The 57,671-nt window shown below is 58.7% G+C and carries 52 protein-coding genes (1 of these 52 running past the window's edge); 24 read left to right on the top strand and 28 right to left on the bottom strand.

Translation table 11 applies throughout. From position 1 onward, the window contains the following. Together ACR0B5_RS20640 and ACR0B5_RS20645 are read left to right on the top strand one after the other, a co-directional pair. A partial coding sequence (locus ACR0B5_RS20640) for a serine hydroxymethyltransferase (RefSeq protein ID WP_480543043.1) occupies positions 1–748 on the top strand: 748 nt, incomplete at its 5' end. A gap of 18 nt (positions 749–766) precedes the next feature. After that, positions 767–1,744, top strand: coding sequence for an HpcH/HpaI aldolase/citrate lyase family protein (locus ACR0B5_RS20645; RefSeq protein ID WP_480543045.1), 978 nt, complete (start codon positions 767–769; stop codon positions 1,742–1,744). An 11-nt stretch (positions 1,745–1,755) separates the two neighbouring features. Here the strand turns inward: ACR0B5_RS20645 and ACR0B5_RS20650 are convergent, their stop codons facing one another. Beyond that, positions 1,756–2,739, bottom strand: coding sequence for a GlxA family transcriptional regulator (locus tag ACR0B5_RS20650; protein WP_480543047.1), 984 nt, complete (start codon positions 2,737–2,739; stop codon positions 1,756–1,758). 111 nt (positions 2,740–2,850) lie between these two features. Between ACR0B5_RS20650 and bcoG the strand changes: the two genes are divergently transcribed. The 4 genes from bcoG (at position 2,851) to ACR0B5_RS20670 (ending at position 7,329) form a co-directional block, all read left to right on the top strand. After that, entirely contained in the window at positions 2,851–3,768 is a 918-nt protein-coding gene (gene bcoG, locus ACR0B5_RS20655) for a 3-dehydrocarnitine:acetyl-CoA trimethylamine transferase BcoG (RefSeq protein ID WP_170679700.1), read from the top strand. Beyond that, a complete protein-coding gene (locus ACR0B5_RS20660; protein WP_480543049.1) occupies positions 3,765–4,529 on the top strand; it encodes an SDR family oxidoreductase in 765 nt (254 codons plus the stop codon). The genes bcoG and ACR0B5_RS20660 overlap by 4 nt, the downstream gene beginning before the upstream one ends. Further along, entirely contained in the window at positions 4,526–5,950 is a 1,425-nt protein-coding gene (locus ACR0B5_RS20665) for a carnitine 3-dehydrogenase (protein ID WP_480543051.1), read from the top strand. Before ACR0B5_RS20660 ends, ACR0B5_RS20665 begins: the two co-directional genes overlap by 4 nt. A 152-nt stretch (positions 5,951–6,102) precedes the next feature. Then, entirely contained in the window at positions 6,103–7,329 is a 1,227-nt protein-coding gene (locus tag ACR0B5_RS20670) for a peptidoglycan-binding domain-containing protein (RefSeq protein WP_480543053.1), read from the top strand. 223 nt (positions 7,330–7,552) lie between these two features. Here ACR0B5_RS20670 and ACR0B5_RS20675 read toward each other — a convergent pair whose 3' ends face one another. From ACR0B5_RS20675 to ACR0B5_RS20690, 4 genes are all read right to left on the bottom strand, one after another. Continuing rightward, complete coding sequence (locus ACR0B5_RS20675; protein ID WP_480543055.1) at positions 7,553–8,152, bottom strand: rhomboid family intramembrane serine protease; 600 nt, start codon at positions 8,150–8,152, stop codon at positions 7,553–7,555. Between the two features lie 80 nt (positions 8,153–8,232). Continuing rightward, a complete protein-coding gene (locus ACR0B5_RS20680) occupies positions 8,233–9,858 on the bottom strand; it encodes an FAD-binding oxidoreductase (protein WP_480543057.1) in 1,626 nt (541 codons plus the stop codon). 21 nt (positions 9,859–9,879) lie between these two features. After that, the gene (locus tag ACR0B5_RS20685; RefSeq protein ID WP_480543059.1) at positions 9,880–10,356 is read right to left on the bottom strand and encodes a nuclear transport factor 2 family protein; all 477 of its coding nucleotides are present in this window, start codon (positions 10,354–10,356) and stop codon (positions 9,880–9,882) included. Between the two features lie 34 nt (positions 10,357–10,390). After that, positions 10,391–11,011 (bottom strand): glutathione S-transferase family protein, encoded by a 621-nt coding sequence (locus tag ACR0B5_RS20690; protein WP_480543061.1) that lies wholly within the window; start codon positions 11,009–11,011, stop codon positions 10,391–10,393. Between the two features lie 114 nt (positions 11,012–11,125). On the opposite strand from ACR0B5_RS20690, the gene ACR0B5_RS20695 reads away from it, so the two are divergent. Continuing rightward, the gene (locus tag ACR0B5_RS20695) at positions 11,126–12,025 is read left to right on the top strand and encodes a LysR family transcriptional regulator (RefSeq protein ID WP_480543063.1); all 900 of its coding nucleotides are present in this window, start codon (positions 11,126–11,128) and stop codon (positions 12,023–12,025) included. 128 nt (positions 12,026–12,153) lie between these two features. After that, a complete protein-coding gene (locus tag ACR0B5_RS20700; protein WP_480543065.1) occupies positions 12,154–15,474 on the top strand; it encodes an adenylate/guanylate cyclase domain-containing protein in 3,321 nt (1,106 codons plus the stop codon). Here ACR0B5_RS20700 and ACR0B5_RS20705 read toward each other — a convergent pair. Continuing rightward, entirely contained in the window at positions 15,471–17,906 is a 2,436-nt protein-coding gene (locus tag ACR0B5_RS20705; protein ID WP_480543067.1) for a GcvT family protein, read from the bottom strand. The genes ACR0B5_RS20700 and ACR0B5_RS20705 overlap by 4 nt on opposite strands. Positions 17,907–18,100: 194 nt before the next feature. Here ACR0B5_RS20705 and ACR0B5_RS20710 point away from each other — a divergent pair, with 194 nt between their 5' ends. Beyond that, complete coding sequence (locus tag ACR0B5_RS20710; protein ID WP_480543069.1) at positions 18,101–19,621, top strand: trimethylamine methyltransferase family protein; 1,521 nt, start codon at positions 18,101–18,103, stop codon at positions 19,619–19,621. Here ACR0B5_RS20710 and ACR0B5_RS20715 read toward each other — a convergent pair whose 3' ends face one another. Continuing rightward, the gene (locus tag ACR0B5_RS20715) at positions 19,622–20,596 is read right to left on the bottom strand and encodes a LysR family transcriptional regulator (protein ID WP_480543071.1); all 975 of its coding nucleotides are present in this window, start codon (positions 20,594–20,596) and stop codon (positions 19,622–19,624) included. 123 nt (positions 20,597–20,719) lie between these two features. Here ACR0B5_RS20715 and ACR0B5_RS20720 point away from each other — a divergent pair, with 123 nt between their 5' ends. From ACR0B5_RS20720 to ACR0B5_RS20740, 5 genes are read left to right on the top strand one after another with little or no spacing between them, the layout of a single operon-like run. Beyond that, on the top strand, positions 20,720–20,893 hold the full coding sequence (locus ACR0B5_RS20720; RefSeq protein ID WP_480543073.1) for a hypothetical protein: 174 nt from the start codon (positions 20,720–20,722) through the stop codon (positions 20,891–20,893). Positions 20,894–20,937: 44 nt separating this feature from the next. Beyond that, complete coding sequence (locus tag ACR0B5_RS20725) at positions 20,938–21,552, top strand: CDP-alcohol phosphatidyltransferase family protein (RefSeq protein WP_480543075.1); 615 nt, start codon at positions 20,938–20,940, stop codon at positions 21,550–21,552. 15 nt (positions 21,553–21,567) lie between these two features. Beyond that, positions 21,568–22,764 (top strand): ABC transporter substrate-binding protein, encoded by a 1,197-nt coding sequence (locus ACR0B5_RS20730; protein WP_480543077.1) that lies wholly within the window; start codon positions 21,568–21,570, stop codon positions 22,762–22,764. Further along, a complete protein-coding gene (locus ACR0B5_RS20735; RefSeq protein WP_480543079.1) occupies positions 22,754–24,466 on the top strand; it encodes an ABC transporter permease in 1,713 nt (570 codons plus the stop codon). Before ACR0B5_RS20730 ends, ACR0B5_RS20735 begins: the two co-directional genes overlap by 11 nt. Continuing rightward, positions 24,462–25,112 (top strand): ATP-binding cassette domain-containing protein, encoded by a 651-nt coding sequence (locus tag ACR0B5_RS20740; RefSeq protein ID WP_480543163.1) that lies wholly within the window; start codon positions 24,462–24,464, stop codon positions 25,110–25,112. The genes ACR0B5_RS20735 and ACR0B5_RS20740 overlap by 5 nt, the downstream gene beginning before the upstream one ends. Before the next feature lie 10 nt (positions 25,113–25,122). On the opposite strand, the gene ACR0B5_RS20745 is transcribed toward ACR0B5_RS20740, so the two are convergent. The 4 genes from ACR0B5_RS20745 to ACR0B5_RS20760 form a co-directional block, all read right to left on the bottom strand. Then, positions 25,123–26,520 carry a Dyp-type peroxidase gene (locus ACR0B5_RS20745; protein ID WP_480543081.1) on the bottom strand — a complete coding sequence of 466 codons (1,398 nt, stop codon included), beginning with the start codon at positions 26,518–26,520 and terminating at the stop codon, positions 25,123–25,125. Next, positions 26,517–27,233 carry a hypothetical protein gene (locus ACR0B5_RS20750; RefSeq protein ID WP_170376913.1) on the bottom strand — a complete coding sequence of 239 codons (717 nt, stop codon included), beginning with the start codon at positions 27,231–27,233 and terminating at the stop codon, positions 26,517–26,519. The genes ACR0B5_RS20745 and ACR0B5_RS20750 overlap by 4 nt, the downstream gene beginning before the upstream one ends. 4 nt (positions 27,234–27,237) lie before the next feature. Then, positions 27,238–28,251 carry a catalase gene (locus ACR0B5_RS20755; RefSeq protein ID WP_480543083.1) on the bottom strand — a complete coding sequence of 338 codons (1,014 nt, stop codon included), beginning with the start codon at positions 28,249–28,251 and terminating at the stop codon, positions 27,238–27,240. Positions 28,252–28,384: 133 nt separating this feature from the next. Then, positions 28,385–29,434 carry a patatin-like phospholipase family protein gene (locus ACR0B5_RS20760; RefSeq protein WP_480543085.1) on the bottom strand — a complete coding sequence of 350 codons (1,050 nt, stop codon included), beginning with the start codon at positions 29,432–29,434 and terminating at the stop codon, positions 28,385–28,387. Positions 29,435–29,655: 221 nt separating this feature from the next. Here ACR0B5_RS20760 and ACR0B5_RS20765 point away from each other — a divergent pair, with 221 nt between their 5' ends. Beyond that, complete coding sequence (locus tag ACR0B5_RS20765; protein WP_480543087.1) at positions 29,656–30,579, top strand: SMP-30/gluconolactonase/LRE family protein; 924 nt, start codon at positions 29,656–29,658, stop codon at positions 30,577–30,579. A 142-nt stretch (positions 30,580–30,721) separates the two neighbouring features. Here the strand turns inward: ACR0B5_RS20765 and ACR0B5_RS20770 are convergent, their stop codons facing one another. From ACR0B5_RS20770 to ACR0B5_RS20795, 6 genes are all read right to left on the bottom strand, one after another. Beyond that, entirely contained in the window at positions 30,722–31,483 is a 762-nt protein-coding gene (locus ACR0B5_RS20770) for a 4'-phosphopantetheinyl transferase family protein (protein ID WP_480543089.1), read from the bottom strand. A gap of 196 nt (positions 31,484–31,679) precedes the next feature. Continuing rightward, complete coding sequence (locus tag ACR0B5_RS20775) at positions 31,680–32,699, bottom strand: endonuclease/exonuclease/phosphatase family protein (RefSeq protein WP_480543091.1); 1,020 nt, start codon at positions 32,697–32,699, stop codon at positions 31,680–31,682. After that, complete coding sequence (locus tag ACR0B5_RS20780; protein ID WP_170640328.1) at positions 32,696–33,742, bottom strand: sn-glycerol-3-phosphate ABC transporter ATP-binding protein UgpC; 1,047 nt, start codon at positions 33,740–33,742, stop codon at positions 32,696–32,698. The genes ACR0B5_RS20775 and ACR0B5_RS20780 overlap by 4 nt, the downstream gene beginning before the upstream one ends. Before the next feature lie 11 nt (positions 33,743–33,753). After that, positions 33,754–34,647, bottom strand: coding sequence for an ABC transporter permease subunit (locus tag ACR0B5_RS20785; protein WP_170640327.1), 894 nt, complete (start codon positions 34,645–34,647; stop codon positions 33,754–33,756). Positions 34,648–34,658: 11 nt separating this feature from the next. Then, positions 34,659–35,540, bottom strand: coding sequence for an ABC transporter permease subunit (locus tag ACR0B5_RS20790; protein WP_425085211.1), 882 nt, complete (start codon positions 35,538–35,540; stop codon positions 34,659–34,661). A 72-nt stretch (positions 35,541–35,612) separates the two neighbouring features. Continuing rightward, positions 35,613–36,917, bottom strand: a complete 1,305-nt coding sequence (locus ACR0B5_RS20795; protein ID WP_170376927.1) for an extracellular solute-binding protein — start codon at positions 36,915–36,917, stop codon at positions 35,613–35,615. A 231-nt stretch (positions 36,918–37,148) separates the two neighbouring features. On the opposite strand from ACR0B5_RS20795, the gene ACR0B5_RS20800 reads away from it, so the two are divergent. After that, positions 37,149–38,162 (top strand): LacI family DNA-binding transcriptional regulator, encoded by a 1,014-nt coding sequence (locus tag ACR0B5_RS20800; RefSeq protein ID WP_480543094.1) that lies wholly within the window; start codon positions 37,149–37,151, stop codon positions 38,160–38,162. A gap of 171 nt (positions 38,163–38,333) precedes the next feature. Here ACR0B5_RS20800 and ACR0B5_RS20805 read toward each other — a convergent pair whose 3' ends face one another. Continuing rightward, positions 38,334–38,729, bottom strand: coding sequence for an RrF2 family transcriptional regulator (locus tag ACR0B5_RS20805; RefSeq protein ID WP_170376931.1), 396 nt, complete (start codon positions 38,727–38,729; stop codon positions 38,334–38,336). A 104-nt stretch (positions 38,730–38,833) separates the two neighbouring features. Here ACR0B5_RS20805 and ACR0B5_RS20810 point away from each other — a divergent pair, with 104 nt between their 5' ends. The 4 genes from ACR0B5_RS20810 (at position 38,834) to ACR0B5_RS20825 (ending at position 41,954) form a co-directional block, all read left to right on the top strand. After that, positions 38,834–40,045 (top strand): GTP-binding protein, encoded by a 1,212-nt coding sequence (locus ACR0B5_RS20810; protein ID WP_480543096.1) that lies wholly within the window; start codon positions 38,834–38,836, stop codon positions 40,043–40,045. Further along, positions 40,042–40,677, top strand: coding sequence for a DUF1826 domain-containing protein (locus ACR0B5_RS20815; protein ID WP_480543098.1), 636 nt, complete (start codon positions 40,042–40,044; stop codon positions 40,675–40,677). Before ACR0B5_RS20810 ends, ACR0B5_RS20815 begins: the two co-directional genes overlap by 4 nt. Continuing rightward, positions 40,674–40,934, top strand: coding sequence for a DUF6525 family protein (locus ACR0B5_RS20820; RefSeq protein WP_419739338.1), 261 nt, complete (start codon positions 40,674–40,676; stop codon positions 40,932–40,934). Before ACR0B5_RS20815 ends, ACR0B5_RS20820 begins: the two co-directional genes overlap by 4 nt. A 93-nt stretch (positions 40,935–41,027) precedes the next feature. After that, positions 41,028–41,954: a hypothetical protein gene (locus tag ACR0B5_RS20825; RefSeq protein WP_480543100.1), complete on the top strand. Its 927-nt coding sequence runs from the start codon at positions 41,028–41,030 to the stop codon at positions 41,952–41,954. Positions 41,955–41,962: 8 nt separating this feature from the next. Here ACR0B5_RS20825 and ACR0B5_RS20830 read toward each other — a convergent pair whose 3' ends face one another. Both ACR0B5_RS20830 and ACR0B5_RS20835 read right to left on the bottom strand, forming a co-directional pair. Continuing rightward, positions 41,963–42,925 (bottom strand): fatty acid desaturase, encoded by a 963-nt coding sequence (locus tag ACR0B5_RS20830; RefSeq protein WP_480543102.1) that lies wholly within the window; start codon positions 42,923–42,925, stop codon positions 41,963–41,965. A 145-nt stretch (positions 42,926–43,070) separates the two neighbouring features. Then, positions 43,071–43,925: a class I SAM-dependent methyltransferase gene (locus ACR0B5_RS20835; protein WP_480543104.1), complete on the bottom strand. Its 855-nt coding sequence runs from the start codon at positions 43,923–43,925 to the stop codon at positions 43,071–43,073. Positions 43,926–44,010: 85 nt separating this feature from the next. Between ACR0B5_RS20835 and ACR0B5_RS20840 the strand changes: the two genes are divergently transcribed. Beyond that, positions 44,011–44,733 (top strand): DUF5765 domain-containing protein, encoded by a 723-nt coding sequence (locus tag ACR0B5_RS20840; protein ID WP_480543106.1) that lies wholly within the window; start codon positions 44,011–44,013, stop codon positions 44,731–44,733. A 135-nt stretch (positions 44,734–44,868) separates the two neighbouring features. On the opposite strand, the gene ACR0B5_RS20845 is transcribed toward ACR0B5_RS20840, so the two are convergent. Next, entirely contained in the window at positions 44,869–45,495 is a 627-nt protein-coding gene (locus ACR0B5_RS20845; protein WP_480543108.1) for an adenylate/guanylate cyclase domain-containing protein, read from the bottom strand. A gap of 322 nt (positions 45,496–45,817) precedes the next feature. Between ACR0B5_RS20845 and ACR0B5_RS20850 the strand changes: the two genes are divergently transcribed. Beyond that, positions 45,818–46,525, top strand: a complete 708-nt coding sequence (locus tag ACR0B5_RS20850) for a response regulator transcription factor (RefSeq protein ID WP_480543110.1) — start codon at positions 45,818–45,820, stop codon at positions 46,523–46,525. Beyond that, positions 46,522–48,663 (top strand): ATP-binding protein, encoded by a 2,142-nt coding sequence (locus ACR0B5_RS20855; RefSeq protein WP_480543112.1) that lies wholly within the window; start codon positions 46,522–46,524, stop codon positions 48,661–48,663. Before ACR0B5_RS20850 ends, ACR0B5_RS20855 begins: the two co-directional genes overlap by 4 nt. A gap of 9 nt (positions 48,664–48,672) precedes the next feature. Here the strand turns inward: ACR0B5_RS20855 and ACR0B5_RS20860 are convergent, their stop codons facing one another. The 7 genes from ACR0B5_RS20860 to ACR0B5_RS20890 form a co-directional block, all read right to left on the bottom strand. After that, entirely contained in the window at positions 48,673–50,679 is a 2,007-nt protein-coding gene (locus ACR0B5_RS20860; RefSeq protein WP_480543114.1) for an adenylate/guanylate cyclase domain-containing protein, read from the bottom strand. Positions 50,680–50,881: 202 nt separating this feature from the next. Further along, the gene (locus ACR0B5_RS20865) at positions 50,882–52,147 is read right to left on the bottom strand and encodes an ABC transporter permease (RefSeq protein WP_170376954.1); all 1,266 of its coding nucleotides are present in this window, start codon (positions 52,145–52,147) and stop codon (positions 50,882–50,884) included. After that, positions 52,144–52,950 carry a taurine ABC transporter ATP-binding protein gene (locus tag ACR0B5_RS20870; RefSeq protein ID WP_170376956.1) on the bottom strand — a complete coding sequence of 269 codons (807 nt, stop codon included), beginning with the start codon at positions 52,948–52,950 and terminating at the stop codon, positions 52,144–52,146. Before ACR0B5_RS20870 ends, ACR0B5_RS20865 begins: the two co-directional genes overlap by 4 nt. Positions 52,951–53,019: 69 nt before the next feature. Continuing rightward, complete coding sequence (locus ACR0B5_RS20875) at positions 53,020–54,015, bottom strand: taurine ABC transporter substrate-binding protein (protein WP_170641131.1); 996 nt, start codon at positions 54,013–54,015, stop codon at positions 53,020–53,022. Positions 54,016–54,049: 34 nt separating this feature from the next. After that, positions 54,050–54,229: a hypothetical protein gene (locus ACR0B5_RS20880; protein WP_480543117.1), complete on the bottom strand. Its 180-nt coding sequence runs from the start codon at positions 54,227–54,229 to the stop codon at positions 54,050–54,052. Between the two features lie 116 nt (positions 54,230–54,345). Continuing rightward, a complete protein-coding gene (locus ACR0B5_RS20885; protein WP_170376962.1) occupies positions 54,346–54,726 on the bottom strand; it encodes a carboxymuconolactone decarboxylase family protein in 381 nt (126 codons plus the stop codon). Positions 54,727–54,894: 168 nt separating this feature from the next. Next, complete coding sequence (locus ACR0B5_RS20890) at positions 54,895–55,992, bottom strand: aromatic ring-hydroxylating oxygenase subunit alpha (protein ID WP_480543119.1); 1,098 nt, start codon at positions 55,990–55,992, stop codon at positions 54,895–54,897. A 134-nt stretch (positions 55,993–56,126) separates the two neighbouring features. Between ACR0B5_RS20890 and ACR0B5_RS20895 the strand changes: the two genes are divergently transcribed. Next, positions 56,127–57,671, top strand: the 5' portion of a protein-coding gene (locus ACR0B5_RS20895) for an FAD-dependent oxidoreductase (protein WP_480543121.1). It continues 933 nt past the right edge of the window; the window shows 1,545 of its 2,478 coding nt (coding positions 1–1,545); it begins with the start codon at positions 56,127–56,129; its stop codon lies off the right edge, out of view.

Genomic DNA, 57,671 nt, shown 5'->3' on the forward strand with positions numbered 1-57,671 from the left:
GGCCATCCCGCGTCAGATCGACTTTGCCCGCATGCGCGAGATCGCCGACATGGTCGGGGCCTACTTGCACGTGGACATGGCGCATTTCGCCGGTCTGGTGGCCGCAGGCGAGCATCCCTCGCCTTTCCCGCACGCGCATGTGGCGACCACGACAACCCACAAGACCCTGCGTGGACCGCGTGGGGGTATGATCCTGACCAATGATGAAGATATCGCTAAGAAAGTGAATTCGGCGATCTTCCCCGGCATTCAGGGTGGCCCGCTGATGCATGTCATCGCAGGCAAGGCGGTTGCCTTCGGCGAGGCTCTGCGCCCCGAGTTCAAGACCTATATCAGCCAAGTCATCACCAACGCGCAGGCGCTGTCGGATCAGCTGATCAAGGGCGGTCTGGACACGGTGACCCACGGCACCGACACCCATGTGGTGCTGGTCGACCTGCGCCCCAAAGGCGTGAAGGGCAACGCGACCGAGAAGGCTTTGGGCCGCGCGCATATCACCTGCAACAAGAACGGCGTGCCGTTTGATCCTGAGAAGCCGACCATCACTTCGGGCATCCGTCTGGGCTCGCCCGCTGGCACCACGCGCGGCTTCGGCGAGGTCGAGTTCCGCCAGATCGCGGATTGGATCATTGAAGTGGTCGACGGTCTCGCCGCCAATGGCGAAGACGGCAATGCCGAGGTCGAGGCCAAGGTCAAAGCAGAAGTCGCCGACCTCTGCGCCCGTTTCCCTATCTATCCGAACCTGTAAAACCAAGGATTCTTAACCATGAGCTTTAACCCAATCGAACAGGCTCCGGCCCGTCTGAACCGCAGCGAACTCGCTGTTCCGGGCAGCCAGCCCGGCATGTTTGAAAAAGCGGCCAAGTCGGATGTGGATGTGATCTTCCTGGATCTGGAAGACGCCGTCGCGCCCGACGAAAAGGAACAGGCCAGAACGAACATCATCGAGGCCATGAATGACATCGACTGGGGCAACAAGACCATGTCGGTTCGGATCAACGGGCTGGATACTCATTACATGTATCGTGACGTGGTGGATGTGGTCGAACAGGCCGGTCAGCGTCTGGATCTGATCATGATCCCCAAGGTCGGCACTGCCGCCGATGTCTATGCCGTCGACATGCTGGTCACCCAGATCGAGGACGCCAAGGGCTTCAGAAAGCGGATCGGGTTCGAGCATATCATCGAAACGGCGCTCGGCATGCAGAATGTCAGCGAGATTGCTGCCGCGTCGAAACGCAACGAAAGTCTGCATTTCGGGGTTGCCGACTATGCGGCCTCGACCCGTGCGCGGACAACCATCATTGGCGGTGTGAACCCGGATTACTCGGTGCTGACCGATGCCGATCCTGAGGGCGGCCGCATGACCCATTGGGGTGATATGTGGCACTACGCGCTTGCGCGTATGGTGGTCGCGGCACGTGCAAACGGCCTGCGCCCGATCGACGGCCCGTTCGGCGACTTTCAAGATCCCGCTGGCTATCGCGCGGCAGCAAAGCGCGCGGCGGTTCTGGGTTGTGAAGGCAAGTGGGCCATTCACCCCAGCCAGATCGCGCTGGCCAACGAGGTCATGTCGCCTTCGGAGGCCGAGGTGGACAAGGCCAAGCGGATCCTTGTCGCGATGGCCGATGCCGAAGCGGCAGGCAAAGGCGCTGTCTCGCTGGACGGTCGCCTGATTGACTATGCCTCGATCCGGCAGGCGGAGGTGCTGGTTGAAAAGGCAGGTCAGATCGCTGCCGCGTGACCTGCCAAACGTTAGACTGTGCGGGCTGTCCCATCGGACGGCCCGTTTCGGTTTTGCGGGCGAAAGGCGCTGATCGGACGGCCGAATTCACGGATGAACGACCGCCCCAAGGCCGACGCACAAGAAAACCCGCATCTTAGGGCAATCTGTTCGACACTCAGGCGTGTTTCCTGCGCCAGATAGCGCGCATGTTGCAGACGATAGAGCTTGTAGTATTTGCCAGTCGTCATCCCTAGCTCATCTGCAAATGCGCGGCTGAGGCTGCGCTCGGAGAGCGAGACGCGTTCGGCAAGTTCAAAGGTTGTCAGCGGAGTCTCGACGTTTTCGGCAATGACATTCAGCGCGTCCAGCAGTTTCGGCGACCCACGGTCCTGCAATTGTTGAGAATCGCGCTTCAGCTCGGATTGGCGGGCAGGGTCGTAGATGAACATGTTCGATGCATCAAATGCGGCGGCGGGGCCGAACAGGTTCTGGATCAGGTCAAGGGTCAGTTCCAGCGCCGTACTGGCCCCTCCGCAGGTCAGAAACGGTCCGGAATGAACAAACCGGGCGCTGGACACATTCACTTTTGGAAAGCTTTCGCGAAAGGCATCAAATTCCTGCCAGTGGATCGTGGCCTGGTGCCCGTCCAGAACTCCGGCTTCGGCTAAAATCCAAGCCGCTGTATCCAACGCCAACACGCGACGGGCGGTCCGAACAGCCAGTCGGATCGCTGCAAGCAATTCCTTGGTAATCTGCTGCCGGACGCGGTATCCGGCCACGATAACCAGCGTTCCGGTCGATTTCGCCGGGCTGAAGGCGCGATTGGGAGAGACCTTTATCGCGCTCGAGCTTTCCACGGGTTCACCGTTAAGGCTGGTGATCTCCCAACCCGGACTGGCGTAGAGCGCGCGCAACTTGACGTCCCGCAACGGCTCCAGCGCGCTGGCCAGAACCATGTTGGAAAACCCGTCCAGTAGCAGGAACTCGAAATGCTCATGAGGGGATGACGACAAAAGTATTCCTCCTGACGATAAATGTATCGTTTGTTCCGGAGTTTTGAAAGTAGCGTTGCCGCATTCAGTCGCCTTCCAAGGCGCGATTCCTGCTGATCGAAGGACAAAGATATGCCCCTTGCCATGAACCGCGAAGTTTTCATCACCTGTGCCATCACTGGATCGGGTGGGACGCAGGACAAGTCTCCGCATGTGCCGCGCTCGCCCGAGCAGATTGCCAATTCGGCGATTGATGCGGCCAAGGCGGGGGCTGCCGTTGTGCATTGCCACGTACGCGACCCCGAAACCGGCGTGCCCTCGCGCGATCTGGGCCTGTACCGCGAGGTGACAGACCGCATTCGCGATGCTGAGGTCGATGTGGTGCTGAACCTGACGGCCGGTATGGGCGGTGATATTGTGTTCGGCCCGACCGAGAGCCCGTTTCCGGTCAATGAAGCGGCCACTGACATGATCGGGGCGACAGAGCGGATGGCGCATATCGCCGAATGCCTGCCCGAGATCTGCACGCTCGACTGTGGCACAATGAACTTCGCCGAGGCAGACTATGTAATGACCAACACCCCCGGCATGTTGCGGGCGATGGGTCAGATGATGACCGATCTTGGCGTGAAACCAGAGATCGAAGCCTTCGACACCGGCCACCTATGGTTCGCCAAGCAATTGGTGAAAGAGGGTATTCTGGAGCCCAACGCTCTGGTCCAACTGTGTATGGGTGTCCCGTGGGGTGCCCCCAACGACATCAACACCTTCATGGCGATGGTCAATGCGGTGCCGTCTGATTGGACATGGTCGGCCTTCTCGCTGGGTCGCGATCAGATGCCCTACGTTGCGCAATCGGTTCTGGCGGGCGGCAATGTCCGCGTCGGGCTTGAGGACAACCTGTTTCTGGAAAAAGGCGTTCTAGCCACCAATGCACAACTGGTCGAACGTGCCGTGACGGTGATCGAGAACATGGGCGCCAAGATCATCGGCCCGGACGCCGTGCGCGAGAAACTGGGCTTGACCAAGCGTGCTCCCGTCGCGAAATGAACAGGCGCGTTCTTGTAACCGCAGGCGCGGCTGGCATCGGCCGCGTCATTGCGGAGCAATTCATTCAAGACGGATCACGGGTCGCGGTCTGCGATGCAGACCCTGCCGCGGTTCAGAGCTTTGCCGAAGCGCATCCCGGCAGTATCGCCGTGGTGGCCGATGTCACCTCGGAGTCCGCCATGGACGCCTTCCTGAGTTCCGTTGAGGCGGAATGGGGCGGCATTGATGTGGTCTGCGCCAATGCCGGTACCGGCGGCCCCGCCGGGCCGATCGAAGACCTTGCCTATGACGCGTGGCAGCAATGCCTCGCCACCAACGTGCACGGCGCCTATCTGACCTGCCGCTGGGCGGCGCGGGTCATGAAGGCGCAAAAAAGTGGCCTGATCGTCATGACCTCGTCCACTGCTGGGATCATGGGCTATCCGATGCGGTCGCCCTATGCGGCGGCTAAATGGGCCCTGATCGGCTTGACCAAAACCCTCGCGATGGAGCTTGGCCCCTTTGGCATCCGCGTCAACGCGATCTGCCCCGGAGCTGTTGAAGGCGACCGGATGGAGCGCGTTTTGGCGAACGAAGCCGCCGCCCATGGTCAGAGTATTGAGACCATGCGCGCCGCTTATGTGACAGGCGTGTCCATGAAAACATGGGTCACGGCGCAGGACGTGGCGAACAGCATACATTTCCTTGCCTCGGAGGCGGGGACCAAAATCTCGGGACAGGTTCTGTCCATTGATGGCCATACGGAGACACTTGCGCCATGACACAAAAAGCAACCATTATCGGCGGCGGCGTGATCGGCGGGGGCTGGGTTGCCCGGTTCCTGCTGAACGGCTGGAACGTATCGGTCTTTGACCCGGACCCGGAAGCCGAGCGCAAAATCGGCGAGGTGCTGGCCAATGCCCGCCGTGCCTTGCCCGCCCTCTATGACAAGGCGCTGCCGGCCGAGGGCACTCTGACTATTCATGACGATATGGGCGAGGCCTTGGCTGGTGCCGCGTGGGTTCAGGAAAGCGTGCCCGAGCGTTTGGACCTCAAGCATAAGATCCACGCGCAGATCGACGAACTGTCGCCTGCCGATGCGGTGATCGGGTCTTCGACCTCGGGGTTCAAACCTTCAGAACTGAACGAACACGGCGGTCGCGTCGTCGTCGCGCACCCGTTCAACCCCGTTTACCTGCTGCCTCTGGTCGAACTGGTGGGGGTTGCCGACACATGCGCCAAGGCGTCGGATATCCTGCGGTCCATCGGGATGTATCCGCTGACCGTCCGCAAAGAGATCGATGCGCATATCGCCGACCGTTTCCTCGAGGCTGTCTGGCGTGAGGCGCTTTGGCTGGTCAAGGATGGTGTCGCCACCACCGAAGAGATCGACGAAGCGATCCGTATGGGGTTTGGTATCCGCTGGGCGCAGATGGGTCTGTTCGAAACCTACCGCGTCGCGGGTGGCGAGGCGGGGATGAAACACTTCATGGCGCAATTCGGACCGGCCCTGCAATGGCCCTGGACCAAACTCATGGATGTGCCGGAATTTACCGATGAACTGGTCGACCTGATCGCGGGTCAGTCGGACGCGCAATCCGGCCATTTGTCGATCCGCGAACTTGAGCGTCTGCGCGATGACAACCTGATCGGAATGATGCGCGCCTTAAAGAAGACCGGCAGCGGGGCGGGCGGCGTTCTGAATGCGCACGAAGCGATGTTGCCTGACCCCGAAGGTGATGATCTGCCGATCACGGTGGATCGTGTCATCCCGCAAAGCTGGACAGACTATAACGGCCACATGAATGAAGCCCACTATATCGAGGTCTCGGCCCAGGCGACGGACAATTTTATGCTGATGATCGACGCGAATGCAGACTATATCGCGGCGGGCAACAGCTATTTCACGGTTGAGAACTTCGTGCAGTACCATGCGGAATTGCATGCAGGGGATCGGCTGACCGTCACCACGCAGGTTCTGCGCGGTGAAGGCAAGAAAATGCATCTGTTCCACCGTCTGCACGGACCGGATGGAGAGGTCGCGGCCACTGTTGAAACCCTGCTGCTGCATATGGATCTGAACGCGCGCAAGACCTCTCTGCCGACCGAGGGTGTGGCCGCGAAACTGACCGCTTTTGCCGAAGATCACGCCAAGCTGCCAGCCCCTCAGGGGGCGGGCCGCCATGTGGGGCAACGGGGCTGATACCAACGCGTGCCGCCTCTGGGTTCATGAATCCAGGGGCGGCATCTACTGGCGGGTCGATCTGCAAAGATCCTGATCCGCCTTTTTTCCGCATGCGCGGCGGCGTTGTGCTATAATTTCCTCCAATTGTTGTTGTGTTTTGGAGGTAAATTATGATTTTTCGTTTAGTGGCAGCACTTTGTTTGACCTTCGCTTTGTCGACCGCGAATCCCCAGATTGCCAGGGCAGACGCGGGTGACTTTATCGGCGGCGCGGTCGTCGGAGGCGTAGTTGGCTACGCGATCGGCAAAGATCAGCAAAAGAAGAAAGCGCAGCGCTCGACCACCCGGACATATCGGTCGGGCATCCCATCTACCTCGCAAGGGGCGCAGACGCAAACGGCGCTCAACTATTTTGGCTACAATGCAGGGCGGGTTGATGGTCAGGTGGGTGCCGGCACGCGAGCTGCAATCCAACGGTATCAGGCGTCCATGGGATACCCGGTCAACGGGTATGATTTCCAACCCTATCAGCGCGATTTCCTGATGCAGGCCTATTACTGGGGTACAAGTGGCGGGCAGGCCAGCACTCAGCTCTCCGGTCAGCCTTTGTTGATGGCCTATCGTCGGCAAGTCCAAACGGGCACGGCTGTGGCCGCTGCTCCGCAACCCGCGCCGCAACCTGTAGCGCCTGTGACTGCGACGGCGGCACCTGCTGAACCGGCGCCCGAGCCTGAAGTGACCGAAACGGCCACTGCAGCCCTGCCGAGCCTGTTTGCAGGCGGTACCGGTGGCCCGTCGCTGGCCAACCGTTGTAGCGCGGTGATGCTGCAAACCTCGACCAATGGCGGCTATACCACGCTGGCGAACATGTCGGACCCCGATTTCGCCCTCAGCGAGCAGTTCTGTCTTGCGCGGAGCTACGCCATGGCACGGGGTGAAGATTTGATGCAGGACATTCAAGGCCTGACACCGGATCAAGTAGCGGCGCAATGCGAGTCCTATGGTGAGATGCTAGCGCCACAGGTTGTATCGCTGTCGTTGACGTCGAAAGCCGATGCCGAAACGCAGATGCGCAAGCTGGCTCTGGATTCTGGCCTCAGCCCTGAAGACCTTGCCGCGACCAGCAAGGTCTGTCTGGCGATGGGCTACCGTCAGGATAATATGGACAGCGCCGTAGGCTCGGCCTTGATGCTGGTTGCCATGGGTGAACCAGCATATGGAGAGCTGATTGGCCACCACCTGCGCGAAGGTTTCGGCGTGCAAGAGCGTCGCGATCTGGCGATGCAATGGTATGATGCGAGCCTGTCCGCGCTGGATGCCGGATCTCAGGCCGTGTTCCTGCCATCACAATCGGATCGCCCGGAATTGCTACGTGCGGCGATGACAAAAACACAGTAGGTCTGGCTGACCTATTCCGCGGGCGCATGGATCGCCCGCGGTTTTTTCCAGCGCTTCGATAGCAGGAACTATGATCGGGTGCCGCGCAGACCGGTGCTCTGCGTGACCTGTTCGAAGACTTAGATATCGTAGGGGCTAGTGACAAACCCTTTGGTGCGGACAATTCCTATCGTCAAGGGGGTGTCAGCGATCCGCAATCGGCCCCTTGCCTCACTGTGCTTGTTTAAGGTTGGTCCACGTTCAAAATCCGCGGGGCGTGCACATGGGTTCGGACGAGCAAGGCCGCAGCGACGCCTGCGATTGCGCCGAACAGATGCGCCTCCCACGAGATGCCGGGCTGGCCGGGCAGAACGCCCCAAAGGATTGATCCGTAAAGCACCCCAACCACCATGGCCACGGCAAGGGTCACGGGCGACCGATCAACCAATCCGCGCGCGACCAGAAAGCCGAACCACCCGAACGCCAGACCCGATGCGCCGATATGGATGGCTGTGTTTCCGAACAGCCAGACCAGCGCTCCGCCCAAAGCGATGATCACGGCGTTCACGACCAACAGCGCCCGTGTTGCCGTTGCCGCCAGCAAAGCCCCCATCAGGATCAGCGGAGGCGTGTTTGAAATGAGATGCGGAAAGCTGGCATGCAGAAGTGGCATGCCCACGATCCCGTCCAACCCGGTGATCTGCCTTGGGATCAGCCCGAATGCGAGATTCAGGCGGTACCCAACTGCCCAGTTGAGAACCTGAATCGCCCAAAGTGCCGCAATGAACAGCGCCAGAACCTTGAACCGCGAAAAAACAACGTGTTTACCGCTTTTATCAATCATCTTAGATAGATAATCCCGGCAGGGAGAACGATCAATATGCCTTGCAGGATGGTCGGTTCAGAGTGTGGGCGTTGGCGCGCTCAGGTGGCAAAGACCTCGAAATGGATCTGGTTTTCCTCGACCCCTAGCGCTTCAAGACCGGATTTCAGGTCTGTCATGAAATCCAACGGACCACAGAGCAGATACTGAGCGTTGGGACCGGCATTCAATGCGATCAACTCCTGCGCCGTGATCCGGCCTTTGATGTCGAAATCCTGCCCCGCCACGTCCTGGGCGTCAGGCGCGCTGTAGTAGATCCGTTGCTGTGCGGACGGGCTGGTGGCGATCAGGTGGTCAGTTTCGCCACGCAGCGCGTGAAACCGTCCGTTGCGCGCGGCGTGTATGAACCAGACCGGACGGTCAGGGTGCTGTATCACAGTCTGATGCAGCATTGCGATCATCGGGGTCACGCCAACGCCGGCGCTGACAAGGATAAGGGGGGTGTCTCCTGACGGGATCACGAAATCTCCGGTCGGCGGTTTGGCCTCGATCACGTCGCCTAGTTGCACCATGTCGTGCAGAAAGCGGGACGCTTTGCCATCAGGCTCGCGTTTCACTGTTATCCTGTGGTGGTCCTCGGCCGGGTTGCCGGACAGGGTGTATGTCCTCCGCAGTTTGGTGTCATGCGTCGGAACGCTGAGCACAATCGGCAGGTGCTGCCCCGCCTCAAACGTGGCAAGTGGACCTCCATTTGCGGGTCGCAGTTGAAATGAGGTGATCCCCTCAGCCTCGGCAATCTTATCCGTAACCACCAGCTGTCTCGATGGGGTCGGCTCAGCCGACCATCGCAACGACAGCGCGTTTGGTCGGTCAATCACGGCGTCGACCTGTACGTCGATTATGCGCAGAATATTGGGGTCACGCGCCTCGGCCGGAGCCCAGTCGATCTCGGCTCGCCCGGACAGATGCAGCAGCCCACCGGTCGCGAAGTCGACGAATAGCAGCCCGATGCGGGGGTTCTCCAAGAGGTTGCCGATCGTGTTGAAGAAGTTGTTGCCGGAATAGTCAGGGATACGCAGGCGGTTTGGGCCGACCACGCGGACAAAGCCGGGTGTCCCTCCGCGATGAGAGGCATCAAACCCGTTCGACGCCGCCTGTTGCGGACCATGTCGACCGGACCCGATGAACAAGGTATCCGAGGCGCTTATACGTGCGATCTGTTCGGGGTCGAGGTGGTCAGATACCACCGCCTCTGCCGGTTTATTGCTGGCCACCCGCCGCCAGTCGCGTTCATTGATATACTGAGGGCAGTTGCCGAAGCTCTGGCGGATATCGATTGCAAAACCAGTGTCGGTTGGACGGGTCCGACCGCTGAACCGATTGCGTCGCCGCGTCGCCAGCTCGATGCCGACAACGCCGATATCAGCCCCTTTTCGCAGGCTTTCTGCCATCGGATCACGCGGGTCAATCAGGGTATCAACTATCAGCGTTTTTGGATCAGGCGAATGAACGAACCCGTCCTCGCCTTCAATGATTGTCGCCCATATGCGGCCTTCTGCATCGCTGGACGCAGCCACCAGAAACGGCTGCGCTTTATAGAAGGCACGATGCTGGTCGGGTAAGTGGTCGCGAATGTACGGAGCGGCCCTGCGGGCTATATCGCCCGCACCCGCCCGCACCTGCGCCGCCAGTTCGCCCGCGTGAAACGGAGTATCCGTGCCAGACATCGTCTTACCTCCTCGCTGTGTTTAAAGGCCCAGATCGCTCAGCCCCGGATGGTCGTCCGGACGACGGCCCAGAGGCCAGTGGAACTTGCGCTCATCCTCTGTGATCGGCAGTTCGTTGATGCTGGCAAAGCGGTTGGCCATGTAGCCATTCTCGTCGAATTCCCAGTTCTCGTTGCCGTAGGCCCGGAACCAGTGCCCGCTGTCGTCACGGTATTCATAGGCGTATCGCACCGCGATGCGGTTGCCGTCATGGGCCCAGAGTTCCTTGATCAGGCGATAGTCCAGTTCCTTGTTCCATTTGCGGGTCAGAAACGCCTCGATCTCGGCGCGGCCAACGGGGAATTCGGCCCGGTTGCGCCATTTGCTGTCTGGCGTGTAGGCCAGCGCGACCTTGGCCGGGTTGCGGCCATTCCAGCCGTCTTCGGCCAGACGGACCTTTTCAATCGCGGTTTCGCGGGTGAAGGGCGGCAGAGGGGGACGGGGGGCTTCTTGTGTCATTGCAAGTCTCCGATGCGGTGTCTGGCGCGGACGTTCAGGCGACGAGGCCCACGGTCGTGGCAGGCATCGGCTCGAACCCGTCCAGCGCCTCGAACCGGGCGATCCATGCCCGCACATTCGGATAAGGGTCGAGCGAGACATTCCCCTCAGGCGCGTGGGCGGTGTAGGAGTAGGCGGCGACATCTGCGATGGTCGGTCGGTCGCCAACCAGCCAGTCGCGGCCTTCCAAACCCTGTTCAAGCTTTTGCATTGCCTTGGCTGCGGTCGCGGCCGCGAAATCGACGTCCAGAGGTGCACCAAACACCGTGATCAACCGCGCTGCGGCGGATCCGAATGCGATCTCACCTGCGGCGAGGGTCAGCCAGCGCTGCACCGCCGCTTCGCCTACCGGGTCGGTTGGCATCCAGTCGGGGGCGTATTGGCGGGCGAGGTATACGAGGATCGCGTTGGAATCGGAAACCACAACATCGCCATCCTCAAGCACCGGGACTTGCCCGTTGGGATTCATCTCCAGAAACTCCGGCGTTTTATGCGCGCCTGCGGCCAGATCGACGAAAACGGCCTCATGGGCGATACCGGCCAGCTTGGCAAAGACCAGGGCGCGGTGCGCGTGGCCGGATTTCGGGAAGTGGTGGATACGTACTGCGTTCGACATGTGTCAGCTCCTGTCATGCGTTGAATTGCTTCTGCGGCTATAGATACAGCTTGCCATAATGGGCGATAAAGCGCAGTTTTGGGGGATCATTAAGCCCTAGGAGGGCGCAATAACATGGACAAGATCGACCGAATGCGCGCCTTTGCGCTGGTGGCGCAGAATGCCTCGTTCACTTTGGCAGCCCAGCGGCTGGGGCGGTCGTCGCGTCTGGTCAGCAAATACGTGGCCGATCTGGAGGAGGCGCTGGGCGTTCAGCTTCTGAACCGAACCACCCGCAGCGTATCCCTGACGGATGCGGGGGCGACCTACCTGGCGATGTGCGAACCGCTTCTGGACGGGTTTGACGAAATGGAGGAGGCGGTGCGCAATGCGCAGACCTCCTTGCGCGGAGTGATACGGATTTCCGCGCCGACAGGGTTCGGCTCACTCCGGCTGGCCCCGTCGCTGGCGGCTTTTGTCGAACAGCACGCTGAGGTCGAGATTGACCTCAACCTTTCAGACCGCCGGGTGTCGATCATCGAAGAAGGTCTGGATTTGGCAATCCGGATCGGGCCGACACGAGACAGTTCCCTCAAGATGCGCCGGTTGGGGCCGATGCCGCTGATTGTGTGTGCGTCTCCGGCCTATCTCGAACGTGCAGGTGTGCCCGCGCATCCAAGCGCCCTGGCCACGCATGATTGCATTCTGGACGGCAACATGAGCGACCCTGCGGTCTGGCGGTTTGATGTCGATGGCAACGAGGTGGCAGTTCACGTCAATGGTCGCCTACAGGCCAATGCGCCCGCAGCTTCTGCAAGGTTGGCTGCGGCAGGAGTGGCCGTTGCCAGATGCCCGGCCTACACGGTGGCGGATGCCCTTAGGTCCGGGGAATTGGTCGAGCTGTTCGCCGAATACCGTGTCACACCTTACGTCGTGGCGGCACTTTTCCCGCAAAACCGCAGGCTGACCACGCGGGTCCGCGCGTTGATCGACCATCTGGCAAGCGACGACCTGATCTGCAACGCCGGAGCGTAATGCCTAAAACCTATGACGCTTAGACCCTTGACCAATCCTTGGCCCCTTGTTTTCGTAGGGTTGAGCGCCGGGCGACCCTCACGGAATTCAGTTTTTGAGAGGACGCCCGCAGCCTTGGAAGGGATGGTATGGCCGAAATCGAACGTTGGCTGAGCAAGCACGGACTGGCCAAATACGCCAGCGCCTTCGCCGACAATGAGATTGAACTGGGTGACCTGACAGAGCTGACCGACGAAGACCTCGTGACCATTGGCCTGCCTCTGGGACCTCGGCGGCGGTTCATGAAGGCGGTGCGCGCAACTACTGACGGCAACGCCCGGCCGCAAAACACGGCACTGGGCGCGTCGATTGTAGCCGAACGCCGTCAGCTGACGGTTATGTTCATTGATCTGGTCGGCTCGACCGAGATTTCGCAGCGGGTCGATCCCGAGGATCTGGCCGAGGTTCTACGGCTGTTCAAAGAGACCTGCGCGGCGTCCGTCGCGGATTTCGACGGTCAGATTGCAAGCTATTACGGCGACGGGATAATGGTGTTCTTCGGGTTTCCGCTGGCCCATGAAGAAGACCCCGAGCGTGCCATCCGCGCCGGGTTGCGTATCATCCGTGAAGTGCCTGAGATCCGCACTCACGCAAAACTCCAGGTGCGGATCGGGATCGCCACCGGTCTGGTCGTGGTTGGCGATTTGCGCGGTGAGAAGATGTTCGAAGACGGCACCGCGATGGGTGAGACACCCAATCTGGCCGCCCGTCTTCAGGCGATGGCGGAACCCGGCACCATGATCGTGTCGCCTCGGACCCATCAGTTGGCCGGTGGGGCCTTCGACTATGTGCTGCAAGGGTCTTTTAAACTGAAGGGGTTCACGAAAGAAGTTGAGGCTTGGCAAGTGACCGGCGCGCGCGATACGGACAGCCGTTTCAGACGTGTTGAGGGTGCAGCACTGGGCCCTCTGATCGGTCGCGCGACAGAATATGAGACGCTCAGCGACAAGTGGAAGCTGGCCAGTGAGGGCGAAGGTCAAATCGTGCTGGTGTCCGGAGAGCCGGGGATCGGGAAATCGCGCCTGATCGAGGAGTTGCGGCAGAAAGCCCCCCAAGGCGCGCATGAGCAAGTTCGGCTGCAGTGTTCGCCGTACCATTTTGCCAGCTCGTTTTATCCGATCATCCGGCGGCTTCACCATGTTGCCGATCTGAGGTCTGAAGACTCGGATGAGGCAAAGCTGGAGAAGATTTCGTCGGTTTTAAAAGATCCCTCAGATCAGGTTTTGCGATTGGCTGCGTCCCTATTGTCGATCCCGTTTGAGGATCGTCTGGGGCCGCTGACCCTGACGCCGCAGCAGATCATGGATCAGACACATGAGATGTTGTTGGACCATTTGCTGGCCGATGCATCCGATAAGCCGGTTTTGCTGTTGTTTGAGGACGCGCACTGGCTCGATCCGACGACAAAGGCGCTGATGGATCGGCTGGTTGACCGTCTTAGGGATCTTCCGGTGATGGTCGTGATGACCTTCCGGCCGGAATTTGACCCGGGTTGGGCGTTGCAATCAAATCTGACCAAAGTGGTTCTCAGGCAGCTTGATTTTCAGGACGTTAAACGCATCGCAAATGAGGTCGCGCAAGGGCAGGACATCCCCGACGCCATGTACGAACTGGTGGCGGCCCGGTCCGATGGCGTACCGCTTTACGTAGAAGAGGTGACGAAGGACCTGCTGGAATCCGGCGATATGCCCAATGCTCCAATCGCCCGAGCCAGCGGAGGGGCCTCTGCTGCAAGCTCAGTTCCCAGTGCCTTGCAGGATGCGTTGATGGCACGTTTGGATCGCTTGAGCTCGGCCAAGGAAGTGGCGCAGATCGGGGCTGTGATCGGGCCGCAATTCTCGTATCCGCTGATCTCGAAAGTGTCGCGTTTCAGCGATACCGTGCTGCGGTCCGGCCTGGACCTGTTGGTTGAGGCTGGCATCGTCACGACCTCAGGAGATGACGAGTTGCAGATCTTCAGCTATCGCCACGCCCTGATCCGCGACACCGCCTATAACAGTCTTCTGAAAACCGAACGCCGGGTTCTGCACGAACGGGTTGCCAAGACTTTGGACCAGAAAACTTCGGCAGTCGAGGATGCAGGCCCCGAAGTTCTGGCCCATCACTACACCCTTGCAGGTATGGTGGATGAGGCGATCGACTGTCGCTACCTGGCCGGTCAGCGCGCTGTCAAACGCTCGGCCAATACCGAGGCGAACACGCAACTGTCCCTGGCGCTTGATCTGCTGGGCGATCAGACGACCAGTCCTGAGCGTGACAAGAGAGAGATCGAGATACAGACCCTGCGCGCAGGAGTTCTGCGCTCGACGGCAGGTATCGCCGCGGATGAGACGGGTTCGACCTATGCCCGGATACGGGACTTGTGCGAACGCAGGGATGAGACAGAGAACCTGTTCCCGGTCCTCAACGGCCTCTATTCCTTTCACTTGGTTCGGGGTGAGTATGATTTGGCGCGGGTCGTGGCGCGGCAACTTCTGGACTTGGCGGAAACATCAGGCGAAACGCAACATCAAATGGTCGCTCATCGGGCGATGGGCGCGGTGCTGTTTCATATCGGAGAGCTGGACCCGGCCCACGCGCATCTCGAACAGGCGCTGGCCCTTTACCGCCCCGACCGCGATGCGCATCTGGCCTATGTTTATGGATCCGACCACGCGGCCATAACCTCTTGCTTCCTGAGCCTCGCCACCTGGATGCGTGGTGAGCCGGACAAGGCGCTGGAAATACAGACTCAGGCGGTTGAGGCTGCGCGCGAGCTTGAACATGCCCATAGCGTGGCGCAGGCTCTGACTTACCTGTGCATGCTGCATCTTCTGCGCCGCGACCCGGTCGCTGTGACCCGGGAGATGGAGCAACTGGAAGAGCTGTCAAACAAGCACGCGTTCACCTTCATGACCCTGACAGCTAATGTCTGGAGAAGCTGGGTCAAGGCCTACGCATCCCCTGGTCCGGACACCATCAAAGACCTCAATAGGGCGACGAATGCATGGTGGGCCAGCGGAGCGGGAAATCACAAACCGTTCTTCATGACATTGATTGCCGAAGTCACGCTTGCCATGGGCGACCATGAAGGCGCTCTGACCGCGTTGGCGGAAGCGCGTGAATATCAGCGATTGACCAATGAGGGGTGGGCACAGGCAGAAACCGACCGGGTTTATGCGCTGGCGAAATCCTCGACCCACCCAGCCGAGGCGGAATTCCGGCAGGCTTTGTCCCGCGCACAGGACCAGAAGGCGCGGATGTTTGCTCTGCATACTGCCATAGATTTCGCCCGAACCTGCGAGGGGTTTCACTGCGCGGAGATTGCAAAAACAGAGCTTCAAGCGGCGGCCGAGGCGATTTCGGGCGGGGACCAAGCGGTTGAGATGCGCCTTGCGCGCGAACTGTTGGCCGGGGTTGAAACGGCCTAGGCGCGCATCCGTAAGTGTTCAGGATCATAGGGTGAGGCGGGCACGACCTGTGCGTCGACCAAATCGCCGTACATGTCGATCTGCACACTGGTTCCTTCGCCCGCCAGCGCGGGATCAATGAACGCGTAGGCGAGGTTCTGCCCGACCCGATGACCCCAATCGCCCGAGGTGACAGTACCCACCACAGTGTCGTCCCGCATCAACGAAGCCCCGCCATGAGCGGGTGCATGGGTGGCGTCGATCTGCAGCGTCACGAGTTGCTTGCGCTTGCCGCTGTCATGGCGTTCCAACAGGGCCTCCTTGCCGATGAAATCACCTTTGTTCAGGTTTACGAACCGATCCAAGCCGGTCTCATAGGGGTCGAATTCCGTGAGAATGTCGGATTTCCAATGCAGAAAGCCCTTTTCCATCCGCATGGATTCCACCGCGCGCGCGCCGAACAGCTTCATACCATTGGCCTCACCCGCGGCGCGCAAGGCCAGATAAGCTGCGTAGAGTGAGGCGTTGGGTATGTGGATTTCATAGGCCAACTCGCCCGAGAAGCTGATACCCATGACCGTGGCCGGGGTGAACCCGACAAAACATTCGCGCACGGACAGCCAGGGAAAGGCCTCTTTCGACCAGTCGCCCCGGGCGCAGGCCGACAGAACATCGCGGGCCTTGGGACCAGCCAGAACCAGAATGGTCTGGTCATTGGTCAGGGATCGGATCTGCACATCCTCATCCTCACGGATGTGCTGGGTCAGCCAGTCCATGTCGTGATATTCGCTGGCTGCAGCCGAGCCGTACCACACACGCTCTGGCCCTCGATCCGAGGCCGGTAGGTTTGCCACGGTCGCTTCGGCTTTGACCATGCCATGGTGGTTCAGCAGATAACCCAGACCCACGCGGCCGTCGCGCTTGGTGACCGTGCCGCAGAACATCCGATCGAGGAAACTGTGGCGATCGGTGCCGGTGATCTCGAACCGGTTGAAGCCGTTGACTTCGCACAGGCCAACATTCTTCTGCACGTTCTTTACGTCTTCGGCGACGATGTCGAAAGCCTCATCGAAGTTGAAGGTGAGCGTCGGGTGAAAATCAGGCGATGGCTTTATGTAGTCCATCCGTTCCCACCCGTTTACGACGGTAAACTCGGCCCCTTCTGCCGCCAGTACGGGCGTCAGCGGGGTTGTCTTGGCCGGTCGTCCGGCGGGCCGATGTTCATGTGGGAAGTGGAACCTGAACTCGTTCTGGTAGTCCTCGATAGCCTTCAGGGAGGTCAGTTCCACATTTGTATGGCCGGTGAACCGGCGCGGATCGAGGCACCATGTGTCATAGCAAGCCTCACCATGCACGATCTGCTGCGCCAGCAGCCAGCCATGGCCGCCGCCTTCGCCCAACCCCGCGCGCAGGCCGATGATGCAGAAGGCGTTGCGCTTGCCGGGGATCGGCCCGACCAGCGGGGCCCCGTCGATTGTATAGGTGATCGGACCGTTCACGATGGACCGAATGCCGGTTTTTTCCAGCGCGGGCATACGCTCAAAGGCACCGGCCAACACGTCCATAACGCGATCCAGATCATCGGGGCATAGGGCATTCACAAAGTTCGGATCTATCCCGTCCATGCCCCAGGTTTTGCAGTCCTGCTCATAGAACCCGACCAGCAGCCCGCCCTTTTCCTGACGGCTATAATAGTCGCTGATCGGGCAGCGCAGCAAAGGCATCCGGTGACCGGCTTCGGCAATGCCGGGGATATCTTCGGTCAGGAAATACTGATGCTCCATCGAGGCGACGGGGTGGTGAACCCCCATCATCGCGCCCACTTCGTTCACGCGGTAGCCACAAGCATTGACGACGATGTCACAATCAATGTCGCCATGTTCCGTATGCACAGTCCAAGTGTCATCCTTGTGTTGGGTCAGCGCGGTGACCGGCGTATTACGATAGACCTCGGCGCCAGCCTTGCGAGCGTGATAGGCCAACGCCTGACACAGCTGGGCCGGGTCGATGTCTCCGTCCAGAGGGTCCCACAATCCACCCAACAAGTTGGTGGTTGAGATCAAGGGGTGCCGGCGGGCGCATTCCTCGGCATCGATCACCTCAAAATGCACCCCCATCCCGCGCGCCATCGAGGCGAAGTGGCGATAGCCCTGCATCTGCGCCTCGGTATTGGCCAGGCGGATGCCGCCATCGGCGTGGTGGTAGTTGATCGGATATTCGGGGTTTTCGGAGAGTTCTTTGTACAGGTTGATCGAATGCGTCTTCAGCCCGACCATAGTCTGGTTCATGCCGAAATTTGTCACCTGCGCTGCCGAATGCCATGTGGTACCACTTGTCAGCTCGTTCCGCTCGACCAGAACCACGTCGCTCCAGCCTTCCTGCGTCAAGTGGTAGAGCGCCGAACAACCAGCAATGCCGCCGCCGATGACAACAACTTTGGTACGGGATTTCATGACGGTTGAGCCTCCGGAGTTCGCTTGCCCTGCATACGAAGACCGTTTGTCACCATGTGCAATTATAGAGTGATATAATGAGACGTTATCAAAATTAGAAATCTAATTTTTCGAAATAAAAGAGATGATCTTGCGCCACGGGCAACAATTCCTCTTGCTTGATGTCACAAACCCCCTGTTTCAAAGGACTGGGAATGGCTGGACAGCGTAGCAAGCGAGGTGGGCGCGAAGGGCGTCTGGCACAACGAGCAGCCAAGCCCATGTTTGATCCATGCCCGCCCGGTCAGATCGGCGGGATGTACAAGCCGCTCAGCGAAGCCGACCTGCGCCGCATCTATGACACTGCCCTCGATTTGCTTGAGAAACTGGGTATCGGAGAGGCGCCGGACAGATTGCGTAACGATCTGTTGGCCGTGGGTGCCGTGGACAACGGCATGGGGCGCGTTCTGTTCCCGCCCGAGCTTGTCGAAGAGGCGATTGATCAAGCCGCAAAGACCTTCACCTTACATGGCCGTGATCCCAAGAGGTCGATCGAAGTTGGTGGCAACAAAGTGTATTTCGGGACCGGCGGCGCCGCTGTGCAGACGCTTGATATGGAAAGCGCGATCTATCGTCCTTCGACTCTGAAGGACCTGCATGACTTTACGCGGCTACAGGACACGTTGGCCAATATCAGTTGGTTCACACGTTGCTGCGTGGCGACCGATGTGCCGGACAATTTCGATCTGGATGTGAACACCGTTTTCGCGCTGCTAAAGAACACCACCAAACCGACGGCGACGTCGTTCACGCTGGCCAAATACGTCGCTCCGATAGTCGAGATGCTGGACATCGCCGCAGGAGGACCCGGAGAATTTGCCAAACGCCCGTTCATGAAGGCGCATATCAGCCCGATGATATCGCCCATGCGTTATGGCGAAGATGCGGTGGATGTCACCTACGCATGCATCAAACACAACATTCCGATCTCATGCATCACAGCGGCGCAGGCCGGAGCGACGGCGCCTGCGACCTTGGCGGGGTTTCTGGCGCAATCATTGGCGGAAACATTGGCGGCCCTATTGATGGTCCACGCAATCCAGCCTGGTTTTCCGATGGTGTTCTCGAACTGGCCTCTGGTCATCGACCTGCGCACCGGGGCATTTTCCGGTGGCAGCGGAGAGACAGCGGTTTTGAATGCCGCGTCGGCGCAGCTGTCCAATTGGCTTGGTTTGCCGTCTGGCGTGGCCTGTTCGATGACCGACGCCAAGGCAATAGATGCGCAATATGGGATGGAGAAAGGCATAACCTCCATGGCAGCGGCCTTGGCGGGTGGGAACTTGATCTACGAAAGCTCGGGCATGACTGCATCGTTGTTGGGGGCCAGTTTCGAGGCTTTCGTGCTGGATGATGAGATGCACTCCAACACCTATCGCGCCTTGCGCGGGGTCGAGGTGACGGATGAGAACCTCGGGTTCGATGCAATTTGTGATGCCGTTCTGGGGGATGGTCACTTCTTGGGGGGGCAGCACACTCATGCGGCGATGGAGCGGGACTACTTCTACCCCACACTTGCTGATCGAGCTGAGCCGCGCACATGGGCCGAAAATGGCGCGCAAGATGCATGGGGTAGGGCAAGGGCCCGCGCGGGCGAGATTCTTCGCGACCACAAGCCTTCTTACCTGACGCCCGAACAGGAGGAGGCTATCCGGTCTCGGTTCAATATTCTGATCTGATCATTCCACCAGTTTGAAGCTATCCGCCAGCCACGGAGTTTTCTCATATTGCGCAGTCAAAGCGTGATCTCGGATCAGCGCGCGCAGCTTGCCATCTATCAGGTCCAACACGGACCGCGAACAATCGGGTGTAGAGACAATCGCAAGCGTGCGGCCAAAGCTTTTGCCTGGAAACTTGTGCATGCTGAGATTTGGGTGAAATCTTTTGGCACGCGAGAACAGCAAAGGGGTTGTAATCGTCCAGCCCGCACCTGCGGCGACCATAGCCATCAAAGTCTGGTTGTTGCTGCATTCGAAATTTGACTGCGGTGAAAGGCCCAGCCGCCGCATTTGGGACTCGATCTGACGGGCGATGATCAAGTTGCTGGAAAACCGCAAGAACGGCAGTTTGGTGCGCCCTTCGACAATGTCGGAAAGGGATTTCTCGCTAAATCGAGGGAGGACCACCACAAACGGGTCTCGTAACAACGGGCGATCCTGTAGGTCCCGTAGCCGTTCCTCTGGGGTGGTTGTGATCCCAAGATCAAGATGCCGGTTGCGCAGCATCTCGACGATCGCGTGGCTGGAATCGGTGTGGTACATGAAATCGCAGGTCGGCATGTGGCCCGAAAGAAAGACGGCGAGCTCTGGGACAATATCGCTGTCGAAATCTTCGATCGTGCCAATCCTAAGGTAGCTCGCCTCGGCAATATTCCCAGCGGATGCTTCGGCCTTGGCCTTGCGGATGGCATAGAGCGCGTCACTGATATTGCGCAGAAAGACCTGCCCTTTGGGCGTCAGAACCATCGGCCTGCGCGCGTGGTTGAACAGCTCGACCCCAAGGTGGTCTTCGAGATTGCGCAAGTGATGCGAGACGGTGCTGATGGTCAGGCCGGTTTCCTCGGCTGCGGCCTGAAGCGATCCTTTCTGGGCGCAGATCTGAAACAACTCCAAGCCTTTAAGGTTCAGGTCCTTGTTGGCGTTAGGGCGGGGCATGTTTCCTCGGCACGAACTAGGCGTGAAATAGGTTTTATGAGTTGAAACTATTGTTGGTAAATTATCAAATCAACGAAAAGCCGCACCTGCCGACCGGCACGCCACTATCTTCTCGTGTTGCAGATGACACAACAGCGTGAAGATGCGGTATTCCTTTTTTCTTTCACCGCTTCGTTCTTTAAGCGTACCCAAGTAAAACGGCACGATCCTGTGGATGTCGTGCAAACAGGTAGTGAGGCAACTCAGGTTGGAAAACGGCCTTCTCTTTTTATTTCTACCCAATGCCACGGCATGTGAAAGCTGCGTCTCCGCGCCAACTGTCTGCAGCCCCGAGGCCAACCATGCTTGATGCCCGTATCCGCCCTCTGATCGACCCGCCGCTGAACGCGATTGGGCGGGGTTTGGCGGCGCGCGGTGTCTCGGCTGATCTTGTGACTCTGATGGGTCTGGGGTTCGGCCTGTTTGCAGCTGGGGCGATTGTTCTGGGTTTGCAGGTTCTGGCCGTCCTGTTCATCCTGTTGTCGCGTCTGGCGGATGGTCTGGATGGGGCAATCGCGCGCGCTGGGCGAAAGACCGACTTTGGCGGCTACCTCGATATCACCTGTGACTTTCTGTTCTACGGCGCGATTCCAATGGCGTTTGTCTGGGCGGACCCGTCGGCAAATGCTCTGGCCGGGGCATGGTTGCTGGTCAGCTTCTACTTTAACGGCGCGACCTTCCTGGGCTATGCGATCCTCGCCGAAAAACGCGGGTTGGAGTCGCAGAAACATGGGGCCAAGTCGCTCTACTTTACCGGCGGCCTTCTGGAAGGCACTGAAACCATTGCCTTCTTCACCGCAATTTGCCTGCTGCCCAACTGGTTCGGCCCGATGGCATGGGCGTTTGGTGCGGTTTGCTTTGTCACCGCCATTTCGCGCATCCTGTTGGCGCGGCAGGTCTTCACTCACTCGGAATAAACGCAAGGAAAACCCATGAAACATCTATTTGCTGCCCTCTGCGCGGCGCTGGCCGGAACTGCATGGGCAGAACCTGATCCCGCAAACTGGCAGGACGTTCTGGATGAGGCCAATGGCCAGACCGTCTATTGGAACGCATGGGGTGGATCGACCACGATCAACGATTTCATCGAATGGGTCGGAACCCGCGTCGAAGAGGAACATGGCGTCACGCTCGAGCATGTGAAACTCACCGATACGGCCGATGCGGTCAGCCGGGTGATTGCCGAGAAATCCGCTGGTCAGGACACGGACGGAGCGATTGATCTGATCTGGATCAACGGCGCCAATTTCAGCGCCATGAAAGAGGCCGATCTTCTGTTCGGCCCGTTTGCCGAGGCTCTGCCCAACTGGCGGTTCGTAGATGTGGACGGCAAGACCGTCACCACCGATTTCACCGTCCCGACCGAAGGGTATGAAAGCCCTTGGGCCATGGCGCAGGTTGTGTTCATCTATGACAGCGAGGTTCTGCCCGAACCCCCAAAATCCGCCGAGGCAATACGCGAATGGGCGGTGGCGAACCCGGGTCGGTTCACGTTCCCTCAGCCCCCGGACTTTCTGGGAACGACGTTCCTGAAACAGATGCTGATTGAACTGGTTGAGGACCCGGCCATTCTGCAGCAACCCGCCGGAGACGACTATACGCAGGTGACGGCGCCGCTGTGGGACTGGCTGCAAGATGTTACGCCCGACCTCTGGCGCGCAGGTCGCGCCTATCCGCAAACCGGGCCAAGCCAACTGCAGCTGATCAACGATGGCGAGGTTGACATGGCGATCAGCTTCTCTCCGGGTGAGGCGACAACGGCCATCGCCAACCAGCAGCTGCCTGAAAGCGCGCGGACTTTCGTTCTGGAGGATGGAACGCTGGGCAATGCCAGCTTTGTGGCGATCCCCTACAATGCCTCGGCCAAGGCGGGTGCTATGGTCGTTGCTGACTTCCTGATGAGCCCTGAGGCGCAGTTGCGCGCGCAGGACCCGGACGTGTTGGGATTTAGCACTGTGCTGAACATGGCCGCCCTCCCGGCTGAGGACCGCGCCGGGTTCGACGCGTTGGAGCTGGGCGTGGCAACCCTTTCGCCCGCCGAACTTGGCCAAGCCTTACCCGAGCCGCATCCAAGTTGGATGACCCGGATCGAAGCGGATTGGGCCGAGCGTTACGGCGTTGGCAACTGATCTCAGCCCCGGCAAACGATGGGGGCTGGCTCCGACGCTGACGATAGCGTTGTTGCTTGGTCCCATCGCAGCCGGGCTTTTGGGAACGATCCTCCCGGCCTTCGGAGGCATGCGCCCAGACGGGCAAAACGGGTTTTCATTTGATCCATGGACGCGCCTCTGGGCGGAGCCCGGTGTGGGCCAAGCCCTCTGGCTGTCGTTCAAAACCGGTTTCCTTTCGACGCTTGGGGCGCTGATTGGGTGTTTTCTGCTGATCGCAGGTTGGCAGGGCACACGCGCGTTTTCACGGCTCGAGGCACTGCTGTCGCCCCTTTTGTCTGTCCCCCATGCGGCAGCCGCGCTGGGGCTGGCGTTCCTGATTGCGCCATCGGGGTGGATTGCGCGGTTTTTCTCGCCCGGTTTGACGGGGTGGGATCGCCCCCCTGACGTGCTAATCCTGCAAGACCCCGGCGGGTGGTCTTTGATTGCGGGGCTGATGATTAAAGAGCTGCCATTTCTGCTGCTGATGTCGCTGGCCGCGCTGCCTCAGATCAAATCGGCCGAACGGATGCGCGTGACGCAAGTGCTGGGTTACGGCAGGGTCCGAGGGTGGTTTCTGGCCGTGATGCCCGCGCTTTATACGCAGATCCGGCTGCCGATCTATGCGGTCTTGGCTTATGCGATGTCGAATGTGGATGTCGCGATGGTACTGGGACCGTCGCGCCCGCCGACTCTGTCCATGTTCATCCTGCGCTGGATGACGGATCCTGATCTTGCTTTGCGCGCGCCCGCTGCTGCGGCTGCCTTGGTTCAGTTGGGGCTGGTGGCGGCGGCCATCATGGTCTGGCGAGGTGGTGAAAGGGCCGTTGCCGCGCTGATCAACCGTGGTGTGGAAAGCGGAACGCGCGGCATGGGCTTGCGCGACACCGCCCTTAGAACCCTTGGCCTCGTGGTGTCACTCACGGCGGGGATCGCGGTGTTCGGCGGGCTGATCGGCCAGTTCATCTGGTCCTTCGCCGGACGTTGGAGGTTTCCCGACGCGCTACCGAGCAGCTTCAGTATGATGTCCTGGGAGCGCCACGGCCCGGACGCGGTAGAGGTCACCCTGGTCACCTTGGCACTGGCGTTTGCCACCGCACTGATCGCTTTGGTTCTGGTGATCGGCTGCCTGAACGCAGAACTCCGCACCCGGCGCAAGATGAACAAGACAGGTATGGTGATCCTGTACCTACCGCTCATCCTGCCTCAGATCGCTTTCCTGCCGGGCCTGCAGATCCTGATGATCCAGATCGGAGCGGCGCAGGGCACCCTCCCTGTGGTCCTGACCCATTTGGTCTTCGTTTTGCCCTACGTGTTTCTGGCCTTGGCCGGCCCTTACCGCGCGCTCGACCGTCGCTATGCCACGATTGGCGCCGCCATGGGGCTGGGACCGGTCGGAGTGCTTTGGCGTATCCGGCTGCCAATGTTGCTGGCTCCGATCTTGACGGCGCTTGCGGTGGGGATGGCGGTGTCAGTCGGCCAATATCTGGCCACTCTTCTGGCCTCGGGCGGGCGGCTGAACACGTTGACGACTGAAGCGTTGGCCCTGTTTTCAGGCGGTGATCGCCGGGCGATAGGGGTCTGGACCATCGCGCTGGCGTTCACGGCATGGCTGCCGTTTCTGCTGGCCTTGATGATCCCCAAAATTGTCTATCGCAACAAAAGCGGACTGCGCCATGATTGAAAACGGCCTCTCTTTGGATCAGCTTTCGATCTCTCACGCCGATGGCAGAGGGCTGGTGCAGCTATCAGCTGACATCGCACCCGGAAAGGTTCTAAGCCTGATGGGGCCGTCCGGGGTTGGAAAATCTACAATACTTGCAGCAATCACCGGAACTTTGTCGCCCGCCTTTCGTCTTGACGGGCGCATTACTTTGAACGGGCGGGTTCTGAATGCCCTGCCGCCTCAGAAACGGCGCGTTGGGATCCTGTTTCAGGACCATCTGTTGTTCCCACACCTGTCTGTTGGTCAGAATGTCGGCTTTGGCCTGCCGCCCCGTACCCCGGACCGGGCCGCGCGCATTCAGGCCGCCCTGTCCGAGATCGGGTTGGACGGGTTTGAAGCTCGTGATCCCGAGACCCTGTCCGGAGGTCAGCGCGCCCGAGTGGCCCTGATGCGGATGCTTCTGGCGGAGCCCGATGCGTTGCTTTTGGATGAGCCTTTCTCGCGCCTCGATGTCGGCCTCAGGGACAGAATGCGGGACCTCGTCTTTACCCGAGCCCGCGCGGCGCGGCTGCCGGTTTTGTTGGTGACGCATGACATCGCCGATGCCGATGCCGCAGGAGGCAGTGTTGTGACTCTGCTTGAAAAGCGGTGTTCGTCGAGATGATCAGCTTTGCCTAGTTCGTCAACCCGGACAGGTACTTGATCGCCGTCAAGCTAGGCAGGAACGTGTACGCGCCACCACGTGTATGGATCAGGCGGGGAAAGCCGTGCAGTCGGATCGTGCCGCCATCGGGCAGGCTAAGGTCGAACCAGCTTGTCTCCGGCGTGTTCGCCCCCAGCAGAGGGTCATTGGCCCCTGTGATTGTCGGGTCGTGCAGCCCGAGGTTGATCCAGTCGCACATCACCGCTTCGAACTGCGCGCCGATATTGGCGCCGATAAAGCTGCCTAGCAGGCCACGTTCGGCGGTGTCCGGGTTTTGGGGGTCGAAATCCGGGCCATAGGACATGCCGCGCCGTACCAAACGTCGCGTGTAGTTGGCGATGCGTTGCACGATCCGACCGCCACGCGGGTTGCCCCGTCGCAAATGTGACCCGGCAGGACAGCGGGAGTGGGCGTTGTAGTTGAAATTGGTCAGTGAGACCTCATGCTCGGGCCATTGCGCGTCTGGTGACAGCTCGTATGGAACGCCGTTGCGCCAGCGCCCGCACATCTGGGCCGCAACGACCTCGCGAAGGGCACCGTGGATGTCCAAGCCTTTGCCGATGCGATCCAGATTATTCGGATCGACCAGTTTGTCGCGATCAGGGTGATCCATTAAGTCAGCGGCGGCTTTGTCCAGATAGGCCTCGAAACCGGCCGCATCCTGTGCCAGAACTCGGAACGCATTGAACGACCCGTTGAAACCAAGCGCATTGGGCGAGGGGACGCGGAACACCACGCCCTCCTGCCGTGTGGGATAGCCCAGAAGGGCGGTACCCAGCGGGTCAATCGGTTCGTCGACACCGGCTTGCTCGGGGTCATAGACCTGCTCGAACCGGGGCTGGGAAATACCGTCAACATAGCCGAAGAACACTTTACTATCGGCCAGATTGCGGCCGTCGCGTTTGCCCAGAATGGTGAAGGCCGCGCCAACCTGTTTCTCGACCGAATCGAGGTGATCCCGAACGTCGGAATAGACCGACGCCATGATGTGAACCCGGTCGGGCTGATCAAACGGAGCAGGCCAGTGATCTGGCGCGCTGGTGCCGAAATCGCCCAGTTTCATCCCGCGTTTCGTCATCCCTTGCACGAATTCGCTGGGGAAGGTCTTCAGATCCTCGGGCGCAGTGCCAAGGGCGCGCAGACCGGCATAGGTGAGGCCGATGTTGAAACAGAAGGGCGGTTTGACCTCCCACAACACCCCTCGGGTGATTTCGGGGACGGTGTCACTGCCGCCATCGACAGCGGTCGCCAGAAACTGGCGGGCCGCGGCGCGGTCGGTGACTTCAAGAAACAGATGGCGCACCAGATCGCGGCGATAACCGCGCAGGATGTTGCCCTGAATGTCGGCGAGATCGAGTTTTGCAGTCACCAGCCTTGTCCAAATTTTTGGCGCACTTGCGCGGCGGAAACGCCCGGATAGGCGCGATAACCGCCCCCCAGCGACAGGTTAGGGTTCGCGTAGAGTTGCAGAACAAACGCCCGCGGAAGGGTTTCCAGCCGATGCGGCGGCTGGTTCGGAGGCAGCCCTTTGGCCTCATCCTGCAGGCCGAACAGGTCGGTCGGGAAATCGGGGGCCTGAAACAGGTCGTGCTCATGGACCCAGTCGATGAATTCTTCGACATTGTGCTCGGTCGGGATCAGGTGCTCCGCCCCGTCCACAAGCGAGATGACATCGTTGAACACACTGCCGATGGTGGTGATGAAATCCCGAATGTAGTTGCTGAAATCGCCGTCATAGACCGAGATCATGCAGATCTTGTCGTCGATCAGCAGAAACCGGGCGAAGTGCACCGTTCCGACATTGTCGAGCCCTGCAAATATCTCTTCGACATTTTGCGCGATAGCCAGCGCGGCATGGGCACGTCCGGCGGGCGAGGGGTCTTTTAGCGGCATGATCAGGTTCATCATACGCTGCACGTTCTCGCTGGGTTGCGGCGAAGGGCGCGGTCCGCCGGGCAGTTTCGGCTTGGGGTCGCGCCAATGCCAATAGGGCACCACGATATAGCGCGACAGGAACTTGAACCATCCCCGGTCCGGCAGGGTGTTGACGTAGCGGTTGAACCAGCTGTTCTGACGAGTCATGACCTTACCCCTTCGAGAACGGGCAAGGGGACCCGCCGCGCCAAGCGCTTGAGATTTTGTACGAGTCGATGCGCATTTTCAGCACCGGATCATCCGAGGCCTCGATCCCGGGGGTCAGCAAACCAGGATTGAAGCTGAGCTTTTCAGCTTTTTCTATCTGGTCCTCAGGCACAGCGTTTAGTGTCAGAACGCCCATCATGATCCGTTTGCGATGAGGTGGCCAGGGGCGCGAGGAGTTGTTGAAATCATCGCCGACCTCACCGATTGTCATCATCAGCGAAAACCGCGCAGGTTCCATGGCGAGACGTTCCCTGAGTTCGGCCTGAAGATATTCATCTACCGGTGTCTCATCTGGGTCGGTGTTCAGCACACCTGCGATGGGTTGCCACGAAAACCGCACCCAGCGGCGCACGCCCTCCGCTCCAGTCACGATGAATGTATGGCAGGCGTGATAAGCGGCCCGCGCATAGCTGGTCGGCGCTCCGATCTGGGCGGCTTGTAACACACCAAGCTGAGAATAGGCGTTTCGGTCGGCGAACCCGATGGCACCTTCGTCCGGGCTGATCGTCTCGCCCGGATAGGGGTCGCGTTCAGGCAGCATCAGTTGAAGGTAGCTCCAGATTTTCTGCCAGGGGGTCTGACCGTTGTAGAGCTTGGGCTTGGCGGCCTCGGCGAAATCCAGAAACGTCTCGGGCGTCGGGGTGAAGAACTCGGGCAGGTTCATCGCGATCAGGTCGGTATCAGAACCATCAGACAAGTGAAACCGAACCGCTAGCCCCCGGACATCGGACCAGCCGTCATGCACCACGGCGCAGCCCGATCCGTTCGAAAACCGAACAATCACATCCGTCTTTTCATTGGTGAAGTGATCCGCGGCGCAGAAATTCCGGGCGATGGGTGTGGGCTTGAAATAGCCGGTCGCACTGATCCCGATTGTGTGAACGGGGCGCAGGGCCAGATCACCATCAGGACGATGCAGAACTTCTACCAGCTTCTCGGCAAGGCCGGGATCGCTCATGACTTGACCACCTGTTAACTGAAGTTACCCCAAAAATGTGGCGTTAACCATAGTCACTGGTCGGGCAAAGGCAACAGGAAGAATACATAAAACCCGGCGAAGCCACTGTTTGATCAAGCAAAACTGAGGTCGGCTACCATTTTTTCAGCATGTCTTTGGCATGGGTCCAGTATTCACTTTGCCGGCAGGTGTAGAATGCCTTCTCCATCAGATCGTAGGATTCAGGTCGGTGTGTCGCCAACCCCACCACCTTGGGGAGCGAAGGGTTCAGACGCACCATCCGCTCTTTTAACACAAGATGGGCCATCCAATGCTGGTTCTCAGCCGATGTGGTCAGCAGCAGTTCGATCAAAGCCCCCCGAGGCGCGCCCGAGGTGATCCCGAACCATTTCAACAGGCCCCAATCGTCGGGGTTCTTTATCATCTCTTCCGAGATATCAGTGGGCTGTTGACCGGTGCCGATCGACAGAGCCTCGATATGCGCCAACCCTTCGGCGCGACCAGCCGCGATGGCCACGTTGATGCCGTTCATCACCGGGTTGTTGGCAAAGGCCCCGCCATCGGCGAAATAACCATAGTCCACCCCGTCCGAGATGATCTGATGCGGTGGGAAATAGGATGGCGCGGCTGAGCTTGCCATGGCGACGTCCAGCAGGCCGACATCGCTCATATCCAACCATTTTTCGTAGCCCAGCGTCTGGTTGGTGATAGTGAACGGAGACCATCCCACCTTGTCGCTGCGATGCAAGCACACGGTGTTGACCGCCAGAACCAGATCCGACGACAGAGAATTGACTTTGCGGTCTCCAACTAGACTGCGCCCGATCTCCTCGAGCCCGGTCGCATTGTATTGCGAGGCGGTGATGCCCGGGCCGCCGCCTAGTTTGAACCGCCGCAGCACCTCATCCAGCGCCTTGTCCAGAAAGCTGTGTTCGTTTTCGCGGAAGATCTTGTCGGCATCTTCACGGTAATGCGCGGCAAGGTCGCCGATCAGCCGGCCCATATCCTTGCCCTGCGTCCGGCCATCCGCCAGCGCCACGGCGATCAGCCCACCGGTCGAGGTCCCCGCAAACCCGTCCGCCTTGTCCAGAACGCCGGTCTCCTCCTGCAGGCTTTGCAGGATCAGGCAGGTCAGGTAGCCCCTGATCCCCCCGCCATCGCAGGACACAAGTTTGAATACCATTCGATGCGCCTCATCGCTTTTTAGTTGTAGGAGGTTTTAGGATAACTGGGCTGGAAAAAGCTAGCCGTTTTGCGACCCATTGAGGCTTATCCCGCATAGCAAATTGGAAAAAGCCTTGCGAAAACCTGTATTTGTCAGCACAGTTCGCCGCGAAAAGGACGGGCTTGGCCCGCAATGGCCGACCCCGCCGGGGGCCACGGCGCAATCAGGGAGTTGAGGCTATGGCGTTGGAACTACATGAGATGTGCAGCGGGCTGGGCTTTCCAGAAGGTCCGGTTGCGATGAATGATGGCTCGGTCCTGTTCGTGGATATCAAAGAGCAGACCCTCGTGCGCCTGACCGTCGATGGCACCGTCAGTGTGGTGGCCGAAATCCCCGGCGGCCCGAATGGCGTGGCAATTGGACCGGATGGCGCTGCCTATGTCTGCAACAATGGCGGTGTCTACAGTTTCGTGCCCTACGGACCCGACGATATCACCGTTCCCGCACCCATTCGCCCGCATTACAAGGGTGGGTCGGTGCATCGGGTCGATCTTGAGACCGGAGAGGTCACGATGCTGTTTGACTCCTACGAGGGGAAACGGCTCATCGCGCCCGACGATCTGGTCTTCGACAAGGATGGCGGGTTCTGGTTCACGGACACCGGGATCGAGGACGCGGAATCTACGCGCTATGGCGGGCTGTACTATGCCACGATCGACGGCAAGACACTTATCAAGGCTGCTACGATCCCGATGCCCAACGGGGTCGGGCTGTCGCCAGATGGCGGCACCGTCTACGTCTCGGACACGGTATTTGGGCGGCTTTGGGCGATGAAGATCACCGGCAAGGGTCAGGTTGAACCCGGCCCAATTCCGGGGATGCCGGGGCAGGTGGTTCAGACCTTGCCGGGGTACCAATGGCTCGACAGTCTCAAGGTCGAAGCCGATGGCCGGATCTGTGTGGCGACGATTTTCAACGGCGGGATCACGGTGTTCAGCCCCGATGGATCAACGGAACATGTCGCCATCCCTGATCTTTTCACGACCAATATGTGTTTCGGCGGTGAGGACATGCAGGACATCTGGATCACCGCCTCCAGCACCGGCAAAATCTACAAGGCCAGATGGCCTCGTCCGGGGTTGAAGCTGGAGTTTACGGCTTGATGTAGGGACCGTCGGTTTTGCGCGGTCGAGATCAGCAGATATTTGAGCGATAGCCAGTAGCGGAGCGAGATATCGGTGTTTCGCAGGTGTAACCCGGCGACACGGAACTAGAAGCACAAGGCCTTGGCCGGCGTGCTGAGGCTCAGTCTGCAGGCGCGGGTGTGACAAGCCAAGTAATGACGCTGCCGCCCTGTTGTCGGTAGCCGATGTCGAAGACCGACCCTGCTGTGACCGTATTCTTCAACGATTTGGTCAACCGCAGCTTCAGTAGGGTTGCACTGGGCGCGCCGTAGAGTTCGGCATGGTCAAAACCAAAGAACTGTTGAACCGCAGGGAACAGGGCCTTGTAGAGAGTTTCTTTGGCCGAGAATACAAGCGTTGCCTTCAACGCCTGCGCGTCGCTTTCCCGGATCAGCCGGGTTTCCTCGGGCTGCAAAGCGACCTTGAAAATCGCATCCAGTGAGGATCCTTCGGCGATGTCCTCTATATCGACACCAACCAAGGTGCCGGGCTGATCGGTGATAATCGCCGCACAGCGCCCCTTTGAATGCGTGATCGAACCTGCGACGCCTGCGGGCCAGATCGGCTCACGGTTGGGACCTGTGGTGATCTGCGTCGACGCATGCCCCGTTGACGCCAAAGCGGCCATGGCTACGGCACGGCCTGCAAGGTACTCGGCCTTTCTCTTTTCCACGGCCCTGTCCAAACGATCCTGGCGGTCGACGTCCAACGTCGTGAAAAGGCCATCTTCAAAACGAGATTGATCAAACCTCGCGATCACAGCAGTCGCTGTCGCAGACCCGATGTCCATGGCCCCCACGTCCGTCAGGAACCCATCGGAGCGCGTTTCAAGGGAAGAGAGGTGTTGGGCGGGCAGTGTCATGGCCCCCTTGGCTTCCCTCAAGCGTCGCGCCACGTCAATCCGGTTTTTCAAATCGTATGACATCTGCGCAGTGGGGCAGCCTGAATTGTGGAGAGATGTGGGGAACCATCTGAGGCCGACAGCTAGAACCTACGGCCCGCCCAGAGGGTTGCGGGGCTTAGCACCCCTCATGCCCTCAGAACGCGTAGACGCGTGCCAGACTACGACCGGATTTGGATCATGTGTATGAACTTGCCGAGATATCCGCCTTTGTCCATACGCAGTCGTGGTCAGAAAGCGGAGTGCCAGTACCCGAGATTGAACTCAGCACGCCTTTCTCGACAGGCGTGAAACCCCGCCCGGCCAGCCAATCCAGTTTCATCTTTCGGTCCGGGTGCGGTGTGATCAGACTGGGGCGGGTCGTGTCGCCCTCGGCCGTAAACTCCCACGAATAGCCCTGATCTTCGGCCAGTGCGAACAAGGTTTCGCGGCGCCAGTCGAAATCGGGAGGAAGGTGGTTGCCGGTGTTCAGATCTCCGCCGATCAGAACGGGCATGTCGGGGGCGAAGGCGTCAACCTCCCGTAGCAGAAGTTCGAACTGAACTTGCCGGTGTTCAGCGGCGGAATTGCTTTCCAGATGGGTGGAGACCACGCAGATAGGCCCCCTTTCGGTTGGCACAACGGCGGCAATAGCCATGCGCCCGCCGACCCGGGGTTGTTCAGGGTCTGCTGCCCCGCTTTCGGGGGTGAACCAATGGCCGTGGTCGTCCAATCGGATCAAAGCTGTGCGCTCAAACGGGACTGAGGATAGAACGGCGTTGCCGTGCCAGCCGGTCGTGTTGAAATCATCGGTGCAAAAGGCGCGCTCGGTCGGGCCGCCCAGGTCAAGCTCGTGAAACTCAACGCCAAAGGCGTATGTCATGCCCAGGACGCGGGCAACCTCTTCGGTGGTGTGGCGTTGCGCGGTGCGGGCCATGCCGCAATCGACCTCGGAGAGCAGAACGATATCTGGTGCAATCGGGTCCAGATGCGCTGCGGTTTCTTCGGGAAACAGGCAGCGTTCAACATTCCAGGCAGCGACGGTGATCTGCGCCGGCAGTTGGGCCGTTTTGGCCTCGCCGCCCAATTGCAGCGTGTTCATCGCCGGCAAGGACGTCATTAGCGAGCGATGCGCCTGCGTTGTGCGCGGGGCGGCCATGATTTCAGCCCGTTGGTCTGATGTGACCTCGGGCAAAGTAGCGACAGTATTTGTGATCAAAGGACTTTTCCCGTTTCCACGTCGAACAGGCGTAGGGCGTCGTGTTTCAGGGTGATGCGGGTCTCGCCCGTGTGCACGCTATGGTCCTTGCCGACCATGACCGTAAAGGGCTGGTCCGCAAGCGTTCCGTGCAGCAAACGATGCGCGCCAAGTTCTTCGAGGATGTCGACCTGGAACGAGACGGATCCGTTCTCATCCAGTTCGACATCCTCGGGACGTACACCCATGGTCACCGGGCCGCTGACGGTCTGTGGCGCGGGCATCAGCCCGTCATAGCCGTTGAGGCGGACCTGTCCGTCTGACGCTTCGGCCTCGATCAGGTTCATGGGTGGGGCACCCATGAACGAGGCGACGAAGGTAGAAGCCGGATTGTGGTAGATCTCGGAGGGGGTACCGATCTGCTCAATCCGGCCTGCGTTCAAAACGATGATCCTGTCGGCCATCGTCATCGCCTCGACCTGGTCATGGGTTACGTAAACTGCCGTCGTGCCAAGACGACGCTGTAGGGCTTTGATCTCGATCCGCATCTGGTTGCGCAGCTTCGCATCGAGGTTTGAAAGGGGTTCATCAAAGAGGAACAAGGCAGGGTCGCGCACCACGGCACGCCCCATGGCGACGCGCTGGCGTTGACCACCGGACAATTGCGCCGGTTTGCGGTCCAGATATTCAGTCAGGTTCAGCATTTTGGCCGCGTCTTCGACCTTGGCTGCGATCTCGGTCGCGGGCGTGCCGCGGTTCTTCAGGCCATACCCGATGTTTTTGCGCACCGTCATATGCGGGTAGAGCGCGTAGTTCTGGAACACCATTGCAATGTCCCGATCCGCAGGGTCCACATCGTTGACCACCCGATCGCCGATTTTCAGCGTGCCTTCGGTGATATCCTCGAGCCCCGCGATCATGCGCAGCAACGTGGATTTGCCGCAGCCCGAAGGGCCAACCAGAACGACAAACTCGCCGTCCTGAATGGTGAAGCTGGTGGTCTGAACGGCCTTGAAGCCGTTAGGATAGACCTTGCGGATGCCCTCTAATGATACCTGAGCCATGCGCGTATTCCTTATTTGTCGGATTCTGTGAGGCCCTTGACGAACCAATTCTGGAAGAAGATGACGATCGCCACCGGCGGGATCATCGCAACAATGGCCAGCGCCAACGCTTGTCCATGCTCGGGGATCTGACTGTCGGTGTAGGTCAGCACGATCTGCTTGATCCCACGGACCAGCGTGAAGAAGCTTTCATCCGTCGTGATCAGCGTCGGCCACAGGTACTGGTTCCAGCCAAAGACGAACATGATGATGAAGATCGCTGCAATCATTGTGCGGCTGAGCGGGACGAGGATGTCGATGAAGAACTTCCACGGCCCTGCGCCGTCGATCCGGGCCGCCTCGGCCAGTTCTTCGGGGACGGACATAAAGAACTGCCGGAAGAAGAACGTGCCTGTGGCAGATGCGATCAGGGGAACGATCAGACCGGTATAGGTGTTGGTCAGGCCCAGTTTCTGGATCGCTTCGTAGGAAGGCAGGATGCGGACCTCAAGCGGCAGCAACAGGGTGGTGAAGATCACCCAGAAGGCCAGCGTTGCAAAGCGCAGACGGAAATAGACGATGGCATAGGCGGCCATCATCGAGATGATGATCTTGCCCACGGCAAAGCCGATGCCCAGAATGAAGGAGTTCATCAGCATCAAGGTGCCGTCAACGGTCTGCGTGAACCCGCCTTTTTCAAACATGGCGGCGTTGAAGTTCTTGCCCAGGTCGTCGCCAAGGCCCAGTTGGATGCCCTCGCGGTGGATGGTGACCGCATCGTGGCTGGCCGTGGTCAGCGCCAGCAGAGGCGGCAGGATCATCAGCAAGGACCCAAGGATGAGGACAAAGTGATCTCCGATCGTTTCCCAGCGGATTCTGCGGGATTTGCGGGTCACGGCGGGTGTGTCGAGTGTGGTGTCGGCCATGATATCCTCCCTCAGGTATAGTGAATCCGGCGTTCCACCAGCCGGAACTGGAAGACGGTCAGGATCAGAACAAGGGCCATCAACACAACGGATTGCGCGGATGATCCGCCAAGGTCGTTGCCGCGGAAGCCATCCAGATACACCTTGTAGACAAGGGTCATCGGGTTGTTTCCCGGCTCACCCTTCATCAGCGCATCAATGATGCCGAACGTGTCGAACAGGGCATAGGTGATGTTGATGATCAGCAGGAAAAACGCGGTCGGAGCCAGCAGAGGAAAGGTCACGTCCCAGAACCGCCGCGTGGATGAGCGGTTGTCGATCATGGCCGCCTCACGGACTGAACGAGGGATGGATTGCAGGCCCGAAAGGAAGAAGATGAAATTGACCGGAATCTGTTTCCACACCGCGACGATAATCATTGCCGTTGCGGTGGCGTTGTAGTCAACGCCCAGCTTGAACTCCCAGCCGAACATTCCGAAAAACTTGGTCATGGGGCCGGTGCTTTGATCAAAGAACAGAATGCCGAGGAAGCCTGCAACCGGGGGTGCGATCGCGTAGACCCACATCAAAAGGGTGCGATAGCTTCTTGCGCCTCGGATCACCTTGTCCGCCTTGACGGCCAGCAAAAGCGCGATGGCCAGCGAAAAGAAGGTGACGAGAATGGAGAAGACAACCGTAAACCACGCGATGCGTTTGTACTGATCATTGCCCAGCAAGGAGGTGTAGTTGTCCGCCCCCACAAAGGTCGAGCCGAACCCGAACGGGTCCTGCAGAAAGAACGACGATTGCAGCGCCCATCCAGCGGGCCAGTAGAAGAAGATGGCGATGATCATGAGCTGCGGCAGCAGCAGCGCCACAGGAAGCCAGATAGTGTCGAAGCCCGCGCGTTTCATTGTTAGTCCAGTTGCAAAATGGGGGATGGCCGCGCCCAAAGGCGCGACCATCTTGGGGGCGATCCCAGAACCTTAGCCCTGAGTCTTGGCGAAGCGTGCCAGCAATTCGTTGGCTTCGGCTTCGATGTTCTGGAAGGCGCTTTCCACGTCGGTCTCACCGGTCAGGATACGGCCATACTCGCGGTTCATGATGTCGCGGATCTGAACGTAGAAGCCCATGCGGTAGCCTTTGGTGTTGTCACCGGCCTTGGCTTGCAGCTGGTTTACGCCAACTTCGGCGGCAGGGTAGCGGTCATAGTGGCCGTCTGCCTTGGCGGCTTCATAAGCGGCCTCGGTGATCGGGACGTAACCGGTTTCCTGGTGCCAGAAATACTGGGTCTCAGGTGCGGTCAGGAAGCGGAAGAACTCGGCGGTTGCCTTGTTTTCCTCGTCCGACTTGCCCGACATCGCGAACAGCGCTGCGCCGCCGATGAAGGTTTGGGTCGGCTCAGCAGTGACGGCTTCCCAATAGGGCAGCTCAACCGCGCTGAATTCAAAGCCCAGGTCTTTCTGCAGCAGTCCGCCGAAGGAACCCGACGAACCCAGCCACATCGCAACTTTGCCTTCTTCGAACGGTTTTGCGTTGTCACCCCAACCGGTGCCATACCATTCGAACATGCCGTTGTCTTTCCACTCGGTCACGGCGGTGAAGTGTGCCTTGATCGCGTCGTTGTTGACCAGGATCTCGGTGTCCATGCCGTCATAGCCGTTGTTGTTGGTCGCAAACGGCAGGTTGTGACGCGACATGAAGTTCTCGGTGAAGATCCAGGGCAGGTGCGACTGGCTGAGCGGGATGTAGCCTGCCTCTTTCAGCGCCGGAGCGGTTGTCGACTGGAACTCTTCCCAAGTCTTCGGTGGGGTCACGCCAGCAGCTTCCAGAGCGTCGACATTGTAATACAGGATCGGGGTCGACGAGTTGAACGGCATCCCGATCATCTTGCCATCGCTGTCGGCATAGAAATAACGCACACCGGCAATGTAGTCATTGATGTCGAATTCGACGCCGTTTTCAGCCAGCAGGTCCTGAACCGGAACGGTCGCGCCTTTGGCCGCGATCACGGTGGCGGCACCTGCGTCAAACACCTGCATGATGTTGGGCTGCTCGCCCGCGCGGAAGGCAGCGATCCCGGCGGTCAGCGTTTCTTCGTAGCTGCCCTTGTAGATCGGAGTGATTGTATATTCGTCCTGCGACTCGTTGAATTTCTCGGCAACCTTGTTGACGGTTTCCCCTAGTTGCCCGCCATGTGCATGCCACCAAGTGATTTCGGTTTCTGCAAAAGCTGCGGTCGCGGTGAACGCGAGCGCGGCAGCTGTTGCGCAAAACTTCAGATTGTTCATTTCGATCCTCCGGTTCGGTGTCGGCCCTTTGCAGCAAAAAGACCGTTGGCATTATGTGCCAGTTTTCATGCAGGCTCCCCTGCGGCGTTTTTCGCGCGCAGCCTCCGACCCGCATCAGTGGAACACGTCCGCAAACTGCACACGTGACCACATACTGTTAACGTATGACAGTTCGATGAAAGATTTCTAGCAATATTGACAAATTAAACAAAAAAGATGGACAGCTTAGGCGTGGTTGATGACAGCAAAAAACAACTGGACAGACCGCGCCGCGTTACGGCGCAGGCGGTTGCCGATGCGGCGGGCGTGTCCCGCTCGGCCGTGTCCCGTGCGTTTACGCCCGGCGCCTATCTTGATGCGGAAAAACGTATAAAAATCATGCATATGGCTGACCGTATGGGGTATCAACCCAACGCGTTGGCGGCAGGGTTGAAGGGGGGGCGATCGCACCTCGTAGCGGTCTTTGTAGGCAACAAACGGAGCACCTACGACTCAGAGTTTGTGAACCGGTTGGTCGGGCAGTTGAACGCTCTGAACAAGTGGCCGATTCTGATTGATGGCAGTGGAGAGAGCGCTGAATCAGCCATGGATCAGGTTTTGCGCTATCCGCTGGATGCTCTGATTCTGCGCGGAGGTAGCATGCCCGGCGCGCTTGTGGAGCAATGCAGCAAATTCGGGGTCCCCATGATCTCATCCGGGCGCATCGTGGATGCGGCGGGGATCGACAATGTGTGCTGCAAGAATGCCGACGGGATGACCATCGCGACCCGTGTTTTGTTGGACAAGGGCCGCACACGGTTCGGGTTCATTGCGGGCGCGGCCGAGTTCGGATCTTCAGATGATCGGAGGGCCGGGGTGGTCAACACTTTGGCGTCGGCAGGATTGTCCCTGATCGCGGAAGAGGTCGGAGATTTCACGGTTGGGGCTGGATACGACGCAGCGCAAAAACTACTGCGGGAAAACAGTCTTGATGCGCTGATCTGTGCCAATGATGCCAGCGCCATCGGAGCGTTGACCGCGGCACGGGAGTTGGACGTGGACGTGCCCGAAACACTCTCGATTGTGGGCTTTGATGATATTGAAATGGCCGGGTGGCCCGCGTTCAATCTCAGCACGATCAACAATCCGATCGACCTTTCGGTCGAACATGTGATCACCTTGCTGGAAAAACGTCTGGCTGAACCGGCAAAGGACAGTGAGACCCTTCTGATCGAGCCTTTCTTTGTCCCGCGCGGTACCCATTGACGCTGATACGGCCCGAGGTGCCTGAAACCGTGAAGGGTTCGTCGGCGCGTATTGGATTTTGATATTCTTCACAGCGCCTCTCACCCGATTTTGCCGTCAAAGGGAGACAGGTTTCGACAAAGGTGCCTTTCTGCTGCCGCAAGTTGTTGTGAGTGTGGGTCGGGGCCTGTCTCAGACCTCTTTGATCGACGTCTCTGACAGTCTTTCTACCAAGCTCTGCTCAATCTCTTCCAGGACGCCGCGCACGCGTTTTTGCAAGGCATGTTCGACAGAACAGGTTGGCGCCTCATCTTCACTGCCGCTTGCGACAAGGCGCTCGTCCAGCGCAAGGTAGACGTCGGCTAGCGTGATTTCGCTCGGAACGCGGGCCAGACGCCATCCGCCTGCATGGCCTTTCTCGGATGTCAGTAGACCGGCGGCGCGCAATTTTCCCAAAACGCGACGCACAACAACCGGGTTGGTTCCGGCATGATCCGCAATTTCGGTTGAGGTGCGCACACGGTCCGGCTCTCCGGCCATATGGCTGAGCGTATGCAGGGCAAGTGACAGGCGGCTATTGCGCTTCATATGACGGGGTTCTCCAAACCTGCTGGCAACGTAACTTTGGCTGTTGCATTAATCTAGTAACTATGAAAGTTACAAGAACCGCATCCAGAGCTATGGAGACTCATATGTCAGATACGCGCCTTCCCGTCACGGTGCTTTCCGGATTTCTTGGGGCTGGCAAGACCACTTTGCTGAACCGGGTTCTCAACAACCGCGAAGGTCGCCGTGTCGCGGTGATCGTGAACGACATGTCCGAGGTGAATATCGACGCCGACCTTGTGCGCGCCGATACCGAGCTGAGCCGGACGGACGAGACGCTGGTTGAAATGTCGAATGGCTGTATCTGCTGCACCCTGCGCGATGACCTGCTGGATGAGGTCCGCCGACTGGCGGCCGAGGGGCGCTTTGACTATCTGCTGATTGAATCGACGGGTATTTCCGAACCCTTGCCGGTGGCCGCGACCTTTGATTTCCGCGATGAGTATGGCGAAAGCCTGTCCGATGTGGCGCGTCTGGACACGATGGTGACGGTTGTCGATGCGGTGAACCTGCTTGGGGATTTCTCCTCGCATGACTTCCTGCAGGATCGCGGTGAGACTATGGGCGAGGAAGACGAACGCACCCTCGTCCATTTGCTAACCGATCAGATCGAGTTCGCCGATGTCGTGATCCTGAACAAGGTCGACGATGCCGGGCCGGAAAAGGTCGACGCGGCCCGCAAAATCATCCGCAGCCTCAATGCGGATGCCGAGATCGTCGAGGTCAATCACTCCGCTGTGGCGGCTGAAAAAATCCTCGATACCGGGCTGTTTGACTTCGAAAAAGCCCATGAGCATCCGATGTGGGCCAAAGAGCTGTATGGCTTTGCTGACCACGTGCCGGAGACTGAAGAATATGGAGTTGCGTCTTATGTCTACCGGGCGCGTCTGCCCTTCGTGCCCGAGCGTATCCTTGAGGTTCTGAACGGCGATCTGTCGGGTGTGATCCGGGCCAAGGGGCATTTCTGGATTTCTACGCGTCCCGATTGGGTGGCTGAGTTTTCGCTGGCCGGAGCGCTCTCTAGCGTGCAGCCTTTGGGCACTTGGTGGGCTTCGGTGCCAGAGGAGCGGCGGCCAACCCATGACAGTGCCCGCTCCTATATGCAGGCCCATTGGCAAGAACCATGGGGAGACCGCCGGCAAGAGATCGTGTTCATCGGTGCGGGGATCGACTGGCCGACCCTTAGGGCGCGCTTGGATGCCTGCCTCGTACCTGCCGTTGCGGCTTTGGGTCCCGACAATTTGCCGGACTATCCCGACCCGTTCCCGATCTGGCGTCGGGCTGAGGCCGCAGCATGAGCGTTTTGCGCCAAACCGTAATCGGGGCGGCCGTTGGTGTTGGCGTTGCGGACACGCCCGAGGCGCTGAACGCCTTTCTCAACCCTGGCTGCGCCGCAGCACTTTGGCGGCGTCAAACTCCGCCCAGTGTTCAAAGCTGGCTCAATGATCTTGACCCCGAGGACCTGCCCAAGGGGCGGGTGATCCTTCCGTTGGGCAAGGTGGCCGAAACGGTCGGCCATCTCTGCGACATGTCCGGCTTGCCAGCATGCCCCGAGCGTGACTGGCTGGAGGCGGATATCGCCTTACTGGCAGAGGTGTTCTCAGATCTGGTCTCGGCCCGGTATTTGCGGTTGCGGCTGGATGTTGTCACAACCAACGCCTGCCGTAAGTTCCATATCGATGCCATCACGGCGCGACTGGTTTGCACCTATCGCGGTACCGGCACGCAATACGGCATTTCGCGTGATGGCGCTGAGCCGCAACGTGTTTTTACGGTGCAAACCGGGTCTCCGATCCTGTTGCGTGGGACACGTTGGCCGGAAACACCGCGGTCGGGTCTTTTGCACCGTTCCCCTCCGATCGAAGGCACCGGCGAGACCCGGCTCGTACTGGTATTGGATCCCATCACAGACCCTGACGAGGCCGCATGACCGGAAATCTGGGGCAAAGCAGCTTGCGGCGCAGGAAGCGCGCGGGCGATCCCATGGCCGTCTTTGACAGCCTGCCCGCACCGTTGCGGCAGTGGTTGTCTGAAGCGGCCCTGCCATGGTCGCCCGTCTCTGCGCGCCGGATTTGGGTCAAAGCGTTGGCCAAAGGTCTTACGCCGGAAGAAACGTTGCTATCGCTGAATCGGGCCGAGGCGAGTACACTGGCACGTGACAAGGTGATGGCTCTGCCGCGCGGCTAAGGCACCCACGCTGTGGGGTCGCTTCGACTTGAAACTGTTACGCTCAGCCGTCACCATCCGATCATTGTTGATTGATGAATTACGGAGGGCGCAATGGCCTATAAGCTGATTAAGGGCGAGTTTCATATTTTTTACCCAGACATTCCAAAACAGGGCCCGGAACCTGACGGAGATACTCTGAAATTCAAGCCAGATGACCCGTCGCTTGTTCAGGACCTTTGGCGTTCGGGTCAGCCCCGGCCCGGCTTCAATGGGCGTGGGATGATCAATCTGCGGTTTGAAGGGCTGGATGCGCTCGAAACCCATTTCCGCAGCGCGCATCAGAACAAACCCCTTGCGGAGGCGTCGCGCGATTTTCTGTTGGATTGGGCCGGGTTCGGAGACGTGGTGTTCTGGGAGGACAAGCCCAACAAGGTAAAGCAGGTCGAAAACAACCCGGTTCGCGGCTACATCCTGACCAATGGTCTGGACGGTCACGGCCGGATTGTGGCCTTTGTCTACGCGGGTGATGCGCCCGAACCGGACGGTGAAGTATTCAAACTGATGACGGAGCGCGTGGATCAGAGCTTTAACGCGCGCAGCCTGGAGGCGGGTCAGTCCTATCCGCTGTTCTACCTGACGCTGCCGATCTCACTTGCGCAGCATCTTGGAGGGATTGCGGATCAGGCCCGCGCGACTGGAAATGGCCTGTATCCCGATGATGCGTCGGCCCCCGGTCAAGACTTCGAAGTAACCCCTGCGAATTATCAGGATCTGGCAATCTGGCCCAAGCTCTTCCGGCGCTTGCATGACTATTTCGCGGATGAATTCGACGATTTGACCGGGTTCGATACCTGGTTGCGCGCGGACCCGAGGGACCGGGACGATCGCATGCTTCTGCCCGAAGACTATGACGCCCATTTCCATAATGTGGTCGAGGTGACCTCGCCCACGTCGATGAGGCTGACAGTCGACCCCAAGGATATCGTGATCCTGCCGGACGATTTCACGATGCCTGAAACCGGCCTGCCGTCACAGTAGGGCTAAGACTAAAGCTCTGCCGAAGGTGCCGGGCCGCGCCAGTCCAGGCTGAGATCATGGCGCAGACTATGTGGGAAGGGGATCATCCGATTGGCATCCTCGTCCCACAGCCTCCATTTCAGGCAACTGAGCGCGCCTCGGATGTCGATCGCCGCGCTGTTCCAGTCCTGCGCGATTGAGGCGTTGCAGGTCTTGAGGTGATAGCAAGGGATTTTGGCGTTCAGATGATGTAGGTCGTGGAAGCCAAAATTCAGCAACATAAAATCAACAACCGGCCCCAGTCGGAGCGAACTCGCACCGTGCAGAGCGGCTGCATGGGCGGTTTTGTCGCCCGACTGCCGCCAATAGGTTTCTTCGAAATTGTGCCCGACATAGACGACAAATATCCCGAAACTGCCTGCTAGAAGGCTGCCAAGGATCAGAGCGAAAAAGCTCCACCAGCCCAGAAGTGTGATGATCAGGCCCCAGAAGGCGAACATGGCTATGTTTTGCAGCAGGACATCCCGGACGCTGACTTTCAGCGTGTTTCGGGGCCAGCGGTATTGGACGAAGTAGATCAGGACCGGGCCGATCAGGAACAATGTGATGGGGTGCCGATAGGCGCGGTAGAAAAGTTTTTTGGACAGGGGTGCGGCCTCATATTCGCGCCGGGTCATGACATAGACCTCGTGGGCGTCCCGGTGATCCAGATTGCCCAGATGCTGGTGATGCAGGTTGTGATTATACCTCAGAACGCTATGCGCGATCCCGGAAAAGAGGCACAGGAGGTTCCCGAGCAGATCATTCCACGTTCGGTTCGTGAAAAAGCTGTAGTGCCCACAATCGTGCTGGATGGAATAGAGCCGCAGGATACCGGCTCCAAACAGAACCGAACCCAAGGTTAGAGAAAGCCACGCTCCGGGAAAAAGGGCAGGGATGGCAAGCCCCGCAGCGACAACACCTGCGCTGATCGCCAGCGCTTTGAACGCCATTCTGTCGTCTGGTTTTGTAAATTCCCTAGGAACCTTGATCGAGCCCATTGTCGTCACTGAAAATGATCTAAACTATAAACACGCTTGGTTGCCTCAATCGTTAGCACGGCTTTGGCATTCCGCCAACGTCGTTAAGGTTCATGGTTCAGGCGTCGGTTCGAGATAACTCCAGAAACATATAGGGCTGAATGTTCTCGAATGGCCAAACGCGGACCACCTGCGTCAGGCCCATTTTTTTCGCTCCGCGCCCGATCGCGTTGAACACTCCGATATGTTCCTGAAACACCGGATCGTCGCTGAACCTGTCGATCATGCGGTCGGTGATTTCCGGTCGCACGCGTAGGCGCAGGCCGGACCCCTTAAGGTGACGTTTGATCTGGGCCAGGCGGACGAAGTTGAGGCTGTTCCACAAACCATGAACTTCGTAAGTGTCCTCGACCCATGTGATCCGCTTTCGAAACAACCGCCCTGTTAGTGTCTTTGAGCGAAGCGCGGGGATGTTGAAATGCGGCTCATACGGGAAACCGTAGTTGGGGCAGAGGATCAGGCAGCGGCCCTGTGGGGTCAGAAATCGCGGCAGCGTATCCAGAAAATGCCGCCAGTCCGGCAAATGCTCCAGCACGTTGACCATGTAGATCAGGTCATAGGGTTGTGACGGAGTGAAGGTCTCATAGGTGGTGCGTTTGATGTCTCCGCCCAGTTTGGCGGCATGATCTAAAACATGTTCCATTGGTGCGAAGCCTTCGGCGAAAGGCTCGATGGCGTCCAGTGTGATGTTTGGGTTCCGCTGGCGCAGCATGGTTAGCAGGATACCTGCCCCGCAGCCGATCTCTAGCGCGCGCGCGCCGGGGGGCAGGGCGCAGATTTCAGGGTCGAGATTCTGGAAATGAAACCGGGCCGCGCTAAGCCAGATGTCTTTCAGGGGAAAGTCGAACCGCGCGAAATCCTCAAGAATGTCGTCGACCGAAAAAAGGCTTTCTTGAGGGCTGACCGAATGCATACTGATCCCAAGACGAGTGGTTTGAAGGATTGATATAACAATGTGTTGGAGCGGGCCAGCGTCCTATACCATCGCTGCCGTCGGGGTGATCGCCACCGTCAAGGCCATACGCCAAGGAGAGAGCCCTTTGCTCTGGTCGCCGCTAGTGTATTTCACCGCGATCGAAGTGCTGCAGGGTTATTCCTATTCCGTCGAGGGACAATGCGCATTGCCCCAAAACCAGGTCGCGGCGTTGCTGGCCTATATACACATCGCCTTTCAGCCGCTGTTTACCGGTATTCTCGCGTTGTATTTCATCCCAAAGGATGTTCGCGGTATGATCGCGCCCGTGGTCTTCGGTCTTGGCGCGTTGACCGGAGCGTATTTGCTGCTGCAAATTTATCCGTTCGAGTGGGCAGGCCCGTGCCGACCGGGGCGCCTTTTGTGCAGCGATCATCTGTGTGTGAAGGCGGAAAGCTGGCATATTGGCTGGCATCTGCCACTGAACGATCTGGGTGAAAGCTTGCCTGCCACGATTCTTGGGCAGCACTATGATCTGAACTTCCCGGTCTATTTTACGGTGATGTTTCTGCTGCCCGCCGCGCTGGGTGCTTGGAAAGTCGCGGGATTTCAGCTGCTGATCGGGCCGACACTGGCATGGGCCTCAACCGATAGCCCGACGGAAATGCCTGCGATCTGGTGTCTGTTCTCGCTAGGTATTGTCATGATGATCGTGTTCACGCCGCTCAAGACGGCGCTGCAGGCAAGATCATGGCCTTTATGGACTGTGCTGCGCTGGGTGAACGGGACCAATAAAAAACCACTCTAGTACCCTATCAAACCGTTCACCCGCGCATCACTTTCTTTACCTCGTGCCTAACCTGCGAACCGCGGTTCCGATCTGATCGGAGACCCGGTTCCCCCTCAAGCCGGTGGGAGGCAAGAAACTCTATGGAGGCGGCGACTACGTCTCGGCATTATCCTCCAATTGATATAGAACCCAATCTTCACTCAGGCCTTTCAGCTGTCTGGGGCCAATTTCCTGAAACTCCAGTCCCAGACCCAAAACCAGATCGCGCACGGTGCTGGAAACCCATGTCTGCCCACCGGGTGTCAGGCTGAGAACACGGGCGGCGATTGCGATCGCGATACCGGTCACATCGTTGGTGGTGCGCAGACACTCGCCACAATGAATACCGGCCCGAAGCTTTAGGCCAAGCGCGTCTGCCGTGGCTCGAAAGGCCTTGGCGCAGGCGATGGCGGCGCTGGGGCGGGGAAAGATCGCCAGCATGCCGTCACCCATGAGCTTCACGAGTGTGCCCTCGTTTTCTGCAACAGTCTCAAGCGCTGCCGTATCCAGGGCATCCATGATATCGCGCCACTCTGCATCGCCCAGACGCGCGATGATCTCGGTCGAGTTCACTACATCGGTCATCATGATTGTGACCAACAGGCTTTTGATTTCACCATCACCCGCGCATTCGGCGATATTGTCCTCGAACGTTTGGTCGATCAATGCGCTCGGCTGAGGATGGATGATCGTCGGGCGAACCGGAAAGGTCTTCACGACCGACGCTTCGTTACTCTCCATATCAACAACTGCCAGAGTGCTATGCTTGCTGCATGGCGCCGGAAGTTCAGACAGTTCGGGATCGTCGATGGGCTCAATAATTTCAAAAGATGTATTCAACATAACTGCACCAACAAATCGGGACGTTGAAACAAAGATTAAAATCAAATTGTCACCAAACCGCGATGCAGATGTTAACCAGATGTTAACAGGCCCGGTTCTTACGCACGCTAGGCTTGTGTCCGTGGCTGAACATATTCCAAAAAGAGTGTGGGGATGGTTTGGACGAAAACACTCACACGTGCCAAGCTGTGTTTAGAAACAGACAGGTAGGACCGCAGAGTTGAAGAAGCTGAACGTATTGTTGGTGGAAGACGACCCGTCATTGCTTGCGCTGACGTCCGCGCTCCTTCGGCCGCATTACAATGTTCTTCAAGCGTCCAATGTTGCCGATGCGCGTACAACGCTTGCGTCTCAATCGGTGGATATCGCCCTGCTGGACCTCGGGTTGCCGGATGAGGACGGTCTGGTACTGGCGCGATCGATGCGGGCGAAATCAGCGCATCCACCGATCATCTTCGTGTCGTCCCGCAATAGCGCGAGTGATAAGATCAGCGGGTTGGACATCGGGGGTGACGACTATCTGACCAAGCCGTTTGACCCGGATGAGCTTTTGTCCCGGATCAACGCAGTACTCAGACGTACAAACCCCCAGGCGCAGATGCCTCGGCAGGATAGCAAAGTCCGGCTGGGCGAGATCGAGATTGATCTGGACAGTCGACAGGTCTGGAACGCCCAGCACGAGGTCATACCCGTCACACGGGCCGAGTTCGACGTGCTGATGGCCATCGTCAATGCGAACGGTCGGGTGCTGTCCCGGTCGGTGCTGCTGGATGCGGTCGCCTTGTCCCCGGATCATGACGCCGGAGAGCGCACGATTGATGCTCTGGTTGCCAAGATCCGCAGGAAGCTTTCGGATGGCAGCGATGGTCCTAAAATCATCGTGACGGTCCACGGGGTCGGCTATCGACTGGGGGTGACACGACAGTGAAACCACGCGCCTTCATATATGACGAACCGATCAACGCGGTCACCCAGAACTTTCTGGACAAGAAGTTCGAGGCCCAATACCGCGATTGGTACTTCGAATCCACGCGCGGGCAATTCCGCACAGCGCTACTGTTTGGCGCGTCTTTTTACGTCGTCTTTGCTTTTCTTGAAGTTTTTGTTCTCCATTCCCGCAGCTTCTCGGGTCAGGATCTGGCCGTTTGGGGGGCAAGGCTGTTCATCATCTCGTTCATTTTTGGACTTTTCTTTTTCTCTCATAAACTTCCGGCGCGCACATTGCCCGTGATCATCTCCACCGGCTGGTCGATGATGTATCTTGCCATTTGGGCCGCCTTTGCTTTTTCCGGGGACCATGAATCCAAGGACTTCCTGTATCGCTTCGCGCTGATCAGCCTTGCGGGCACCGTTTTCCTGCCCTTTGTCTTCTCCCACTCGGCGGCTTTGCAACTTTTGCTGTTCGTACCGGTCTCATACTATCTGGTGTTCGACAAAACGAGTCTGAGCAGCGGGATGGACACCTGGATCGGCCCCTCCTTCGTTCTGGCTTCTACTGTTCTGATTGGTCTCTATGCGAAGTTCTTTTCCGAACGCACGCTGCGGGCGAATTTTGTGCAGAGCGTCTATCTGGAAAAAGCGCGCAACGATGCGGAAAAGGCGAATGAGGCGAAATCCCAGTTTCTGGCAACCGCAAGTCATGAGCTGCGCACGCCGCTGAATGGCATCGTCGGCAATATCCGCCTGATCAAATTGACCCCGCAGGACCCTGAGTCTCTGGACCAGAGACTGGATGAGATTGAACGCTCTAGCCTTGCGATGCGCAATCTGATCGACGATGTCCTGAACATCGCGCGTCTTGAAGAAAAGCCCGAAGATCGCGAATTCCGCACTTTCAACCTGTCCGAGGTTCTGCAAGACCTCGAGGCCGTCTTGCGCCCGCTGGCCCGGTCGAAGAACGTACAGTTGATCATCCCGCAGTTTGACGATGGCGTTTATCTCAGCGGCAACAGTGGTCACCTGAGACACATTCTGCTGAACCTTCTGGGCAACGCAGTAAAGTTCACGAATGAAGGCTCGGTCACGTTGTCCTTTGAGCAGTCAAAGCAGTCAGTGGCCTTTACGGTCAGCGATACTGGGATTGGCGTGCCCGAAGATCAGGTCAAGGATATCTTTGAACCCTTCACGCAGGCCTCGAACATCGACTCGCGCAAAACAGGTGGAACCGGGCTGGGGCTTTCGATTGTGCGTGGGCTTGTCTCAACGCTGAACGGGCAGGTGTCGGTCAAAAGCAATCTGGGCGAGGGGACAGTGTTCCGGGTCGAAGTGCCTTTCCACGCGGCCCCGGCCCCAAGCCCGCAATCCGAGATGGCGGGTTTTGCAGCCACGGTCGGGACAAAGCAAAACGTTCTGATCATAGAGGATGACCCGACCAGCATGGAGATCCTCAAAAGCCTGCTAGAGAGGGATGGCCATACGGTCACCGCAGCGGCCAACGGCAAAGAGGCAATTGCCCGCTTCCGTCCAGATGACACAGATTGCATTCTGACCGATATCCGACTGCCCGACACGACCGGCGTTCAACTGGCGCGCGATCTGAAGCAGATCGCCAAGGAAGCGGGATTGGACAAGCCGATCACGACCATCGCCGTGACGGCCAACGTGATGCCCGAAGATCTGGATGAATACACGAACGCTGGCTTTGATGCGGTTGTCTCCAAACCTCTGGATGAGCGGGTGCTATATGGTGCCATGCGGGCTTCACTCGGGCAGCCGTCGTCAGAGACATCCTACATTCCGAACACCGATGGAACCAAAGAACGCCTGCGGAAATTCCTGAGCAATGAAGAGTTGGAACAGGTTTTCCTGACATTCCGAGAGTCGCTCGAAGATTGTTATGTCGAGCTTAGGAAAGCGCAGGGCCAAGGCGACAGGGACCGGATCGAGTTCCTCGTTCACCGGGTCTATGGCAGTGTGTCCAGTTTTGGTGAGACGGAACTGGCCGCCAAGGCACAATCGGTCGAGGGGCTTTTGCGAAGCGGTGCCGAGAATTATAGCGCTGAGTTGGACAAGCTAATTCAATCCTGCGGGGTTGTCATTCAGGGTCTTAAACGACCAGCCTCATGATGTGATCTGTCAAAGCGCGGCCTGCGCCCGTTTGATCATCACCACTGATGCCGGGTCGCCACCACGTAGCGTTTCTGCAGATTTGAACGCATCGATGGCCTGGGCAAAACGCCCGGCCCGGAAATGCGCTAGGCCAGATTCGTAGGCCGCGATCCAGGCAGGCGGTTCAGGCGTGTCGCTGGCCATTGCGATCAGTTCAAAGACGACCAATTCCTCGGTGCGGCCCGCGATCTCCATCGTGTCCAATTCACGGGCAATGATCGCGTTGCCCGCTTCGCGCCGGGTTTCGGGGCCGATCAGGATTGCGGTGCCGTAGGTTTTGTTGACGCCTTCCAACCGGCTGGCGACGTTCACCACGTCGCCTATGGCAGTGTAGTTCAGGCGATGCTCGGACCCGATATTGCCAACCAGCGCTTCACCGCTGTTCAACCCGATCCGAACATGCAGGGCCTCGTCCGACTGGCTTTGGAGTGCAGAGTTTTCAATGTCTTCCACCAACTCCAACGCGGCGCGGCAGGCGTGTTCCGCGTGGTTCGGATTCTGCCTTGGCGCACCCCAGAAGGCCATTACTGCGTCGCCGATGAACTTGTCGAGCGTCCCGTCATGGCGTTCAATCGTTGAGGAGGCCGCGTTAAAGAACGGCTCCATCAGTTCCACGACCTTTGGGCCGTGTTTCTCAGCCAAACCGGTGAAGCCAGACACATCGCAGAACAGGACTGAGATTTGTTTGGTCTCGCCACCGGGTTGCGATTTCACACCTGCGGCGACCAGCATTTTCACCAGATCGGTCGGCACATATTTCCGAAAGGCCGAAAGCCCTGCCGCCATGCTCGCCGTCGCGGCCGATAGATTTTCAAGTTCTACCAAACGCGAAGGACGACGTGAGACTTGTTCGACATCGAACCGCTCAATCCGGCTGAGGTCTTCGGCGACGCGTGACAGCGGGTTGGCGACGACCCGGCGCACCAGCCAGATCGCGGCGATGGTCGCCAAGGCCACCACACCCAGAAGGATGTAAACCAGATTTATCAGCGTCCGGTCGATACCTGACAGAAAGGCCGATTCAGGGATGACCGTCGCCACACGCCAGCCATAGAACCCCAGCGGTGTCAAAGCGACTGCATAAGCCACGTCGTCGTACACGACCCGTTTTGTTAGGGTGCCCGCAACGACCTCGTCTGCCTCGGCCAGCAGTTTCTGGCCCGAGAGTTTCGCAACTTCGTAGAGCTCGCCCTCGCCCATGCGGGCGGGGGTGATTTCGTCCGCGTTGGGATCGGGCACGGCAATGACCTTGCCGTCAGCGCTAAGGATAAAGGCCGCGCCGAACTCGCCGGGGCGCAGGGATCCCAGAAAGCGGGACAGACGGTCGGTATCAATGGCAACCGACAGCACGCCTTGCCGCTGGCGGCGAACGTCGATTGGGCCGGAATAGGCAAACACCGTCTTGTCGCTGTTTGGCAGATCACGCACTTCGATCCAATCCGGTGTGTCGCGGTAGATGAAGTTGTCATACCATGGGTGTTCGCGCGGGTCGTAATCTGTCTCGGAAAAGCTGCGTTCTTCGAACTGGATGTCGCCGGGGATGAAGATATAGCGGTCCCGGCGCAGCTTCCTGTCGTGAATGTTCTCGTCGATCTCGATCATTTCAAGCCCGCTATCCCCCAGCCGGTGGGCTGCAAAGAAATTACCATCGGGCCAGCCGAATGTGATCCATGAGATATTTGGCTGAGATTGCAGCTGAGACAGAAACACAAATTCCCGCTTGTCGGCCTGACGTGTCTCGATCACGTTTTGAATGAAGATCGTCCGGACAGCGGCCCAGGCAGCCTCGGCGGATCTGAGGGTCAGGCCAACCTCGATCCGGACGGTGTTCGATATCTGGCTGTTGATCTCGGCTGCCAGCATCTGACTGTTGTCCCGCGCCGTAGACCACCACAGGGAATGCACGATGAAGGTCGACACGCCGATGGATAAAGCGACGAGCATTGACACAGCGATCCCAACGGTGACACGCATTGAAGCTCCACGGCGACCTACAGTGACTGGCGCTGCGATGCGGACAGTCAGGTTCGAGGTCAAGTCTAGGGGCTGCAACCGTCAGTTGCCAGTTGGTTTCAATCTGCGCGCTAACTTGTGTAGTTGGCGAGAGAAACGCTTGGACAGAAAAACCGGCAGATTGACGAGCGGGTCAATCTGCCGGTTTTTTTGGTATCTTCGGTCAGCTACGACCTTTCCATGGAACCAGCACGTTCTCAGCCTTGCGCATCAGGATATCGATGCCGTAGCCGATGATGCCAATCAGCACGATGCCCATGATCACGATGTCGGTCAGCTGGAATTTCGAGGCCGCGATGATCATCATACCAGCCCCTTTTTGCGCCGCGACCAGTTCCGCCGCAACAACTGTTCCCCAGCAGACGCCCATCGCGACCCGCGCACCCGTGAAGATCTCGGGCAGAGAGTTCGGGACGATCACATGACGCATGATCTGCCATTTGGATGCACCCAGCGAATAGGCCGCGTGGATCTTGGAGATATTCACACCCGAAACTCCCGCACGGGCGGCAATGGTCATGATCCAAAGGGCGGCAAGGAACAGCAGAACGATTTTGCCGGTCTCCCAGATGCCGAACCAGATGATGACCAGCGGGATCAGCGCCAGCGGAGGTACGGGTCGCATGAACTCGACAATCGGGTCGAACCAACCGCGGAACCAGCCCGACAAGCCCATCGCATAGCCCAACGGAATACCCACGATGGCCCCTGCGATGAAGCCTGCGATGACGCGAAGCAACGACCAACCCAAGTGCTGCCAGAGCGAGAAGTTCTGATAGCCTTCATTGGCGATCTCGAAAAAACGCGCAACGACCGTTTCCGGCGCAGGTAGCCAGATCGGGTTCATTTGCAAACCCTGCGCTGGCGTAAAGCTGATGGCGCCCTTCCCGGTCAGCGATACAGTGCCGTCGCCAACATTGACTTTTGCGTCAGGACCGATTGGATTGCCATTGATCGCGATGATCTTTGCGCCATCTGCGCGTTTGGCGTCGTCGTTCTTGTCAAACAAGATGGTCGAGGACCGCCCGGTTGGCGCAGCAAATGCATCGTCTTTGGCGAAGCCCGTACCGGGATCAACCTCGAAGTCTTCTGCATCTTCTCCGAAGGGTGGGACGCGGATGAAGACGGTGGCGTCATCGGTCGTGCCGTCTGCATTCTCGACCGTGTAGGTGAATTGGGTTTCCCCCACAAACGGCCCCGGAACATGTAGCGGGATCAGTTTCGATCCTGTGAATGCCGCCCAGATTACGAAGATAACCAGAATCGAGATGATTGAGGCTGCGCGATCCGCGCGTACAGCGCTTTCATCGCCAAAGGTTACAGTTTTCAGGCTGGTAAAGTCCTGACGGCTTTGCAGGCCCTTGCGCAGCAGGTGAACGATCAAAAACGCGCCGCCGAACAGGCCGATATAAAACAGAAGTACGATCATGATGCTTGCTCCGTCCGGCCCATGATTTCTTCTTCCATTTCCCAGATCATGGACAGGATTTCATCTCGGGTTTCGGCGAAACCTTCGGATTTTTTGACATCGCGAAGGTCGGCGTTCACGCCGCGTTCCGCGAAAGGCAGATTGTATTCCTTGTGGATGCGCCCCGGACGTGGGGCCATCACGATCAAGCGTTCACCCAGCAACAGGGCCTCCTCGACCGAGTGGGTGATCAGGATGATGGTTTTACCCGTTTCTTTCCAGAGCTTAAGGACCAGGCCTTGCATCTTTTCCCGGGTCAGCGCATCCAGCGCGCCCAAAGGTTCATCCATTAGGATCACGTCAGGCTCATTCGCCAGACACCGGGCCAGGGCCACGCGCTGCTGCATACCGCCCGACAGCTCATAGACGGCCTTTTCCTTGAAGTCCTGAAGGCCGACGACCTCAAGAAGATGGTCCGAGATCTTATCGCGCTCTTCTTTGGGCATGCCCTTCATGCGCGGGCCGAATTCCACATTTTCGCGCACGTTCATCCATTCGAACAAGGCGCCTTTCTGAAACACCATGCCGCGTTCCGCGTCCGGCCCTTCGACCACGTGGCCATTTAGCTCGACCCGGCCCGAGGTGGGCGCAAGGAAGCCCGCGACGATGTTCAGCAACGTTGTCTTGCCGCATCCCGAGGGCCCGAGGACCGAGACCAACTCACCTTCTTTAAGGCTGAGTGTGACGTCCTGAAGGGCCTGTACCGAGGTGCCGTTGGGCAAGTCAAAGCGCATGGACAAATCAATGATGTCCAGTTCAGGCATTCCGTTTCCTTCCTGCTGTTGTTTCCGAAGGCCAGCCGGATGACCGGCCCCCGGAATATGTATGTTGTATTAGTTGGACGCGGCCGCCAGCGGCGCGCTGTTTACAGCGCCCTCATAGGAGTCCAGCGCCGAGTCGATGCTGCCCGCATCCACAAAGACATTGGCAACGCCGCCCATGAACTCATGCGCGCCACCACCCAGCCATTTGTCAGACAGCTGCTCTTCAGCGGAGGGGAAGGTGAAGGTCGCGATGGTTGCCTCGGCATCGGCCAGGTCCATACCTGCATCCTTTGCGATCGCGGCCAGCATCTCATCCTTGGAGTCACCCGCGTTCCACTGCGCGTTTGCGTCAGCAGTCACTTTGAGGAACTTGGACAGCAGTTCAGGCTCTTCCTGAATGAACGAGGTCGGTGCACTTGTTACGTCGAACACCAGAATGCCAAGCTCTTCCTTTTCGGCGCCGGTCAACAGGATGTTGCCGTGGTCGAGCATACGACGCAGCGCGCCACCCCAGCCGCAGACCATGTCCAGGTTACCCTGAGCAAAGGCTGCTGCGCCGTCGGCGGGTGCCATGTCTACGATCTCGAGCGAGCTGGTATCCACACCGAAATGGGCCATCTGAGATAGGAACCCGTAGTGCGCGGCTGTGCCGATCGGAACACCGACTTTCTTGCCGTTCAACTCGCCGGCGTTGGTTTTGTCGATTTCCAGCGCTTCGGCCACGACGCAGTTGTCATTGTCCGAATAGCTAACCGCAACATCGACGGCCTGCAGGTCCTGACCAGCTGATGTGGCCACAACGAACGGCGGAACGCCTTGGCTTACAGCGATCTGAACGTCGCCGGATGCCATAGCAGCCGACATCGCAGTCCCGGTGTCGAACGACACCCAGTTGATCTTGACGCCCATCTCTTCTTCATAGGTGCCATTGGCCTTGGCGTATTGGAACGGCATCGGCCATTCGAGGAAATAGGCGACGGTGATTTCATCCGCAGCCGCTGCTTGTGATGCCGAAAACGCGGCAAGACCGGCGCAGGCCGTTGAGAGCAGATACTTTTTGATCATTGGTTTATGTTCTCCCTGTTGTGATGATCATTTTTTATATGGCCCGACTTTTTGCCGGACCGATGCCTGAGACAATAGACCCAAGATAGTGAAACAGCGAAACAAATTGTGCTGCGGCGCTGTAAAAACCGGGGGCAGAGCTGCGAAATTGGGCGCGAAGGCGCGCAAAATCCATTTGGCGGCTCTGCCGGGAATTGCTGTTTGTTTTCAACATGGTCTCAAGTTGAACCGCCCTCGTGCGCGGTTGCGCCAAAGACGTCTGGTCGAGCGTGATTGCGCTGGTGCCAGTGGAGGGAATCGACACCTCTGATCGCTGTTCCAAAGCGGGCGTCATAGTAGATCCCGTTCCTCCAACACCTTGCGCGCGACGCGGAAGCATTCAAGCGATTGAGGAACACCGCAATAGATTCCAACCACGTGAATGATCGACTGGATTTCCTCTTTGGTGACGCCGTTGTTCAGGGCGCCGTTACAGTGGATTTCCCATTCGTGCATTTTGCCCAACGCACCCAGCATTGCGAGGTTCATCATCGAACGCGTCTTGGCGTCAATCGTGTCGTCGCCCCAGCCAAAACCCCAGCACCAGGCGGTCATCGCCTCCTGAAAAGGGCGGGTGAAGTCATCCGCCGCCGCAAGGTTCTTTTCCACATATTCTGCGCCCAGGGTCGATTTGCGTTGCTTTAGCCCGGTTTCGAACAGGGTGTCATCCATAGGTCTTCCTCGTGATTATGCGACCCGTTGACTATTGGTCAGCCAATCCGGCAGACGGGTCTCCTGCCAGATGGGACTTGCCTTTATATCCAAATTCAAAAGCAATGAGTCGCAGGTCAACCTGCTTAGTGGCAGGTTCTACCGCACGGAATCCAAAAGCGTTTCAGGTCAGGCGGGGGTGTCCACGCCGTCCCGCATCCATTGCTGAAGCCGGGCGATGGAATGTTCGCTCATCACGCCGCATTTGGGGTCCAGAACCAGTGGGCCGGGCACATAGCCCTTGGACTTGAGGCCGCGATAGACGGATTCGACCAAGCGAATATCCTCGGCCACGGTGGTCTCGCGATCCTGTACAGCAAGCCCCCGGATCACATCGCTTTCATGGCCGCCTTCCGTATACCAGCCCCGCCAGACGGTGCATGTGTCCACGGTTTCGGCCCGCCAGTGATAGGTGTTCAGCACATTCCCCGGATAGCACTGGAATGAGAACATGGGCCAGAGGAACCACGATTGATAGTCGCCAGCATGGGGCACCGACAGGTCGATCGGATAGGTCATTTTGTCCAGCGCTTGACACTCGGTCGTGTGGCGCAACACGTAGCCGCCTTTTTCGTCTGGCCGGATGTCATAGGTTTCCGGCTTCACAACGCCCTCGGCAAAGGTGGGGTGGTTCGATGGGCAATGATAGCATTCCGAGTAGTTCTCGACCGAGACCTTCCAGTTGCAATCCTCCGGAATCTCGACCCATTCCAGCGGCGCAAGGTCATCTATATGGGGTACGAATTCGGCAATCTCTTCGCGCACGCCGGGATACCAGTCGTCCATCGGGGCGGCATCCTTGTCGAGATTGACAAAGATGAAGCCCAGAAAAATCTCGGTACGAACCTCGGTTAGGCAGATTTTTTCCCGTTCAAAGCCCGGGACCGACTTGATGTTGGGTCCTGCGCGCAGCCCGCCCGTTAGCTCATACGTCCATTGGTGATAAGGGCAGACCACGACCCGAGTGTTGCCGGTTCCGGTCACCATCTCATGCGCGCGGTGCTGGCACACGTTGTAGAAGGTGCGCACCACCTCATCCCTACCGCGAATGGCAAACAGGTTCTGACCAGCAATCTGAAAGGCAAAATAGTCACCCACATTCGGGATATCGGCCGCATGTCCTGCGAATTGCCATGTCCGCGCCAGCAGCCCGTTCATCTCATCTTCGAAGACGGCGGGATCGGTGTAGTAGCGGGCCTCGAGCGAGTGGGTGAGCGGCTTGGTCATGATGGATCCTCAACTTGGAAACCGAGGGGCTTGCCTTGGGTAGCGTTCATTTGTGTCGTTATGTGTTGACCGTGGTACATTTGTTTGATTATCAAATCCACAGAAATCTGCGACTCTGGAACAGGAATCCTGCGATGTCCAAGAAAGAACTGCCCGAACGCGCAAAGGTCGTCATTGTTGGCGGCGGGGTCATGGGCTGCGGCCTAGCCTACCACCTTGGCCACGAAGGATGGGGGGAGGAGACCATCCTGCTGGAAAAGGCCGAGCTGACCAGCGGCTCGACCTGGCACGCGGCGGGTCAGATCACTCATTCCACAAGCTCCTACGGGCTGGGCAAGATGGTCGACTACAATATCGGCCTCTATTCGAAAATGCTGGAAGAAGAGACCGGTCAGGCCGTCACGTGGCACGGTTGCGGCTCGTTCCGGCTGGCCTATACCGAGGATGAGATGGACTGGCTGCGCCATACGCTGTCCGTCGGTCGCGCCCTTGGCTTCAATATCGAGCTGGTGGGCCCCGAGTTCATTGCCGAAAAGCACCCGTTCTACAATCTCGATGGTGTTTTAGGCGCGCTGTATACGCCGGATGATGGCCATGTTGACCCTTCGAATGTGACTATGGCGATGGCGGCGGGTGCGCGGCAGAAAGGTGTGAAGATCTTCCGCCATTGCCGCGCGACCAACATCACGCAGAACGATGCAGGCGAATGGGTGGTCGAGACCGAACAGGGCACGATCACCTGCGAACATGTGGTCAACGCGGGCGGCACCTATGCGCGTCAAATGGGCGAATGGTCGGATCTACAGCTGCCCATGACCTCGATGACGCACCACTATTTTGTCACCGATAATGTGCCAGAATTTCAGGGTCTGGACACGGAATTGCCAGTGATCCGCGATGACAAGATGGTCTCGGGTTATATCCGGATGGAACAGAAAAAGGGCCTGATCGGGATCTACGAGAAAGAGAACTCGAACTCCGTCTGGCACGATGAATGCCCTTGGGAATACGAGAACTGGCTTTTTGAGGCCGACTATGACCGCGTTATGCCCTGGCTGGAAAACTCGCTGGAGCGAATGCCAATCTTTGCCGAACTGGGTATTACCCGCGAGGTGCATGGCGCGATCAGCCATCCGCCCGATGGCAACCCTATGGTTGGCCCTGCACCGGGCGTTAAGAATTACTGGTGCTGCTGCGGTACGCAGATCGGCATTGGCTGGGGTCCGGGTTTGACCCGCGAACTGGCGAAATGGATGGTTCACGGGGCCGCCGATATCAACATGCGCGACTATGACCCGCGCCGCTTTGGCAGCTACGCCAAGAAAGACTGGCAAGTCGTCAAGGCGCATGAAGACTATAAGCTGCGTCACGAAATCCCCTTTCCGCATTTCAACCGTCTTGAGGGGCGTCCGATCAAGCCGTCTCCGCTCTATGAGATCCTCAAGGACAAAGGCGCGGTCTATGAGGAGGTCTACGGCCACGAACGCCCCCGCTGGTTTGCGCGAAATGGCGTGGAACAGCGCGACCACTACTCGTTCCGCCGCAACGAGGTCTTCGACATGGTTGCGCTGGAATGTCAGGCCGTGCGTGAGCGCGTGGGGATCATGGACGTGACCGCCTTCACCAAGGTTGAGGTCTCGGGGCCGGATGCCTATGCGCTGCTGGATCGCCTGACCGCG

Source organism: Ruegeria sp. AG1 (genome assembly GCF_056541705.1).

Bases quoted from the DNA above. Each gene is read 5' to 3' on its own strand.
- ACR0B5_RS20760 (WP_480543085.1), bottom strand. From the start codon at position 29,434: ATGGTATTCAAACTTGTGTCCTGCGATGGCGGGGGGATCAGGGGCTAC.
- ACR0B5_RS20660 (WP_480543049.1), top strand. From the start codon at position 3,765: ATGAACAGGCGCGTTCTTGTAACCGCAGGCGCGGCTGGCATCGGCCGC.
- ACR0B5_RS20860 (WP_480543114.1), bottom strand. From the start codon at position 50,679: ATGCGTGTCACCGTTGGGATCGCTGTGTCAATGCTCGTCGCTTTATCC.
- ACR0B5_RS20835 (WP_480543104.1), bottom strand. From the start codon at position 43,925: ATGCATTCGGTCAGCCCTCAAGAAAGCCTTTTTTCGGTCGACGACATT.
- ACR0B5_RS20765 (WP_480543087.1), top strand. From the start codon at position 29,656: ATGGCGTTGGAACTACATGAGATGTGCAGCGGGCTGGGCTTTCCAGAA.
- ACR0B5_RS20665 (WP_480543051.1), top strand. From the start codon at position 4,526: ATGACACAAAAAGCAACCATTATCGGCGGCGGCGTGATCGGCGGGGGC.
- ACR0B5_RS20700 (WP_480543065.1), top strand. From the start codon at position 12,154: ATGGCCGAAATCGAACGTTGGCTGAGCAAGCACGGACTGGCCAAATAC.
- ACR0B5_RS20830 (WP_480543102.1), bottom strand. From the start codon at position 42,925: ATGGCGTTCAAAGCGCTGGCGATCAGCGCAGGTGTTGTCGCTGCGGGG.
- bcoG (WP_170679700.1), top strand. From the start codon at position 2,851: ATGCCCCTTGCCATGAACCGCGAAGTTTTCATCACCTGTGCCATCACT.
- ACR0B5_RS20705 (WP_480543067.1), bottom strand. From the start codon at position 17,906: ATGAAATCCCGTACCAAAGTTGTTGTCATCGGCGGCGGCATTGCTGGT.
- ACR0B5_RS20875 (WP_170641131.1), bottom strand. From the start codon at position 54,015: ATGATCAAAAAGTATCTGCTCTCAACGGCCTGCGCCGGTCTTGCCGCG.
- ACR0B5_RS20755 (WP_480543083.1), bottom strand. From the start codon at position 28,251: ATGAGCGATCCCGGCCTTGCCGAGAAGCTGGTAGAAGTTCTGCATCGT.
- ACR0B5_RS20810 (WP_480543096.1), top strand. From the start codon at position 38,834: ATGTCAGATACGCGCCTTCCCGTCACGGTGCTTTCCGGATTTCTTGGG.
- ACR0B5_RS20885 (WP_170376962.1), bottom strand. From the start codon at position 54,726: ATGGATGACACCCTGTTCGAAACCGGGCTAAAGCAACGCAAATCGACC.
- ACR0B5_RS20890 (WP_480543119.1), bottom strand. From the start codon at position 55,992: ATGACCAAGCCGCTCACCCACTCGCTCGAGGCCCGCTACTACACCGAT.
- ACR0B5_RS20675 (WP_480543055.1), bottom strand. From the start codon at position 8,152: ATGATTGATAAAAGCGGTAAACACGTTGTTTTTTCGCGGTTCAAGGTT.
- ACR0B5_RS20865 (WP_170376954.1), bottom strand. From the start codon at position 52,147: ATGATCGTACTTCTGTTTTATATCGGCCTGTTCGGCGGCGCGTTTTTG.
- ACR0B5_RS20805 (WP_170376931.1), bottom strand. From the start codon at position 38,729: ATGAAGCGCAATAGCCGCCTGTCACTTGCCCTGCATACGCTCAGCCAT.
- ACR0B5_RS20670 (WP_480543053.1), top strand. From the start codon at position 6,103: ATGATTTTTCGTTTAGTGGCAGCACTTTGTTTGACCTTCGCTTTGTCG.
- ACR0B5_RS20730 (WP_480543077.1), top strand. From the start codon at position 21,568: ATGAAACATCTATTTGCTGCCCTCTGCGCGGCGCTGGCCGGAACTGCA.
- ACR0B5_RS20645 (WP_480543045.1), top strand. From the start codon at position 767: ATGAGCTTTAACCCAATCGAACAGGCTCCGGCCCGTCTGAACCGCAGC.
- ACR0B5_RS20870 (WP_170376956.1), bottom strand. From the start codon at position 52,950: ATGCCTGAACTGGACATCATTGATTTGTCCATGCGCTTTGACTTGCCC.
- ACR0B5_RS20695 (WP_480543063.1), top strand. From the start codon at position 11,126: ATGGACAAGATCGACCGAATGCGCGCCTTTGCGCTGGTGGCGCAGAAT.
- ACR0B5_RS20815 (WP_480543098.1), top strand. From the start codon at position 40,042: ATGAGCGTTTTGCGCCAAACCGTAATCGGGGCGGCCGTTGGTGTTGGC.
- ACR0B5_RS20715 (WP_480543071.1), bottom strand. From the start codon at position 20,596: ATGCCCCGCCCTAACGCCAACAAGGACCTGAACCTTAAAGGCTTGGAG.
- ACR0B5_RS20750 (WP_170376913.1), bottom strand. From the start codon at position 27,233: ATGACTCGTCAGAACAGCTGGTTCAACCGCTACGTCAACACCCTGCCG.
- ACR0B5_RS20880 (WP_480543117.1), bottom strand. From the start codon at position 54,229: ATGTTGAAAACAAACAGCAATTCCCGGCAGAGCCGCCAAATGGATTTT.
- ACR0B5_RS20720 (WP_480543073.1), top strand. From the start codon at position 20,720: ATGACACAACAGCGTGAAGATGCGGTATTCCTTTTTTCTTTCACCGCT.
- ACR0B5_RS20845 (WP_480543108.1), bottom strand. From the start codon at position 45,495: ATGGAGAGTAACGAAGCGTCGGTCGTGAAGACCTTTCCGGTTCGCCCG.
- ACR0B5_RS20690 (WP_480543061.1), bottom strand. From the start codon at position 11,011: ATGTCGAACGCAGTACGTATCCACCACTTCCCGAAATCCGGCCACGCG.
- ACR0B5_RS20685 (WP_480543059.1), bottom strand. From the start codon at position 10,356: ATGACACAAGAAGCCCCCCGTCCCCCTCTGCCGCCCTTCACCCGCGAA.
- ACR0B5_RS20680 (WP_480543057.1), bottom strand. From the start codon at position 9,858: ATGTCTGGCACGGATACTCCGTTTCACGCGGGCGAACTGGCGGCGCAG.
- ACR0B5_RS20795 (WP_170376927.1), bottom strand. From the start codon at position 36,917: ATGAACAATCTGAAGTTTTGCGCAACAGCTGCCGCGCTCGCGTTCACC.
- ACR0B5_RS20790 (WP_425085211.1), bottom strand. From the start codon at position 35,540: ATGAAACGCGCGGGCTTCGACACTATCTGGCTTCCTGTGGCGCTGCTG.
- ACR0B5_RS20725 (WP_480543075.1), top strand. From the start codon at position 20,938: ATGCTTGATGCCCGTATCCGCCCTCTGATCGACCCGCCGCTGAACGCG.
- ACR0B5_RS20820 (WP_419739338.1), top strand. From the start codon at position 40,674: ATGACCGGAAATCTGGGGCAAAGCAGCTTGCGGCGCAGGAAGCGCGCG.
- ACR0B5_RS20710 (WP_480543069.1), top strand. From the start codon at position 18,101: ATGGCTGGACAGCGTAGCAAGCGAGGTGGGCGCGAAGGGCGTCTGGCA.
- ACR0B5_RS20825 (WP_480543100.1), top strand. From the start codon at position 41,028: ATGGCCTATAAGCTGATTAAGGGCGAGTTTCATATTTTTTACCCAGAC.
- ACR0B5_RS20785 (WP_170640327.1), bottom strand. From the start codon at position 34,647: ATGGCCGACACCACACTCGACACACCCGCCGTGACCCGCAAATCCCGC.
- ACR0B5_RS20780 (WP_170640328.1), bottom strand. From the start codon at position 33,742: ATGGCTCAGGTATCATTAGAGGGCATCCGCAAGGTCTATCCTAACGGC.